Here is a 49,250-nt window from a genome sequence, read left to right as displayed (position 1 = left end):
AATCAGCCCGCCGCAAAGCACTGCCGGGCTGGCTCCACGAGTACAACCATCACCGGCCCCACACCGCGACGGAGAACCGACCGCCCATCACTCGATTGACCAACCTGTCCGGGCAGTACAGCTAGCGGAGTCGCAGGGTGACGCCGTCCGTCACCCTGCGACTCCGACGGCTCAGCGGCGGCGGCGCCGGCGGACGACCAGCGTGATCACGAACAGCACCGCGGCCACGCCGGCCAGCGGCTTGGCGTAGCGGGTCAGCGCCGCGCCGCCGGCGACCTCGAGCAGGTCGATCGGCTCGGGCTCGGCGACGGGCGGGCGCATGGTGGCCGGGGAGCTCTTCGCCGGCCCGCCGGTGGCCGGACGCGTCGGCGGGGCCTTGGGGGCCGACGGCGGCGAGCTCGGCCGGGCGGGCACGTCGGAGGCACCGGGCACCCGGTCGGCCAGCGTCGCGTCCGAGGGCGGGCTGTCGGCCGCGACGGGCGTCCCGGCCGGCTCGCCGCCGGTGGCCGCCGGAGCGGTGTCGGTCGCGGCCGGCGCGGTGTCGGTCGCCGCCGGGGCCTGGTCGGTCGCGGCGAGAGCAGCCTTCTTCGCCGGCGCCTTCTTGGCGGGGGCCTTGCCGCCACCGCCCGCGGCGTCGGTCGCGGCAGCGGCGGTCTTCTTCGCCGCCGTCCCCGCCTTGCGGGCGGTCTCGGCGGCCGCGTTGTCCCCCGGCGTCTGCTCCACCGAGGCCGCGACCTCCTCGACGACACCGGTCACCGTCGACGCCGCCTTCGCGGCGGCGCTGCGCTCCGCGTCGCCCTGGGCGTCGCCCTCGCCGAGCTGGGCGGCCAGCTTGTCGGCGAACTGGCCGAGCAGCTTGTTGCCGACGTCGGTCATCACGCCGCGGCCGAACTGCGCCGGGCGGCCGGTGATGTTCAGGTCGGTGAGGACGTCGACCCGCGTGACGTCGCCCTCGGCGGCGAGCGTCGCGGTGACGACGGCGGCGGCGGTGCCGTTGCCACGCTGGTCCTTGCCGCGCGCGTCGATCACTGCCCGGTGCGCCGCCTCGTCCTTCTCCACGAACGAGGCCTTGCCCTGGTAGGTCAGGTTGATCGGCCCGAGCTTGACCTTGACCCGGCCGGTGAAGTCGTCACCGGTCACCGAGTCCAGCGCCGCTCCCGGCATGCAGGGGGCGATCCGCTCGATGTCCAGCAGCACCCGCCAGGCCTCGTCGATGGGGACCGGGACGGTGAACGAGTTCTCCAGCTGCACGGGGCGACCTCCTGACGGTGGACGGCCCGGCCGGCCCGCCGGTGGGGTCGGGCCGGCCGAGCCGGTGGAACACGATGACGGGGTTGTGTCTCACGCTACAGCCCGGCGGCTGCCGACACCGCCCTCCGGGTCAGCACCTGGGCGAGGTGCTCGCGGTAGTCCGCCTGCCCGTTCAGGTCGCTGCTGGGGCTGGTGCCCTCGGCCGCCGACCGGGCCGCGGCGGCGATCGCCTCGGCGCTGGCCTCGGCCCCGGCCAGGGCCGCCTCCGTGGCCCGCGCCCGCAGCGGGGTCGGCCCCATGTTGGTCAGCCCGATCCGCGCCTCGGCGATGTGCCCGTCCTCCCGGCGCACCGCCGCGGCCACCGCGACGATCGACCACGCCTGTGCGACGCGGTTGAACTTCTCGTAGCGCATCCCCCACTGCCCGGCGAGCTTGGGCACCCGGATCTCGACGAGCAGCTCCCCCTCCTCCAGGGCGGTGGTGAGGTAGTCGACGAAGAAGTCGGCCGCGGGCACCGTCCGCCGTCCGTTCGGGCCGGCGATCACGAACTCGGCGTCCAGCGCGAGCGCCACCGACGGCAGGTCGCCGGCCGGGTCGGCGTGCGCCAGCGCGCCCCCGAAGGTCCCCCGGCGACGCACCTGGCGGTCGGCCACCGTCTCGGTCGCCTGCGCGATGAGCGGTGCGTACTGCCCGATCAGCGGGTCGTGCAGGACGTCGGCGTGCGTCGTCATCGCGCCGATGACGAGCGCGTCGCCGTCCTCGCGCACGCCGCGCAGCTCGTCGACCCGGTCGAGGTCGACGACGGTCTCCGGCGCGGCCAGCCGCAGCCGCATGACGGGGATCAGCGACTGCCCGCCGGCGAGGATCTTGACGTCCTCGCCGCCGTCGGCGATCGCCTGCAACGCCTCGTCGACCGTGGTGGGCCGGGCGTAGGCGAACGGAGCGGGTATCACTGGACACCTCCCTGGGAGCCGGCGGCCGGGGCCTGCGCGGAGTCGACGGCCTGTGCGTTGGTGCGGTCGGGGGCCCGGTCGCCGCCGTCGCCTCCCGCGTGGACGGCCCGCCACACCCGTTCGGGGGTCAGCGGCATGCGGATGTCGGCGACGCCGAGGTGCCGGACGGCGTCGAGCGCGGCGTTGACCACCGCCGGCGTGCTGGCGATGCAGCCGGCCTCCCCGACCCCCTTGGCCCCGATCGGGTTGCCCGGCGCCTCGTGCACGGTGTTGCCCGTGTCGAAGTGCGGGAGGTCCGCCGCCGAGGGCAGCAGGTAGTCGACGAACGTGCCGGTGGTCAGGTTGCCGTCGGCGTCGTAGACCGCCTCCTCGTAGAGGGCCTGGGCGATGCCCTGGGCCAGGCCGCCGTGCACCTGCCCCTCCACGATCAGCGGGTTGACGATGGTGCCGACGTCGTCCACGCACGCGTACTTGCGGATCTTGACGAACCCGGTCTCGGTGTCGACCTCCATGGCGCAGATGTGCGTGCCGTGGGGGAAGGAGAAGTTCTCCGGGTCGAAGGTCGCCTCCGCGTCGATCGAGGGTTCGATCCCCTCGGGGTAGTCGTGCGCGGCGAAGATCGCCAGGGCGATCTCCTGGATGCCGAGCGAGGCACCGGGGGTCCCGCGGACGGAGAACTTCCCGCCGCTGAACTCCAGGTCGTCCTCGCTCGCCTCCAGCAGGTGCGCGGCGATCTTCCGGGCCTTGGCGATCACCTTGTCGGCCGCCTTGACCACCGCGGACCCGCCGACGACCAGTGACCGGGAGCCGTAGGTGTCCAGGCCGCGCGAGGCGATCGCGGTGTCGCCGTGCAGCACCTCGACGTCCTCGAACGGGACGCCGAGGGAGTCGGCGACCAGCTGGCTCCACGCCGTCTCGTGGCCCTGACCGTGCGGCGTCGAGCCGGTGACGACCTCGACCTTGCCGGTCGGGAGCATCCGGATGGACGCGTGCTCCCAGCCACCCGCGCCGAAGGAGAGCGAGCCGAGCACCCGCGAGGGGGCCAGCCCGCACATCTCGGTGAAGGTGGAGAACCCGATGCCCAGCTGGACCGGGTCGTTGGACTCGCGGCGGCGGCGCTGCTCCTCCCGGAGCTCGTCGTAGCCCAGCAGGCGCAGGGCCTCCTGCGTCGCCGTCTCGTAGTCCCCGGAGTCGTAGGCCAGGCCGGCCACCGTGGTGAACGGGAACTCGTCGGCGTTGATCCAGTTCTTCCGGCGCAGCTCCAGCGGGTCCATGCCGAGCTCGACGGCGAGCTCGTCCATGATCCGCTCGACGGCGAAGGTCGCCTCGGGCCGGCCGGCGCCGCGGTAGGCGTCGGTGGGCACCTTGTTGGTGAAGATCCCGTCGCACTCGAAGCGGTAGGCCCCGAACTTGTAGATGCCGGGGAACATGAACGCGCCCAGCGCCGGGACGCCGGGGGTGATCAGCCGCAGGTAGGCGCCCATGTCGGCCAGCAGGCGCACCCGCAGGCCCTTCACGTTGCCCTCCCGGTCGGCCGCGACGTCCACGTACTGGATCTGGTCGCGGCCGTGGTGGGCGGTCATCAGCGACTCGCTGCGGGTCTCGGTCCACTTGATCGGCTTGCCCAGCCGCCGGGCCACCAGGAGGGCGAGGATCTCCTCCGGGTTGACCTGCAGCTTCCCGCCGAAGCCGCCGCCCACGTCGGGGGCGACGACACGGAGCTTGTGCTCGGGGATGCCGGTGACCATCGCCGCCATCACGCGCAGGATGTGCGGGATCTGGGTGGCCGACCACATCGTGTAGTTGTCGCCCTGCGGCTGGACGACGACCGAGCGCGGCTCCATGAACGCCGGGATCAGCCGCTGCTGGACGAACCGGCGGCTGACGACGACCTCGGCGTCGGCGAACGCCTGCTCGGTGTCGCTGCCCGTCCCCGCCTCGCCGGCGTCGAAGACGAAGTGGTAGCTGCGGTTGGACTCGGTGGAGTCGTGGACCAGCGGCGCCCCCTCGGCGATCGCCTCCTCCATGTCCAGCACGACCGGCAGCGGCTCGTAGTCGACGTCGATCAGCTCGAGGGCGTCGGCCGCGGCGCTCCGGCTGCGGCCGATGACGATGGCGACCGCCTCGCCGACGTGGTTGACCTGGTCGACGGCGATCGACGGGTGCCCGGGGTTGACCATGTCCGGGGTGACCGGCCAGGCGCACGGGATGGAGCCCTGCTCCTCGGCGAGGTCGCGGCCGGTGTAGACGGCGACGACGTTCGGCGCCTCCTTGGCGGCGGTGACGTCGAGCGCGGTGATCCGCCCGTGCGCGACCGGGCTGCGCAGCACGGCCATGTGCAGCATCCCCGGCAGGACCATGTTGTCGGTCCACGTCGTCCGGCCGGTGATCAGCCGGGCGTCCTCCTTGCGGCGGCGGGCCTGCCCGATCTCCTTCTGCGGGGCCGTGTCCGTCCCGCTGGCGGCCTGCGGCTCCTCGGTGACGGTCATGCCTGACCCCCCGCCGACCCGGACAGCTCACCGGCGGCCTGCTGCACCGCGCGGACGATGTTCTGGTAGCCGGTACACCGGCAGAGGTTGCCCTCGATGCCCTCGCGGATCTCGGTCTCGCTGGGGCTCGGGTTCTCGTTGAGCAGGTCGATCGAGGCCATGATCATCCCGGGCGTGCAGAACCCGCACTGGAGGCCGTGCATCTCGTGGAAGGCCTTCTGCACCGGGTGCAGCGCCGCGTCGGGGGCACCGCCGCCGGCCAGGCCCTCGATGGTGGTGACCTCGCGGCCGTCGGCCTGGACGGCGAGGACGGTGCAGGACTTCACCGCCTGGCCGTCGAGGTGGACCGTGCAGGCGCCGCAGTTGCTGGTGTCGCAGCCGACGACGGTGCCGACCTTCCCCAGCTGCTCGCGCAGGTAGTGGACCAGGAGGGTGCGCGGCTCGACGTCGTCGCTGTACGACGCTCCGTCGACACGCACGTTGATGGACGTCACCGAGGAACCTCGCTTCGTCGCAGGACTGGACGTCGCGACCCGGCGGACCGGGCGCTGCGCGAGTGTGTCAACGCGGGAGTGACCCAGGCCACGTCGTGCCGTACCGGCGACGGTCGGCGGCGCCGCTCGAGGGACGTCCGCGCAGGTCAGCGCGTTGCCGACAACGTTGCAGCGAGGTTGCACTACACCCGCTGACGGCGCTCCAGCAGTCCCGAGGCGACCAGGGCGACCAGGCCCAGGGCGGCGAGCCCGGCCCCCGCGAGGGACGGCGCCCGGTACCCGGCACCGGCGGCGATGACGACCCCGCCCAGCCACGCCCCCAGGGCGTTGGCCGCGTTCAGCGCGGAGTGGTTGAGCGCCGCGCCGAGCATCTTCGCGTCGACCGCGACCTCCATCAGCCGCAGCTGCAGGCAGACCACCAACACCGACGAAGCGACGGCCACGAGGAACACCGCGGCGAACAGCGTGGGGCCGGTGGACGAGGCGATCGACACCAGCGCGAGCAGCAGGCCCATCGCCACCGACGCCCCCACCAGGGAGGCGAAGAGCGCCCGGTCGGCCAGCCGGCCGCCCAGGACCGTGCCGGCCACCATGCCGAGCCCGAAGGTGAGCAGCACCCACGGGACGGCGCCGCGGGAGAGGCCCGTGACGTCCGTGGTCAGCGGCGCGATGTAGCTGTACAGCGCGAACATGCCGCCGAACCCGACGACCCCGACGGCGAGGGTGAGCAGCACCTGCGGCCGGCGCAGCGCGCCCAGCTCGGTGACGATCGACGCCCCCTCCGCCGGCGGGATCCGCGGGACGACGGCGACGACCGCCGCGAGCGTGATCGCGGCCAGGACGACGACGGCCCAGTACGCCGACCGCCACCCCAGGGTCTGGCCCAGCCAGGTGGCCGCGGGGACGCCGGCGACGTTGGCGACCGACAGGCCGAGCATCACGGAGCTGACCGCCCGGCCGCGCTGCTCCGGCACGACCAGCGAGGCCGCGACCAGGGAGGCGACACCGAAGTAGGCGCCGTGCGGCAGCCCGCTGAGGAACCGCGCGACCAGGAGCATCCCGTTGCCGGCGGCGAGCGCGCTCAGCACGTTGCCGAGCAGGAAGGCGGCCATGAGCCCGAGCAGCAGCCCGCGACGGGGCAGCCGGGTGCCCAGTGCGGCGATGACCGGCGCACCGATGACGACGCCGAGTGCGTAGGCGGAGATGATGTGCCCGGCGGTGGGGATGTCGACGGAGACGCCGTCGGCGATCTCCGGCAGCAGCCCCATGGTCACGAACTCGGTGGTGCCGATGGCGAAGCCGCCGACCGCCAGCGCGGCGATCGCGGCGACCACCCGACGGCGGGACGGCAGCGCCGCCGGCGCAGGGGCCACGGGCCGGGCGGGGGCGACGTCGGGGGCTGCGCTCACGTGTACCGGCCAAGGCAGCACGCGCGGCGGGCATTCCCCGCTGTGACGCGTCAGCCGGGGCGGCGGGCGTGTCGCAGCCGGCCGAGGTGGGCCGCGACGGCGGCCCGGCGCGCCGAGCCCACCGGCAGCACCTCCAGGCAGGCGGTCCACACGGCGACGTCCGCCTGCGCCTCGGGCAGCCGGCTGTAGCGCAGCAGCAGCTCCGGCCGGCGGGCGGTGAGGACGGCGGCGCGCAGCCGGCCGGCCAGCCGTTCCCGCGCCGCGGCCACGCCGGGGGCGGTCGAACGGGGCAGCACGGCTCCGGGATAGCGCTCGAGCGCCTCGGCCACCGCGCCGAGGTCGAGCAGCCGGCGGACCCGGTCCAGATCGGTGGTGAGCGGCCCGACCAGGCGGTAGGGACGCGAGCCGACCAGGTGTGCGCCGACCAGCCGGCGCAGCCGGGACAGCTCCGCGCGCACGGTGACGGCCGGGGCGTCGGCGCCGTGGCACTCGGCGGCCAGCTGCTCGGCGGTCCGCCCCTCCCCCGCGGCCTCGGCCAGCAGGAGCAGCAGCTCGGAGTGGCGCAGCGACAGCGGCAGCGGGCCGGCGGGCAGCACGAGCCGGGCGCGGTCCCGGCCGAGGACCTCCAGCCGCGCCGCGGGCCGCCGCACCTCCGGCGGCGGTCCGGTCCGGGCCTCCACCGCCGCGCGGTGCAGCCAGCGCAGCTCCGCCTCCACCGCGGCCACCGTGGCGCGGACGAGGGTCAGCATCTGCGGGCTGGCCACGTGGTCGCCGCCGGTGACGTCGATGGCCCCGAGGAGCTCGCCGGTGACCGGCGAGTGCACCGGGGCCGCCGAGCAGCTCCACGGCTGGACCGGCCGGCGGTAGTGCTCGCTGCCGTAGATCTGCACGGCGTGGTCCAGCGCCAGCGCCGTCCCGGGGGCGTTGGTGCCGGCGACGTCCTCGGCCCAGCGGGCGCCCTCGACGAAGTTCATCCCCGCGGCCCGGCTGCGCAGCCGGGAGTCGCCCTCCACCCAGAGCATCCGGCCGGTGGCGTCGGTGACCGCGACGATCATCCGGTCGTCCTCGGCGTCCTCGACCAGCAGCTTGCGGATCACCGGCAGCACCGGGGCCAGCGGGTGGGACGCGCGCAGCGCCTCCAGGTCGTCGTCGACGAGGTCGACCGGCGGCGCGGCGCCGTCGGGGTCGATCCCGCTGCTCAGGCTGCGCCGCCAGGACTCCCAGACGACGCTGCGGACCTGCTGCGGCGGGCGCGGGCCGGCCGTCACCAGCGCCTGGTGCGCGGCGCGCAGCCGGCGGGTGAGCGCAGCGTCGGGCCGCCCCTCGGGCAGCGCCAGCCACGGGGAGGCGGTCACGGTCTCGGACCAGGGATGTGGCTCATGTCACGACCATCGTCCCTGGTGGAGCGGCCGCGCACCAGGGCCCCCGGCCCGCTCACAGCGGAGGAGGGCTCGCCGGCAGCAGCGCCCGGGGGCTGCGGGCCCGCACGGCCCCGGTCCAGAGGCCCGCGCCGTAGGCGAGGTCCTCGGCGCGGCGGGCGGCGACGAACGGTGCGAGCCCGACGGTGCGGCGGTGCGGCCACCAGGCGGCGAGCCCGTCGGCGACGGCGGCGACCGCCAGGCCCGCGCGGGCACGGGGGGAGAGCACCGCGGCGGCGACCGCCAGCGGCCAGTGGTGCCGCAGCGCCGCCCGGGTCAGCGTGCGCCCGGCCGTCGCCGTCCCCCGTAGCACGAGTCCGCCGGCCAGGGCGACCGGCGGCCGGGCCCCGGGTGGGGTCAGCCGGCGGGCCAGGCGGGCCGTGGCGACGGCCAGCACCCCGGCCGCGCCGAGCCGGCCGGCCGGCCGCCCGGAGACGGCGAGGCCGAGCGCCGCGACCGACCACGGCGAGACGACGACCGGCGCCACGGCCGCACCGTGCCGCTGCGCCAGGAGGGCGGCCCCGGTGCCGTAGAAGGCACGGCGGCGCAGCCACGAGGTCACCGTCGTGGGGTGCTCGTGCGCGACCTCGGCGGCCGGCTCGTAGCGGACCCGCCAGCCGGCGGCGTGCAGCCGCCAGACCAGGTCGACGTCCTCGGCGACCCGCATCGACTCGTCGAAGCCGTCGCCGAGCGCGTCCCGCCGGACGAGCAGCGCGGCACTGGGGACGTAGGAGACCGCCGTCAGCGGACGGACCGACGCCGCAGCCGCGCCCATGTCGAGGGCGCTGACCGCCGTCTCGTACGCGGCGAGCCGCCCCGTCGGGGTCCCGAGGGCGACCACCCGCGGCGCCACCACCGCCAGCCGCGGATCGGCGAGGTGGCGGCGCAGCACCGGCAACCACCCCGGACGCGGGACGCAGTCGGAGTCGAGGAAGGCGACCAGCGGGGTGTCCGCGGCCCGCAGGCCGGTGTTGCGCGCGGCCGCCGGGCCCCGGGAGACGTCGCTGCGGAGCACGCGGGCGTCCGAGGCGGTCGCGACCGCGGCGAGCCCACCGGCGTCGGCCGATCCGTCGTCGACCACCAGCACGGGCACGCCCGCGGTGCCGGGATCCGCGCGCAGGGCGGCCAGGAGGCGCGCCACCCCCGCGGTGCGGTCGCGCACCGGGACGACGACGGTCACCGCCGTCCCGGGGTCGGGGAGCGCGCCCAGGTCGGGGTGGGCGACCCCGGTGTCCAGCAGCCGGCCGGCCAGGGCGGCCGTCGCCGGGTCCGTGACCAGCAGCCGGTCGTCCCGCAGCAGCTCCGTCGCGCGGGGGCGCAACCGCAGCAGCCGCAGCGGCGATCCGCCGAGCAGCGCCGTCCCGCCGTCCCTGCGGCGGACGCCCGGGTCCAGCCGGACCGTCCAGCCGTCGGGCAACCGGGCGTCCGGGACCGGCGGGACGCTCAGGCCCCGCCGCCCGACTCCAGGCCGCCGAGGACCTGGGCGGTGGTGGCCACCTGCACCAGCGGCGCGTAGCAGCCGAGGATCTGCAGCGTGTCATCGTGGGCCTCGTCGCTGGCCCCGGCGCAGGCGTCGGACACGACGCGCACCGGGACGCCGGCGTCGGCGGCCGGGAGCACGGTGGAGAGCACGCAGCAGTCGGTGGCCACCCCGGTCACGGTGATCGGCCCGTCGCCCACGATGCCGGCGAGCTCCGGCCCCCACTTGCCGAAGGTGATCGCGTCGAGCACCGGCGCCGGACCGGGGTCCTCGGCGAGCTGGTAGAGCGGCGCGTCCGGGGGCTGCAGCGCGAAGTCGTACTGCTCGTAGTAGTCGACCCAGGCGCCCTCGGGCTTCTCGGGCGCGACGAACCGGGTGAAGACGACGTGGTCGCCGAACGCCTGCACCAGCCGGCGGACGTTGGGGCGGATCTCCTCGAAGCGCGGCGTCGTCCACGGCGAGTCGGGATCACGGAACACCTGCTGCAGGTCGACGACGACCAGCCACCCCTCGGGACGCACCCCCCGAGGGTAACGAGACACCGTGACCTCTCCGTGACGGGTGTTGGTTAGGTTTGCCTTCCCTACATCGCCCGAGGAGACCCTGCATGTCGTCCCGATCCCCGCTCAGCGTGGCCGCCCTGGTGGCCGCCGCCGCCCTCGTCCTCGCCGGCTGCGGGGACGACGACCCCGACACCGACACGCAGTCCGGGGCCGGCGGGTCGTCGTCCGGCGGCGCCTTCCCGGTGACGATCGAGACGGCGTTCGGCGAGGTGACGATCGAGGAGGAGCCGCAGACCGTCGTGGCCCTGGGCTGGTCCGACGCCGAGACCGCGCTCGCCCTCGGCGTGCAGCCGGTCGGCGCCAGTGACTGGCTGGCCGTCGGCGGCGACGGGCTGGGCGAGTGGGTCGAGGAGTCCTACGACGAGGCCCCGGAGATGATCGAGACGCAGGAGCCGGACCTGGAGGCCATCGCCGCGCTCCAGCCCGACCTCATCCTCGACACCCGCTCGGACGCGACGCAGGAGCGGTACGACTCGCTGAGCCAGATCGCTCCCACGGTCGGCCAGCCCGAGGGCGTGGGGCCGTACATGACCACCTGGCAGCAGCAGCTGGAGCTCGTCGGTCAGGCCCTCGGCAAGGCGGAGGAGGCGCAGGTGCTCGCCGACGACCTCGAGCAGCGGATCGCCGATGCCGCGGCCGCGCACCCCGAGTTCGCCGGGACCGAGGTCGCCGTCGGCGCCTACACCTCGCAGGGCTTCGGCGCCTACGTGCGCGGCGACGGCCGGGTGGACCTCATGGAGGCCCTGGGCTTCGTGAACAAGGCGGCCATCGAGGACGAGGCCGGCGGCACCTTCTTCATCCCGGTCGGCGACGAGCAGGTGCCCCTGCTGGACTCCGAGCTGACCGTCGTCTTCCCGATCTTCGTCGAGGTCGGCGAGATCACCTCGAACCCGCTGTGGGGCACGCTCACGTCGGTGCAGGAGGGCCGGGCGGTCATCCTGGAGGACAAGACCGTGGCCGACGCCTTCTCGGCCGGCTCGGTGAGCGCCGTCGGCTACGCCCTCGACAACGCCGTCCCGCTGTTCGCCGAGGCCCTCGCCGGCTGAGCCCCGCCACGATCAGCTGACCTGATCATCGAGCGTCCTCCCTCACGTCCTGCGGTGAGGGAGGACGCCGCACGATCAGGGAGGCTGATCGTGGGACCTCAGTCCCTGAGCCGGCCGGTCGGGTCCACCTGCCAGGCCGCGGCTGCGGCGACCAGCCGGTCGGCCATCGCCGCCAGGTGCGCCGCACCCTCCTCGGCGCTGGCACCGGCCGGGTCGCCGAGCACCCCGTTCTCGCTGACCGCGCGTACGCCCTCGGCCCGCAGCCGCGGCAGCAGCTCGCCGATCGGCGTCCGGTCGCCGGCCTCCGCCCGCTGTCCCAGCACCCACTCGGGTTCCACGTGCAACATGAGCGACGTCTCGGTCCGGCCGGCGTGGGCGTCGCCACCGGGGACCCCGCACGGCCACCAGGCGACGTCCCGCCCCTCCGTGCGCAGCTGCGCCCCCGCCGTCCGCAGCGCGTCCAGGTTCCCGCCGTTGCCGTTGACCAGCAGCACCCGGCCGGCCCACCGGCAGGCCGAGCGGCCGTACTCCACCAGCAGCCCGGTCAGCGCCTCGGTGCCCAGCGAGACGGTGCCGGGGAAGTCCTCGTGCTCGCCGCTGGCCCCGTAGGCCAGCGCCGGGGCGAGCAGCGCCGCCTCCATCCGGTCGACCGCCGCGTCGGCGACGGCACCGGCGACCGCGGTGTCGGTGATCAGCGGCAGGTGCGGCCCGTGCTGCTCCACCGCGCCCAGCGGGACCAGCAGCAGCGCCGATTCGGGCAGGTCCGGCCAGGTCGCGGCGGCGAGGGAGCGCACCGGTCGACCCTAGTGAGCGACGACCAGCACCTCGTCGTCGTCCACCGGATCGGGCAGCTCCCACGGCCGCACCACGACGAGCAGGACGACCAGGGCGAGCGCCAGCGCGAGGACGACGACCGCGCCCATGGCCAGGGCGTCGTTCCCGAGCACCCCGACCAGCGGCGCGACGGCGGCACCGACCACGAACTGCACCGCGCCGAGCATGGCCGCGGCGGTGCCGGCGGTGTCGCCGTGCCGCGCCAGTGCCAGCGCGGGCGCGTTGGGCAGGCCGAGACCGGTGGCGAACAGCACCGCCCACATCGGGACCGCCACGGCCCAGATGCTGCCGGTGTCCAGCAGCGCGAGGCCCACCAGGACCGCGCCCGCGACGGCACCGCCCACGGTGGCCCCCAGCAGCACGCGCGAGGCCGACCACCAGCGCAGCAGCACCGGGTTGAGCTGGGTGGCGGCGATCAGCCAGACGGCACCGGCCCCGAAGAAGAGGCCGAACTCCTGCTCGTCGAGGCCGAACTCGTCCTGGTAGACGAACGCGGCGCCCGAGACGTAGCTGAACAGCCCGGCGATGGTCAGGCCGGCGACCAGGACGAGCCCGACGAACACCCGGTCCCGGAAGAGCGCCCGGTAGCCGGCCGTCGTGCTGCGCACCCCGACGGCCACCCGCCGTTCCGGGGGCAGCGACTCCCGGACGACGAACCACCCCACCGCCAGCAGCAGCAACCCGTACGCGGCCAGGATGAGGAAGACCCCGCGCCACGAGGTGTACCTCAGCACCTCACCCCCCAGCGCCGGTGCCAGGACGGGGAAGGCGCCGATCACGAGCATCAGCCGGGAGATCATCGTCGCGGCGGCGCGGCCGGCGAAGAGGTCGCTGATGACGGCGAGGGCGACCACCATGCCGGCGGCGGTCCCGACGCCCTGCAGCAGCCGCAGCACGCCGAGGACGGCGACGTTCGGCGCCACCAGGACCAGCAGCGAGGCGACGACGTGCAGGGCCGTCCCGGCCAGCAGGGGCGCGCGACGGCCGAGCGCGTCCGACAGCGGGCCGAGGACCAGCTGCCCCAGGCCCATCCCGATCAGGGTGCCGGTGAGCGTGAGCTGGACGCCCGCCGACGTCGTCATCAGGTCGTCGGCGACGGTCGGCAGCGCCGGCAGGTAGAGGTCGATCGTCAGCGGCCCGAGGGCGACGAAGGCGCCGAGCGTCAGGGCGGTGCGGGCCATGCCGGGCGGCGCCGGGGTGGCGGCGGTCGCCGCCTCGGCCGCGGCCGGCCGGTCGTGCGTCGTCGTCACGGGTGCGCTCCTGGTGCGGGGGCGGTCCCCGGGGGCGTGCGCACCCGGCTCGTCGGGCCCAAGCGGGCGGGCTCCCGCGGCATTCCCGTCCGCGGCGCGCCGTCGCCCATCTTCTCGTATGCCTGTCGGTACCGCGGCCCCGGGACACCGCGTGTCACGTGGCGGGCCGCCGGGCAGGGACGGGAGGACCGCCGACGAGAGGACAGGACATGAGCACCGAGGACGCCCACAAGGTCGCCGAGCTGATCAAGGGGGAGCGCTTCGGCTTCCTCACCACGACGACGCCCACCGGGACGCTGACCAGCCGGCCGATGACGCTGCAGGAGGTCGAGTTCGACGGCGACCTCTGGTTCTTCGCCGAGCGCGGCGCCGACTGGCTGGACCACGTCCGGACCTCGCCGCAGGTCAACGTGGGCATCGGCTCCGGTGGCACCTGGGTCTCGCTGACCGGTCAGGCGACCATCGTGGACGACGTGGCGAAGAAGAAGGAGCTGTGGAACGGCGGGGTCGAGGCGTGGCTGCCGCAGGGCCCCGAGGACCCGTCCGTCGTCCTGGTGAAGGTGGACGGCGACACGGCGGAGTACTGGGACAGCCCCGGTGGCCGGCTGGCCACCGCGTTCAGCTTCGTGAAGGCCAAGGCGACCGGTCAGCGGATCGACTCCGGCGAGAACGAGGTCGTCGACCTCTGACCCGCTCCGGGGAGGGCGGGCGGCGCCTGTCCTCCCCGGCGGTCACTTGGCGGTGAAGCCCGCGTCGACGGGCAGCGTCACCCCGGTCACGTAGCGGGCGTCGTCGCTCACCAGCCAGACGATGGCGTTGCTGATGTCGACGGCCTCGATCATCTCGACCGGCAGCAGGTTGGTCATGGCGCCGGCGATCGTCGGGTCCTCCTCCAGCCACTGCTGCATGAAGTCGTTGACCACCATCGGGGTGTTCACGCCGGTCGGGTGGACGGTGTTCACGCGGATCCGGTGCTGGGCCAGGGTGTTGGCGAACGTGCGCATGAGCCCGACGACGCCGTGCTTGGCCGCGGTGTAGCCCTGCCCGCCGGGGGAGTCCCCGCCGATGCCCTTGAGGCCGGCGGTGGAGCTGGTGATGACGATCGCCCCGCCGTCGCCCTGCTCGATCATCACCGGGGTCGCCGCGCGCACCGTGTTCCAGACGCCGGTCAGGTTGACGTCGACGACGTCGGCGAACTCCTGCTGGGCGTTGCTCTCGCCGCCCATCGGGGCGATGCCGGCGTTGGCCAGGACGATGTCCAGCCGGCCGAGTTGGGCCACCCCGTCGGCGACCGCCCGCTCGAGCGCGGCGAGGTCCCGGACGTCGGCCCGGCTGGCCACGATCCGCCGGTCGAGCGCCTCGACCTCGCGGACGGTCTGGTCGAGGTCCTCGGGTGTGGCCATCGGGTAGGGCACCGTGTCGATCTGGGCGCAGATGTCGACGGCGATGACGTCGGCGCCCTCCTGCGCGAGCCGGACGGCATGGCTGCGTCCCTGCCCCCGCGCCGCCCCGGTGATGAACGCGACCTTGCCGTCCAACTTGCCCATGGAGCGCCCCCTGCTCGGTGATGTGACGGGGACCACACGCTAGGGCGGGGGCCGGACACGCGTCCACCCCCGCCCGGAGCCGGGCGGGGGTGGACGATCACGCAGGACTGCCGGCTGCTACTGCATGCCCGCCAGGGGGGACTCGTCGCACAGCTTGGCCGGGATCGACGGGAACCCGAGCAGCGTCGGCTGGCCGCGGACGGGGCCGCTGTGCGAGTGGTCGATGTGGGACTTGGGGGCGACCCGGTCGGCGTCCCGGGCGGCGAGGGCGGCCTCGCCGTAGCCCTGCACGCACTCGGGGTCGGGACCGTCCAGCGGCAGGCCGGTGAAGAACTTCGCGGCCATGCAGCCGCCACGGCAGGCGTCGAAGTGCGCGCACTTGGTGCACGCGCCGCCGGTCTGCGGCGAGCGCAGCTCCTGGAACAGGTCCGAGGTCTGCCAGACGCGCTGGAAGCCGCCCTCGTCGCGCACGTTGCCGGCGAGGAAGTTCTCGTGGATGGCGAACGGGCAGGCGTAGACGTCGCCGACCGGGTCGATCAGGCAGACCACGCGGCCGGCGCCGCAGAGGTTCAGCCCCGGCAGGGACTGCCCGAGCGCCGACAGGTGGAAGAACGAGTCGCCGGTCAGCACCTGGTCGCCGTTGGCGAGCAGCCAGGAGTACAGCTCGCGCTGCTGGGCCTGGGTGGGGTGCAGCTGGTCCCAGACGTCGGCGCCGCGTCCCGAGGGGCGGAAGCGGGTGATCCGCAGCTGGGCGCCGTAGCGGTCGGTGAGCGCCTTGAAGTCGTCGAGCTGCCCGGCGTTCTCGCGGGTGACGACGACCGAGACCTTGAAGTCCTTCATCCCGGCCTCGGCCAGGTTCTCCAGGGCGCGGGTGGCGGTGGCGAAGGAGCCGGTGCCGCGGACCCGGTCGTTGACCTCGGCCGTCGCGCCGTCCAGGGAGATCTGCACGTCGACGTAGTCGGTCGCGGCCAGCTGCGCGGCGCGGGCCTTGTCGAGCTTGATGCCGTTGGTGGAGAACTTGACGCCGACCTGGTGGTCGATCGCGTAGTCGAGCAGGTGCCAGAAGTCCGGCCGCACGGTCGGCTCGCCGCCGCCGACGTTGACGTAGAAGACCTGCATCCGCTGCAGCTCGTCGATGACCCGCTCGGCCTCGGCGGTCGAGAGCTCGCGCGGGTCGCGCCGGCCGGAGGACGACAGGCAGTGCACGCACGCCAGGTTGCAGGCGTAGGTGAGCTCCCAGGTGAGGCAGATCGGGGCGTCCAGGCCGTACTCGAACTGGTCGATCAGCCGGCCACCGACGGGCCGCTCGGGCGCCGCGGGGCGGGAGGGGAGGACGGCGGTCATGCGGGCAGCTCCCTGGGTTCGATCATCTGCGAGCGGCTGAGGTCGGCCAGCGCCTTCACGTAGGCGGGCCGCTGGGCCTCGGGGACCGCGCAGGCGGCGAGCGTGGCGTGCACGCTCTCGTGGTGCTCCAGCGCCTCGACGACGCTGACCAGCAGCTTGGACTTCAGGAACGACAGCTTGCGGTTGCCGAAGTGGTAGACGAGCGCGCCGAACGGCTCGGGGCGCATCGCCACCGACCGGGCCCGCTGCCAGGGGAGCGCGGGGTCGAAGACGACCGCCGGCGGGTCCTGGTCCACGGCAGCGGGCTCGGTGGTGGTCACGTCCGGGCTCAGTAGACGCCGCACATCCCGTCGATGGAGACCTCCTCGACGAGGGTCTCCTCGACCAGCGCCTCCTCGGCGACGGCCGGGCTCTCGTTCTCGGTGCTGACGGTGGCCTGCTCGGGCATGACGCCTCCTCGGGATGGTGACCTGGGTCGCTCGCACGCTAGTGACACCCGGTGCCACAGGCAACACCGGGTGAAGCGGCGGCGCGGCGGTTCCCGCGACGGACCGGCCGGTACAGGATGGACGGGTGACCACCGCCCAGGCCGATCTGCGCGCCGACACCCGCGCCCGACTGGAGCAGGTGGCCCTGGAGCTGTTCACCGCCGAGGGCTTCGAGCGGGTCACCGCCGACGAGATCGCCGAGGCCGCCGGGATCAGCCGGCGCACCTTCTTCCGCTACTTCCCGACCAAGGCCGACGCCGTCTGGGGTGACTTCGCCGGTCACGTCGCCCGTCTGGAGGCCCGCCTGGCGGCGACCGCACCGTCGCAGCCGGTGCTCGCCTCCATCTGCGCCGCCTACCTCGAGGTCAACGACTACCCGCCCGAGCAGCTGCCGGCCCTGCGCCAGCGGATGCGGCTCATCCTCGGGGAGCCGGCGCTGCTGGCCCACTCGCAGCTGCGGTACGCCGACGTCGACCACGCGGTCGCCGCGCACGTCGCCCGGCGGACCGGCGTCGCGCCCGCGGCGCTGGTGCCCCGGCTGGTCGCCACGAGCACCCGCGCCGCTGCCACGACGGCGTTCGAGGTCTGGCTCGCCGGCGGGGAGCCGCTCGCCGACGGGCTGCGGCGTGCCTTCGACGAGCTCGCCGCGGGCTTCCCCGCACTGCTCTCCGCCCCCACCGGGCACTAGCGCACTTCTGCACGGGGCGGAATGGCGCTGTTGCCCGGTCAGGCGCTGAGCAGCTCCGCGAGACCGGCCAGGAGGCGGTCGACGTCCTCGTCGTCGGTGTACGGCGCCAGACCGATGCGCAGGCCGCCGGCGTCGCCGAGGCCGAGCCGCCGGGAGGGCTCGATCGCGTAGAAGGAGCCGGCCGGGGCGTTGACGTCGCGCTCGGCCAGACCGCGGGAGAGCTCGGCCGCCGGGGTCGCCGCCGCGGTGAGCAGCAGGGTCGGCGTGCGGTGCCGGGCCCGCGACCAGAGCGTGACGCCCGGCAGCTGCGCGAGGGCCTCCTCGAGACGGATCCGCAGCCGGTCCTCGTGCTCCTCGACGGCGGTCAGCCCCGCGACGACGCGCGCGCGCCGGTCGCCGTCTCCCCCGCCCAGGACGGCGAGGAACTCGACCGCCGCCGTCGTCCCGGCGAGCAGCTCGTAGGGCAGCGTGCCCAGCTCGAACCGCTCGGGGACGGCGTCGGTCGAGGGCAGCAGCTTGTCCGGGTGCAGCGTCTCCAGCAGCGCTGGGGACGCGACCAGGCAGCCCAGGTGCGGGCCGAGGAACTTGTACGGCGAGCAGGCGAAGACGTCGGCGCCCAGCACGGTGACGTCGACCGGGGCGTGGGCGGTGAGGTGGACGCCGTCGACGAAGGCCAGCGCACCGGCCTCGTGCGCGAGGGCCGTGATCGCCGGGACGTCGGGCCGGGTGCCGATGAGGTTCGACGCCCCGGTCACCGCGACGACGCGGGTGCGCTCCGACAGCACCGCTGCCACGGCCGACGGCTCGAGCTCGCCGGTCTCCGGGTCGAGGTCTGCCCAGCGGACCGTCGCGCCTCGTGCCTGCGCGGCCTGCACCCACGGCCGCACGTTGGCGTCGTGGTCCAGCCGGGTCACCACGACCTCGTCGCCGGGGCCCCATCCCGCGGCCAGCGTCCGCGAGAGGTCGTAGGTCAGCGCCGTCATGCTGCGGCCGAAGACGACGCCACCGGGATCACCGCCGACCAGGTCCGCGACAGCCGCGCGCGCGGCGAGGACGACGTCGTCGGCGTTGCGCTCGGCCTGGGTCATGCGCCCGCGGTTCGCGATCGGGCTGGTCAGCGTGGTGGCGACCGCCTCGGCGACCGGCGTGGGGACCTGCGAGCCCCCCGGCCCGTCGAAGTGCGCCGCTCCGGCACGCAGGGCGGGGAACGCGGACCGGACGGCGGCGACGTCGTAGCTCACCCGATCAGCATGCGGGGTGCCGGGCGACTGCGAGGATCCGGCCATGGAGAGCCTGACCCACAGCGACTCGGTCGTCGTCCGCACGACCCCGGAGGCGCTGTACGACCTGGTGTCGGACGTGACCCGGACCGGCGAGTGGAGCCCGATCTGCCGGGAGTGCTGGTGGGACGAGGGCGACGGGCCGCGGGTGGGTGCGCACTTCACGGGGCGCAACGTCACGCCCGAGCGGACCTGGGAGACCCGCAGCGAGGTGGTGGCCGCCGAGCGGGGCCGCGAGTTCGCGTGGGTGGTCGGCCCCTCGGTGGCGCGCTGGTCGTTCATCCTCGAGCCGGTCGAGGGCGGCACCCGGCTGACCGAGTCCTGGGAGTTCCGGCCCGAGGGGCAGGAGCTGTTCGTCGAGCGCTACGGCGACGGCGCGGCCGCCCAGGTCGAGGCCCGGGTCAGGGCCGCGCACGAGGGGATCCCCGCGACGCTGGCGGCCATCGCCCGCATCGCCGAGGCCGGCTGACCACGGCCGGCCCGGGCGGTCCACGCCCCGGGCCGGCCGACCGGATCAGGTGCCGGCGACGTTCCCGAGGCCGCCGCCACCGGCGAACTGGCTGGCCAGCTGCATGGGGTCCACCCCGAGCTCGCCGAGGACGCCGGCGTGCTCGTGGATGTCGACCTGGTCGGGCAGCTCGCGGTCGGCGCGGTCGGCCGCGTCGTCGTTCCCGCGGGTACGGAGGAGGTCCACGATCTGGGACTTATCGGTCTGCATACCGGAAGCCTTACCCGTCGTCCGGCGCCGCACGCTCAGGATGCGGACCGGATGATCCGGTCGGGCCGGACGACGACGGAGCGGGCCACCCCCAGGTGCGTGGTCAGCACGCCCCCGACGTCCTCCAGCCGGGTGCGCCGTCCGCCCGCGTGCACCGCGAGCCCCCCGCCGGGAGCCCGCGTCAGGGTCGCCGTCCCCGCACCGAGGACCTCGTCGACGGGGCACGTGCGGCCGGCGACGACGACCGTCGCGCGGGGTAGCAGCGTGCCCGCCAGCCGCCGTCCCGCCCGGCCGGAGCGCTCCACGAGCGGCCCGGCGTGCAGGGGCGGGGTGCGGCTGTCGGTGGCGAACGCCGCCACGGCGGGGATCCGGTCGATCCCGGCCAGCACCGCCCGCCGCACGGCGGCCGCGCTCCGGCCGCCGCCGGTCATGAGCGCGCCGACGAGGACGGCCAACCGCACGAGCGCCCGTGCGTGCGGCGCCCGCTCGGCCTGGTGGGTGTCGAGCAGCGTCTCGTCGGCCTCGCCGGAGACCACGGCGGCGAGCTTCCAGGCCGCCTGGTGGACGTCGCGCAGGCCGAGCCCGAGGCCCTGGCCGATGAACGGCGGCGTGAGGTGTGCGGCGTCGCCGGCGAGCAGCACCCGCCCGTCCCGCCAGCGGTCGGCGACCTGCGCCCGGTAGACGTACTCCGCCACCCGGACGAGCTCGGCCCGGTCCGCGCCGAACGAGGCGAGCAGGCCGGCCAGCGGGAGGTCCGCCGCCCCCTCCCCCGACGCCAGCCGTCCCTCGACGCGGTAGCGGTCGCCGGCCACGGGCATGAACGTCGCCGCCCGACGGGGGTCGCAGACCTGGTGCACCCCGGGCCACACCGGCAGCGGGTCGGCGGCGCGCAGGTCGGCGACCAGCCAGCGGGCGGGGCGACCGAGGTCGCGCATCCGCGAGCCGATCAGCCGACGGACCGTGCTGTTCGCGCCGTCGCAGCCGAGCACCGCCGAGGTCGTGACGGACCGGTCCGCCAGGTGCACGGTGACCGTGTGGCCGTGCTGCTCCAGGCCGGTCACCTCGGCGCCGCGCTCCACGCGGACCAGCGGCTGGGCCTCGACGGCGGCGCGCAGCAGGTCCTCCAGGTCGGGCTGGTGGAACATCGACGCCTGCGGCCAGCCGTGCAGGCCGGCTCCGGGGTCGCGGCCGAACTCCGCGAGCACCGCCGAGCGCGCGTCCAGCAGGCGCAGCCCCAGCGCCGGGCGGCTGATCCGGAGGAAGTCCTCGACGACCCCGGCGTCGGAGAGCGCGCGCAGCGCCTCGTCGTCCAGGTGCACCGCCCGCGGCTCCGCGTAGGGCTGCCGGTGGCGCTCCAGGACGAGCACCGGCAGGCCGCGGCGGGCGAGCAGCAGCGCCGCCGTCAGCCCCACCGGCCCGGCGCCGACCACGACCACCGCAGCGCCGGACACGCGATCAGTCTGCCCACCGACGCTGCACGACGTTGCAACCGGCGGCCCAGGGCTTGCGCCGCACCCGCCCCGGCGACAGCGTGACCGGCAGCACACCGCCCGCCGACCGCGGGCCGACGAGGGGACGACGCGTGAAGACCAAGGGTGCCGTGCTGTGGGGCGTGGGCGAGGAGTGGTCGATCGAGGAGATCGAGCTGGGTGACCCGCGGGAGGGCGAGGTCCAGGTGCAGCTCGCCGCCTCGGGGCTGTGCCACAGCGACGAGCACCTGGTCACCGGGGGCACGCCGGTCGCCTTCTACCCGGTCCTGGGCGGGCACGAGGGCGCCGGCATCGTGACGAAGGTGGGCCCCGGCGTGACCGGCCTGCAGGAGGGCGACCACGTGGTCACCGCCTTCATTCCCGCTTGCGGCCAGTGCCCGCCGTGCTCGAAGGGGATGCAGAACCTCTGCGACCTCGGCGCCAACCTGCTGGCCGGCACGTCGATCTCCGACGGCAGCTACCGCGTGCAGGCCCGCGGCAAGGACGTCATCACCATGTGCCTGCTGGGCACCTTCTCGCCCTACATCACCGTGCACCAGGCGTCGGTGGTGAAGATCGAGCCCGACATCCCGCTCGAGGTCGCCGCGCTGGTCGGCTGCGGCGTGACCACCGGCTGGGGCTCGGCGACGAAGGTGGCCGACGTCCGGCCCGGCGAGAACGTCGTCGTGATGGGCGTCGGCGGGGTCGGCATGAACGCCGTCCAGGGCGCGGCCGCGGCCGGCGCCAAGCGGGTCTTCGCCATCGACCCGGTGGCCAAGAAGCGCGAGTGGGCCATGGAGATGGGCGCCACCCACACCTTCGCCAGCATCGAGGAGGCCACCGGCCCGATCAACGAGCTGACCTGGGGCCGGATGGCGGAGAAGACGATCATCACGGTCGGCGACATCCAGGGCGAGGACATCGCCGCCGCGCTCAGCGTCACCGGCAAGGGCGGCCGCGCCGTCGTCACCGGCATGGGCAACGCGGCCAACGTCGACGTGAAGCTGAGCCTGTTCGAGCTGACCCTGCTGCAGAAGGACCTGCAGGGCGCGATCTTCGGCGGGCTCGCGCCGCGGGCGGCCATCCCCGAGCTGCTGTCGCTCTACCAGGAGGGCCAGCTGAACCTGGACAGCCTGGTGACGACGAAGTACTCCCTGGAAGAGGTCAACCAGGGCTACCAGGACATGCGCGACGGCAAGAACATCCGCGGGATGATCGTCTACACCGACGCCGACCGCTGACGTCGTGGAGTGGAGTCGCTCGAGTGCTCTTTCCGCACTCGAGCGACTCCGCTCAACCGCGGAGCTCGGGGAAGTCGGTGTCCGTGAACTCGGTCGGGCTGCCGGCCGGGGCCAGCTGCTCCTCGCGCTCCCGCAGCTCGACCCGGCGGATCTTCCCGGAGATCGTCTTGGGCAGCTCCGCGAACTCCAGCCGGCGCACGCGCAGGTAGGGGGCCAGCCGCTCCCGTGCGTGCCGGAGCACGGCCAGCGCCGTCTCCCCGGTCGGCTCCCAGCCCGGCGCCAGGGTCACGTAGGCCTTGGGGACGGCGGCGCGGACCGGGTCCGGCACCGGGACGACGGCCGCTTCGACGACCGCCGGGTGCTCGATGAGCACGCTCTCCAGCTCGAACGGGCTGATCTTGTAGTCGCTGGCCTTGAAGACGTCGTCGGTGCGCCCGACGTAGGTGATGTAGCCCTCGGCGTCCCGGGTCGCGACGTCACCGGTGTGGTACCAGCCGCCGGCCATGGCCTCCGCCGCCCGCTCGGGGTCGCCCTGGTAGCCGGTCATGAGGCTGAGCGGCCGCTGCGCGAGGTCCAGGCAGATCTCGCCGTCGTCCCCGGGCTGGCCGCTGACCGGGTCGACCAGCACGACGGGCACGCCGGGCAGCGGCCGGCCCATCGACCCGGGCTTGACCACCGCACCCGGGACGTTGCCGATCGAGGCCGTCGTCTCGGTCTGGCCGTAGCCGTCGCGCAGCGTCAGCCCCCACGCCCGCTGCACCTGCTCGATGACCTCGGGGTTGAGCGGCTCCCCGGCGGCGAGGACCTCGCGCAGCGAGCCGGCGCCGCCGGAGAGGTCGGCCTGGATGAGCATCCGCCAGACGGTGGGCGGCGCGCAGAAGGTGGTGACGTGCGCGCGGCGGAGGCGGTCGAGCAGGGCCGGGGCGTCGAAGCGCGCGTAGTTGTAGAGGTAGACGGTCGCCTCGGCAGCCCACGGCGCGAAGAAGCAGCTCCACGCGTGCTTGGCCCAGCCCGGGGAGCTGATGTTGAGGTGCACGTCGCCGGGCCGCAGCCCCTGCCAGTACATCGTCGACAGGTGCCCGACCGGGTAGCTGACCTGGGTGTGCTCGACCAGCTTCGGCCGGCTGGTCGTGCCGCTGGTGAAGTACAGGAGCAGCGGGTCGGGAGGGACCGTGCCTGGGTGGCCGGGCGGCTGCTCCGGCGCGCTGTGCGTCTCGGCGTAGGACGCCCAGCCGGACACCTCCCCGCCGACGACGATCCGCCCGTAGTCGCCGGGGACGTCGGCGAACTTCCCGGCGTCGACCGCGTTGGCGACGACGTGACGGGCGCCGCCGCGGTCGATCCGGTCGGCGAGGTCCGCGGGCCCCAGCGCCGTCGTCGTCGGCATGATCACCGCGCCGAGCTTCATCACCGCGAGCATCGACTCCCACAGCTCGACCTGGTTGCCGAGCATGAGGACGACGCGGTCGCCCTTCCGCACGCCCCGCTCGCGCAGCCAGCCCGCGACCTGGTCCGAGCGCCGGGCGAGGGTGTCGAAGGACCAGGAGCCCTCGGCGCCGTCCTCCTCGACGATCACCAGGCCGGGGCGGTCGACGCCGCGGGCGATCACGTCGAACCAGTCGACCGCCCAGTTGAACTCGCCCTCGATCTCCGGCCAGCGGAACTCCGCGACGGCCCGCGCGTGGTCGCCGCTCAGGGCGAGGAGCTGGTCGCGGGCAGCGCGGTACCGGGCGGTGGCCGGGCTCTCGGTCATCGTCGGGATCCCCTCTCGTCGTCCCCGCATCCTGGGCGCGCACCCGGGCCTCCACCACCCCCGGACGCGCCTGCCGATCTGCACTAATGTGGTCCAGGTCACCTCGATGGGAGCCGCCGTGTCCCCCTCTCCGGCCGCACGCCCCGACGACCGCGACGTGCTCCGCACCGCCGTGCGCGAGGTGCACGCGCAGTCGGGTATGAGCGTCGTCTTCGCCGGGCCGGTGCACGCCACCCCGGCCGGGACGGCGATCCGGATCGGCGAGCTGATCGGCGCCCGGACACCGCACCTGCGCGGCCTCGACGTCCGGGCCGGGGCGGGGCTGGGCGGGCGGGTCCTCGCCGACGGGCGGCCCGCCGGGGTGGAGGACTACTCGGGGTCCCTCGACATCACCCACGAGTACGACGGGCCGGTGCTGGCCGAGGGGTTGTGCACCGTGGCCGCCGTCCCGGTGCTGGTGGCCGGCCGCCCACGGGCGGTCGTCTACGCCGCCTCGCGCGAGCGCGGGTCGGTCGGGGACCGGGTGCGCGACGCGCTCGCGCGCGCGGCCCGGCGGATGACCGCGGAGCTGGCGATCCGCGACGAGGTCGACCGGCGGGTGGCACGGATGACGGCTGTGGCGGCTGCCCCGCCGGTCGACGACCAGCCGGCCCGCTGGGAGGAGGTCCGGGCGGTGCACGCCGACCTGCGGCAGGCCGCCCAGGACACCGCTGACGACGCCCTGCGGCTGCGCCTGCTCGAGGCGTGCAGCCGGCTGGCCGCCCTCGGTGCGCCGCCGGGTCCCGCCACCGCGCCGCCGGTCTCCCTCTCCCCGCGCGAGCTCGACGTCCTGGCCCAGGTGGCGCTGGGCTGCAGCAACCGCGAGGCCGCCGACCGGCTGTCGCTGCGGCCGGAGACGGTGAAGAGCTATCTGAGCGCGGCGATGACCAAGCTCGACGCGCACACCCGCCTGGAGGCCGTGGTCGCCGCGCGGCGGGCCGGGCTGCTGCCCTAGCTGTCGTGGTCACCACACCTAGCCGAGCAGGCGGGTGAGGGCCGGGCCCAGGTCGCGGATCGAGCGGACCATCTCCGCCGTCCCCCCGCCCCGGGCGGCCAGGGCGCGCGCGGCCTCCTCGGCCTCCGGCGTCGGCAGGGGGCACAGGACGTGCAGCCGGTCGATGCCGCCGAGCGCGGTCTCCGGCGGGTCCCCGGTGGTGTGCAGGCAGTCCGACAGGAGGACGGCGACCCGCTCGTCGGCCACCGCGGGAAGCAGCTGACCGCGGACGGCCCGCAGCGCCGCCGCGAGGTCGGTCATCCCGTGCCCCCGCAGGGTCACCAGGTGCTGCACGAGGTCCTCGGGTGCCCGGCGCTGCCCGTGCCGCTGCACCACGTCCACCTGCGCGCCGAAGGTCAGCACGCTGGTCTGCAGGCGCTCGTCGGCGGTGAGCACCACCCCGGCGGCGGCGACCGCGGCGATCGCCACCCCCAGGCCGGTCATCGAGCCGGACGTGTCGACGGCCAGGCACACCGCGCGGCGGGCGCCGGTCCAGGTCCGGGTGACCAGGTCCTCGGGGGCCAGCGCCCGGCCGGGGTCCCAGCGGTCCAGGGTGCGGTCGAGGTCCAGGTCGCCGTCCCCCCGTCGGTCGGCGACGAGCCGGCGGGTCCCGCGGGTGCGGGTCCGGCCGACGCGGCCCACCTGGACGAAGACGCGCGCCGCCACCCGCTGGGCCGCGGCGCGCAGCTCCCGGTCGGTGGCCAGCGCGAGGTCGGTCAGCAGCGCCGCCGCGGCGTCGGCGTCCTGCGCCATCAGGGCGGAGAAGGCCTCCTCGTCGAACTCCCCCACCTCGGGGCTGACCTCGTCGAAGGACTCGTGCCGGGCGGCCATCTCGCGGCGGCCGGTCTGCCGCCGCGCACCGCCGCTGCGGCGGTCGCGGCGCAGCGAGGACGCGGACTCCGGGCCCGCCTGCTGGTCGGCGGCAGGCGGGCCCTCAGCTTTTCCCGGCTCTCCTCCGTCCCCGGGCGGCGGCTCCTCTGCCGGTGGCGGCCCGCCCTCCGGCCAGATCTCGGCCAGGAGGTCGTCGATGACCGCCTCCGCGGTGCGCTCCACGCCGTCGGCGATGCGGATCCGGCCGGAGAGGGCAGCGTAGGCGGCGTCGCGGGTGGTCTCGCGGGCGCCGTCGTCGGCCAGCCCGGTCAGCCCGCGCATCTCCAGCAGGCCGCCGAGCAGCAGCACCAGGTCGATGGCGCCGCGCACCGAGGAGCCCATCCGGACGTCGCGGTGCTCGCGGGTGGCCCGGACCAGGCGGACGGCGAGCGCGGTGAGGTCGGCGGGGGCGCCGGTGACGGCACCGGTGATCGACCGCTCGCCGGCGGCGTCCTGGTAGCCGAGGACGACGCGGCACATCCGGTCGGCGATGGCCTGCCCGACGCGTGCGGTGCCGATGGCGTCGAAGGGGTTCATCGCCGCGATGAGCCGGAACCCCGCCGCCGCGCGCACGTGGCCCAGTCGCGGCACGGTGATCTCGCCCTCGGTGAGCACCGTGATGAGGACGTTGAGCGTCTCCTCCGGGATCCGGTTGAGCTCCTCCAGGTAGAGCAGCCCGGAGCCGCGCATCGCCGTCAGCAGGGGTCCGTCGGTGAAGCTCTCGGGCACGTAGCCGCCGGCGAGGACGGCGGCCGGGTCGTACTGGCCGATCAGCCGGGCCGGGGTCAGCTCGGCGTTGCCCTCGACGAAGACGACCTCCTGGCCGACGTCGGCCGCGATCGCCCGCAGCAGCGTCGACTTGCCCGTGCCCGGCGGTCCCTCCAGGACGACGTGCCGGTTGGTGCGCAGCGCGACGGTGAGCACCTCGCGCTCGCGGCGCAGGCCGATGACCGGGTGCGGCTGGGTTCCGGCGGTCACGGCCTGCCTCTCCTGCTGGGCGAGATCTGCACAGTCGTCACCATCAGAGCGCGATACCGACGACCGTGCAGATCTCGTCGACGGATCAGGCGGGTGCGCCTTCCAGCGGCGGGGTGTCGAAGAGGACGACGCCCCGGATGTTCTTCCCGTCGACCAGGTCCTGGTACCCCTGGTTGACCTGGTCCAGCGTGTAGGTCTGGGTGATCAGCTCGTCGAGCTTGAGGTCACCGGACTGGTACAGCTCGACCATCTTCGGGATGTCGTGGAACGGGTCGCCGGAGCCGAACAGGCTGCCCTTCACCGTCTTCTCGAACAGCGTCAGCATCGCGCTGTTGAGCTCGATGTTGGTCTTCGTCGGGTCGGCCAGGCCGGTGATGACGGCGACGCCGCCCTTGCGGATCGTGTTCACCGCGTCGCCCACCACCTTGGCGTCGACGACGCCGACGGTGATGATCGCCTTGTCCGCGCCGACGCCCCGGGTGAGCTCCTGGATCAGCTCGTGGGCCTCCTCGGCCGTCTCGCAGCTGTGCGTGGCGCCCAGCTGCTCGGCCGCCTCCCGCTTGTTCGGCAGCGGGTCCACGGCGACGACGTTGCGGGCCCCGGCCAGCGCCGCGCCCTGCACGCTGTTGATGCCGATCCCGCCGATGCCGTAGATGACGATCGTGTCGCCGGCCTCGGTCGCGGCGGCGTGGACCGCCGAGCCCCAGCCGGTGGGGACGCCGCAGCCGATGAGCACGACCTTGTCCAGCGGCAGGTCGGGGTCGACCTTGACCGCGGAGTTCTCGCTGATGACGGCGCGCTCGCTGAAGGTGCCGAGCATGCACATGCCGCCGTAGTCGGTGCCCTGCTCGTCGTGGAACCGGTAGGTGCCGTCGGCCAGCATCCCGTCGAGGATGGTGGCGCCCATGTCGCAGAGGTTCGACTTGCCGGTCGAGCACCAGCGGCAGTGCCCGCAGACGGGCAGGAACGAGCAGATGACGTGGTCGCCGGGCTGGAGCCGGGTCACCCCGGGTCCGACCCGCTCGATGATCCCCGCGCCCTCGTGCCCGCCGACGATCGGGAACCGCGGCACGATGTCGCCGTGCCGCAGGTGCTCGTCGGAGTGGCACAGGCCCGCGGCCACGAAACGGATGAGCACCTCACCGGCCTTCGGCTCGTCGAGCTCCAGCTCGGTGATCTCGAACGGCTGACCGACGTCGCGGAGGACGGCTGCCCTGGTCTTCATCGACGCTCTCCTCCCCGGCACCCCGGGGCGCCGGACGTGCTACACGGACGAGTTCCGGCACCGCCGACTGCGAAGCACATCGGGCCGGGTCGCCATCGTGGGCGCGCGAGTGTGACCCGGGCCACCCCCGGACGGGGGTGCCCCGAAGCCGCCGGAGCCGGTCAGCCGCCGAGGTCCGCCAGGTCGAGGAAGGCGGCCGGGGGCTCGATCGGCGCGACGGTGCCGATCTCGCTCAGCCGCATCACGCCGGCCGCCGCGCCCGTGCTGGTGATCTGGAGCGGGTAGGGCTGCCCCACGGCCGCGACGAGCATGGCGCCGCCCTCGGAGTCGGTCAGCTCCCAGACCGGCTCGCCGTCGAGCTCCGTCGCGGTGACCTCGTCGTCGTACGTCACGTCCGAGGCCCGCAGCGCCTCGACGAACGCGGCGAGCGTGAGACCGGCGAACTCCTCGGCTCCGTCCGGGACGAGCACCATGGAGCCGGCCAGGCTCTCCGCCGTGACCGGGGGGAACCCCCGGGACGCCCACAGCTCCTGGGGTGCCTGCATGTAGAAGGCCCCGTCGACCAGGACCACCTGCAGGGTGTGCCCCTGCAGACTGAAGCTCCCGGAGACGTCGCCCCCGTGGAGTCGCAGGTCGAACTCGCCCGGCTCCCCGTCCGTGGTCGTGTCCGTGAGATGGACGGCGTCGGCCCACGAGAGCGCGTCGATCGCGGCCTCCTCCAGCTCCGGGCCCGTCAGGTTGCTCGAGACGGTCTCCTCCGCGACGACCGGAGCGTCGGCGGGACCGGCCGGGCCCTCGATCGTGCTGCTGCACGCGGTCACCAGCACCGCCGCGAGACCGGTGCGGGCGAGGGTACGCAGCCGCATGGGGGATCCGTTCGTCGTGGGACAGGCCCGACCGGGACCGGCGGGACCGTATCGGAGGCGGTCAGCCGCCGAGGTCCTCCAGGTCGACGTAGTCCGCCGGCGGCTCGATCGGTGCGACGGTGCCGAACTCGCTCAGCCGCATGACGCCCGGCTCCGCGCCGGTGCTCGTGATCTGCAACGGGTACGGCGTGCCCTCGGCGGCGACGAGCATGACGTCGCCGTCGGAGTTGGTCAGCTCCCAGACCGGCTCGCCGTCGAGCTGCGCCTCGCCGACCTCCTCGTCCGTCGTCGCCCCCGGAGAGCGCATCTCGTCGACGAGTCCCGCGACGGTGAGGTCCCCGAACTCGTCCCCGGTCCCGGCCGGCGCCATGACCCAGGTGTCGGCGAGGCCCCGGGCGATGGCGGCCGGTGCCCCCGACTCGATCCAGAAGTCCGCGGAGGCGCGCATGTAGACCAGCCCGTCGACGACGACGATCTCGACCGACGAGCCGAGCACGGTCATGGTCCCGGCGACGTCCTCGCCGCGGAGCCGCAGGTCGACCTCGCCCTGCTCCCCGTCCACGGTCATCGAGCCCGCGACGCGCACGGAGCCGGCCTCCTCCAGCGCGGAGATGGCCAGCTCCTCCAGCTCCGGGCCCGAGCGGTCGCTCGACCCGGCTCCGCTCGAACCGGCGCCGCCCGACTCGACGGCGCCCGGCGGCACGACGGCCGGGCTCGCGGAGCCCTCAATCGTGCTGCTGCACGCGGTCAGCAGCACCGTCGAGAGACCGGTGAGGGCGAGGGCGCGCAGGCGCATGGGAGATCCGTTCCGTCGCGGCGCCGGTCCGACCGGAACCGGCGGGTCCATCATCGGCAGGCCGGTCTGGTCCCCTTACCGGACGGTGCCGTCTGACCGGGAACGCGGCGCCGGCCGGGCGGCGTCCCCCGCCCGGGCGGGGTCCAGGGGCACCGCGGACCGCAGGACGGCGGGGCCGATCCGCAGCTCGCCGTCGGACAGCGCCGCGCACCGCACGCCGCCGCGTCCGCGCATCCCCCGGTGCGCGCCCGGCGCCAGGACGACGTCCATCCAGGCGCACGGGTTCGCCGGCCGGCCACCGCGCAGCCACACCTCACCCGCGCCGCAGTCCAGGGAGAACTCGACCCCGCGCAGCGCCTCGACCTCGGCGCCCCGCAGGACGACGGTGCGGCGGGCCAGCAGCGGGTCGAACGGCGCCACGCCCAGCTCCGCGGCGAGGGCCTCCAACGACTCGACGGCGAGCACGGTCAGCGCGGCGTCGCGGTGGGCGGCCTTCCCGGCGTAGCGGTCACCGACCACGCCGTAGCCGGCGCGCACGACGGCCCGGTCCACCCGGTCGGCGTCCTGCGCCGGCACGGTCTCCCCCGGCCGCCCGTCGTAGCGGTGCACCGGGGAGACGACCAGCCCCACGACCTCGACGTCGTAGGTGAAGGCGACTTCCGCGCGCGAAACGCTCTCCAGGGGGTCGCTCAGCGCTCCGCCGTCCGGTGGATCGGGCCCTCGACGCCGGTCAGCCGCTCCCCCGTGCCGCCCCAGCGACCGGCGATGATCTCCGCCGCGATCGAGACCGCGGTCTCCTCCGGCGTGCGCGCGCCCAGGTCCAGCCCGATCGGCGAGGAGAGCCGGGACAGCTCGTCGTCGGTCATGCCGGCCTCGCGCAGCCGGTCCAGTCGCTCGTCGTGGGTCCGGCGGGAGCCCATCGCGCCGACGTAGGCCACCGGCAGCCGCAGGGCCACCTCCAGCAGCGGGACGTCGAACTTCGGGTCGTGGGTGAGCACGCACAGCACGGTGCGCTCGTCGATCCGCCCCCCGTCGACCTCGGCCTGCAGGTACCGGTGCGGCCACTCGACGACCACCTCGTGCGCGTCCGGGAAGCGCTTGGGGGTGGCGAACACCGGCCGGGCGTCGCAGACGGTGACGCGGTAGCCGAGGAACGCGCCGACCCGCGCGACGGCGGCGGCGAAGTCGATCGCGCCGAAGACGACCATCCGCGCCGCCGGGGCGAACGAGTTCACGAAGAGGGTGAGGTCGTCGCCGCGGCGCTCGCCGTCGTGGCCGACGTGCAGCAGGGCGGTGCGGCCGGCGGCGAGCATCCCGCGGGCGTCGGCGGCCACCGCGTCGTCCAGCCGCTGCGCGCCGAGCGTCCCCGACACCCGGTCGGGCCAGACCACCAGCCGCTTGCCGAGCCGGTCGTCGGCTCCCTTCACGCAGGTGACGACGGCGACCGGCTCGTGCCGGCCGACGGACTCGGCGATCTCGCCCAGCTCGGGGAACGACTCGCGCGAGACCTGCTCGACGAAGACGTCGAGGATCCCGCCGCAGGTCAGGCCGACGGCGAAGGCGTCGTCGTCGCTGACCCCGTACCGCTCGAGCGTGGGGACGCCGGTCTCGACGACGTCGCGCGCCTCCTCGTAGACCGCGCCCTCGACGCAGCCACCGGAGACGCTGCCGACCGCGGTCCCGTCGGGGCCGACCAGCATGGAGGCGCCTGCCGGGCGGGGTGCCGAGCGCCAGGTGGCCACGACGGTCCCCATGCCGACGGTCTCCCCCGCCTGCCACCAGCCGACCAGGTCGTCGAGCACGTCACGCACGGTTGCCTCCTCCGAACGGAGTCGCTCGAGTGCGGAAGACGCACTCGAGCGACTCCAACGCCCTAGACACGCGAGATCACTCCCGCCAGCTCCTCGAACGCGGCGAGGCTGTGCCCCGCGACGAACGCGTCCAGCGACGGCAGCGCCGCCTGCATCCCCCCGGTGAGCGGCTCGTAGCCGGCCCGGCCCTTGTGCGGGTTCACCCACACCACGGCGTGCGCGAGCCGGCGCAGCCGCGCCATCTGCTCGGCCAGCAGCTCGGTGCCGCCGCGCTCCCAGCCGTCGCTGCAGACGACGACGACCGCGCCCCGGGCGGTGCCGCGCTGCCCCCACCGGTCGAGGAAGGCCTTGAGCACCTCGCCGAGCCGGGTGCCGCCGGACCAGTCGGGGATCGCACCGCCGCTGGCGGCCAGTGCCTCGTCCGGGTCCCGCAGCCGCAGCTCGCGGGTCACCCGCGTCAGCCGCGTGCCGATGGTGAAGACCTCCGTCGACGCCGGCCGGGCCCGGACGGCGACGTGCGCGAACCGCAGCAGGGAGTCGGCGTAGGGGCTCATCGAGCCGGAGACGTCGATCAGCAGGACGACGCGGCGCGGGCGCGGGCGGGCGCGCCGGTGCATCAGACGGGCGACCTCGCCGCCGTCGCGCAGCGCCCGGCGGACCGTGCGGGCGGCGTGCACCGACCCGTGGGCGCTCGGCCTCCGGCGGCGGGAGGCCCGCATGGGTGCCGCCGGGCGGAGCAGCGCGAACAGCCGGCGCAGCTCGTCCCGCTCGGCCACGGTCAGCTCGCCGACGTCCCGGTGGCGCAGCACCTCGTCGGCGCTGGCCCGGCCGGCGACGTCGGAGGGCGCGTCGTCCTCCCCCTCGCCGGTGCCCGCCTCCAGCGGCGCGGACAGCGCGAGCACCTGCCGCTGGTCGGCCGGGGCCGACCGCATCCGCGGCGACTCCCCGCCGAAGTACGCGGCGAAGGCGGCGTCGTAGCGGTCGAGGTCGTCGGGGCTCCCGCACAGCGTGAGCCGGCCGGCCCAGTACACGGCCGTCGCGTCGAGGACGTCGAGGGCGCCCACCGCCGTCAGCATGGCCTCCACCCGGTCCGGCGAGGCCGCGACACCGGCCACGCGCAGCGTCCGCGCGAAGCCCAGCACGGTCTCGACGACGTCCCTGGTCGGCGCGTCCGCAGGTTGCCTGCCTGCAGGGGCCCGCCGCGAGCCTGCGAGCGGTGGGGGGCAGGGAGGTCCTTCGAGGGGCCGTTCACCCACCGAAGAGCGCTCCGCGGGCGAGCGAGTGCACCCGGTCGGTGTCCTCGCGGTACTTCAGGACGGCGCCGAGGGTGCGGGCGGCGGTGTCGGGGTCCAGCTCCCGGGCGCCGAGGGCGTGCAGTGCGCTCGCCCAGTCCATCGCCTCGGCCACGCCCGGCGGCTTGACCAGGTCCAGGCCGCGGAGCTTCGCCGTCGCCGCGGCCACCTCGCGGGCGAGCTGCTCGGTGACCTCCGGCAACCGGGTGCGCAGGATCGCGACCTCGCGGTCGAAGTCCGGGTGCTCCAGCCAGTGGTAGAGGCAGCGGCGCTTGAGGGCGTCGTGCACCTCGCGGGTCCGGTTGGAGGTGAGCACGACCAGCGGCGGCACCTCCGCGCGGACGGTGCCCAGCTCGGGGATGGAGATGGTGAAGTCCGACAGCACCTCGAGCAGGAACGCCTCGAACTCGTCGTCGGCACGGTCGACCTCGTCGACCAGCAGCACGCTCGGCGCGTCCTCCAGCGCCTGCAGCAGCGGCCGGGCGAGCAGGAACCGGCGGTCGTAGAGCGAGGCCTCGAGCTGCTCGGTGTCGCCGGTGGCGTGCGCGGCCTCGGCGGCGCGCAGGTGCAGCAGCTGCCGGCCGAAGTCCCAGTCGTAGAGCGCCTGGCTGGCCTCGAGCCCCTCGTAGCACTGCAGCCGGTACAGCGGCCGGCCGGTGACCTCGGCCAGCGCCCGGGCCAGCGCGGTCTTGCCCACGCCCGCCTCGCCCTCGAGGAACAGCGGCCGGCGCATGACCAGCGCCAGGTACGCCGCGGTGGCCAGTCCCTCGTCGGGGAGGTACCCGGTGTCGCGCAGCGCGCCGGCCAGGGCGTCCGGGCTGGAGAAGCCGGCCGGGGTGGGCGGGGACAGGCCTTCCGCCGGCAGAGTGGTCTCGCTCACGTCGCCGAGCATCCCACCTCACGGGTCGGCGGGTCCGCGCCGCATGAGGGCACGATGTCGCCATGCCCGATCCGCGTACCGGCGACGACCTGCGTGCCTTCGTCGACGCCGCCCCGAGCCCCTTCCACGCCGTCGCCGAGATGGCCCGCCGGCTGACCACCGCCGGGTTCAGCGAACTCGCCGAGTCCGACGCGTGGGACCTGGCGCCCGGCGACCAGCGGTTCGTGGTCCGGCAGGGCAGCCTCATCGCCTTCCGCGTCGGCAGCTCCCCCCTCGCGGAGGTCGGGCTCCGGATGGTCGGGGCGCACACCGACTCGCCGACCTTTCGCGTGCGCCCCCGCTCCGACGTCCGCCAGGCCGGCTACCGGCTGGTCGGCGTGGAGCCCTACGGCGGCGGCCTGTGGCACACCTGGCTGGACCGGGAGCTCACGGTGGCCGGCCGGGTCGTGCTGCGCGGCGGCCGCCAGGCGCTGGTCCGCCTGCCCGGGGCGCCGCTGCGGCTGCCGTCGCTGGCGATCCACCTGGACCGGAGCGTGCGCGACGGGCTGACGCTGGACCCGCAGCGCGAGCTGGTCCCCGTGTGGTCGCAGGACCTGGGCCATGTCGAGGGCCTCACCGTCGCGGTGGCCGAGGCGGTGGGTGCGGCCGCCGACGACGTCCTGGCCCAGGACCTCGTCCTGGCCGACACCCAGCCCGCCGGCACCGCCGGAGCCGACGGCTCGTGGGTGGCCGCGCCGCGGCTGGACAACCTGGCCAGCTGCCACGCCGGCGTCACCGCGCTGGCCGCGGCGCCGGCCGGGCCGCGCACCCAGCTGCTGGTCGCCAACGACCACGAGGAGGTCGGCAGCGGCTCGATGTCCGGGGCGCGCGGCAGCTTCCTCGAGGACGTCGTCGCCCGGCTGGTCGCCGTCAGCGACCCCGGCGACGCACAGGCGCTCCCCCGGGCCCTGGCGCGGTCGCGGCTGGTCTCGGCCGACATGGCCCACGCCGTCCACCCGACCCGGTCGGACCGCCACGAGCCCTCCCACCGGCCGCAGCTGGGCGGCGGTCCGGTGCTGAAGGTCAACGCCAACCAGGCCTACGCGACCGACGCGGCCGGGGCCGCCTGGTTCGCCGAGCGGTGCGCGGAGGCCTCGGTCCCGGTCCAGTACTTCGTCTCCCGCGCGGACCTGCCCTGCGGCAGCACCATCGGCCCGCTGACGGCGACCCGGCTGGGCCTGCCGACCGTCGACATCGGCGCGCCGATGCTGGCCATGCACTCGTGCCGGGAGCTCGCCTCCGCCGTCGACGTCCCGCTCGTGATCGGCGCGCTCGCCGCCTGCTTCGCCGACTGAACCACCCGGACGCGCCGCGACGGCCGGGCCCCACACGGCAGATGGCCGGCCGGAGCGTGTACTCGGCCGGCCACCGCCGTGTGGGGCCCGGCCGTCGCCGGGCTCGTGGAGCAGGTCAGCCGATGCGGCCGTCCCGGTCGCGGTCGAGAGCGGTGCCCTCGGCACCCTCCATCTCGATCTGCTCCTTGCGGACGGTGTCGGTGACCGTCTCCTGGTCCGTCACGGTCTGCTTGTCCAGGCGGACCCGCTCGACCGGCACGGCCTCCTTCTGCACGACGGGACGCTCGGCGTGCAGCGTGACCTCGTGCTCCTCCTCGGAGATCGCCGGGCCGTCCATCGCGTTGCCGATGTTGGCGTCGGTGATGGGCTCGCGCTCGAGCCGCACCTCCTCGCGGGAGACCGGCACCGTCTCGGTGACGTTCTCCGAGACGACGTACTTGCGGAGACGGGCGCGCCCGATCTCCTCGTTGCGGGTGCCGACCGACAGGTGCTCCTCGGAGCGGGTCATGGCGTTGTCGGTGGTCGGGCCGGAGGTGTCGTGACCGACCGTGCCGTGCGTGTTCGTGGTGTCGGTCATGCCGGTGGTCGCCATGCCGGTGGTGGCCATGCCGGTCGTCGACTGGGTGGTGTCCGTGGTGGCGTACTGCTGCCCCGAGGAGTCACCCAGGCCGTAGTACCGGTACAGCTCCTGCTCCTCCTGCGGGGAGAGGTGGCCGTCGGTGTCGATCTTCGGGGCGTCCTTCACGCGGTCCTTGCTGACCGGTACGCGGACGCCGTCGTTGGTGAGGTCCGCGTTCCGGATCGGGACGAAGGACTCCTTCGTGCCGAACAGACCGGTGCGGACGGTGACCCACTCCGGCTGACCGGTCTCGTCGTCGAGGTAGACCTCGGACGCCGACCCGATCTTGCTGCCGGTCTCGTCGTAGACGTCCTGGCCGATCACTCGGCTGATGCTCTCGGTGCCGATCATGGTCGTTGCAGCTCCCATCTGAGCAGGTGTCACGGTCACCTGGATGGGTGACCGGCACGCTCCCGCCGAAACGATCCGGCCCGATCCGACACGCCCGGGGACGGACGATCCGCCGCGGTGGGCAGGACGTGCGTGGTGCGCCATCCGACCGCCCGCCACGGACGAATCCGCAGGCCGGGACGGGGTCCGCCAGGACGCAGGCGCCTACACCGGACCCCACGGCGAGACGCAGTAGTTCCGGTCACTCTCCGTCGTAACGGCGCCGCTCGGGCGTGTCGCAGCTCACCCCTCGGCGCGTCTGCGCGGGGGCGCAGCCCGTCGTGCACACACTCGGGACGTGCCACCTCGCTCCCCCTACGACAACCTGGTCCACCCGCGGACGGTCAAGAAGGCCTCCCCGGAGGTCGAGGCCGAGCGCGACCTCGTCGTCGAGGACCCCAGCTCGGGGTTCGTCGGCGCGGTGGTCCGTTGCGAGAAGGACGTCGTCCACCTCGAGGACCGGTTCGGCAAGGTGCGCGCCTACCCGCTCGGCCCGGGTTTCTGGGTCGACGGCCGCCCCGTCGTCCTCGTGCGGCCGAAGGTCAACGCGCCGTCCGGGCCGCAGCGCAGCGCCTCCGGGTCCACCTACGTCGTCGGTGCCCGGGCCCGGGTCGCCCGCGAGGGCCGGATCTACGTCGAGGGCAAGCACGACGCCGAGCTGGTCGAGAAGGTGTGGGGCCACGACCTGCGCATCGAGGGCGTCGTCGTGGAACCGCTGCACGGCGTCGACGACCTGCCGGGGATCGTCCGCGACTTCCGCCCGTCGTCCGGGCGCCGGCTGGGTGTGCTCGTCGACCACCTGGTGACGGGCTCCAAGGAGTCCCGGATCGCGGCCCAGATCACCGGCGACCACGCGCTCGTCGTCGGGCACCCGTTCATCGACATCTGGCAGGCCGTCAAGCCGTCGGTGGTCGGGATCAGGGCCTGGCCGACCGTCCCGAAGGGCGAGGACTGGAAGACCGGCGTGTGCCGCCGGCTCGGCTGGGAGGACGACACCGGCTACGTGTGGGCGCAGCGCATCCTGGCCCGCGTGCGCACCTGGACCGACCTCGAGCCGGCGCTGATCGGCCGCGTCGAGGAACTGATCGACTTCGTCACGACCGACTGAGCGGAGTCGCTCCGTGTCGCTTTTCGACACCGAGCGACTCCGGTGGGGTTCCCCCCGCCTGCGGGGAGCGAGAGCATGCGCGCGTGACCTCGCGCGGACGGGTGCGGACGGCGCTGCTGGCCGCCGTGCTGGCCGCCGGCGTGACCGGCTGCGCCGAGACCGGGGACGACGCCGCCGCACCCGCGCCGACAGCGGGCGTCGGCCCGGACCGCCCGGGGGCCGGAGGAGACGAGCTCGTCGTCGACCCCCTCCCCCTCGACGCTCCCGTCCTCCTCGACCGGGTGCCGGACGGGCTGCTTCTCACCGAGTTCTCGTACCAGGCTCCCGACGCCGGCTACGAGCCCTTCCGCGCCACCCTCTACGGCGACCCCGCGCTGACCGACACCCTCGACGGGCCGGTCCTGCTGGTCGGGACGAGCTCGGGGTCGGCCCAGATCGGGGGTCCGCGGTACGAGGCACCCGGGCAGCAGGTCGACATCGGCGGACGCACCGGCGCGGTGGTCGCAGACGGGGACCGGACCTGGGTGGTCATCCAGAGCAACGACTACGTGGAGTTCGTCGTCGGTCGGGGGATCGACGACGACGAGCTGGTCGAGGCGGCGCGGGGGGCTGACTTCGAGTCGCCCACGGCGACGGTCGCGCCGGACGCCGTCCCGGCCGGGCTGGAGCCGCTGATCGCCGGCGGCCCGCCCGATGGCCCGGGCGGGCCTGGTCAGCACGTGTTCCTGCTGGGCGAGACCACGTGGGTGTCCGTCGTCGCGGTCCAGGCCGATCCCCGTCTCGCGGCGCTGTGGGGGTTCTGGGCCGACGACGCGACGGGGACGACGGTCCGTGGCGCGCCGGGATCCGCCGGCGTCCTGCGGGGGACCTACCTGGGCGGTCCGGAGGCGCCGGGACGGGTCTGGGCAGAGGACGGCCTGGTCCTCGCGGTCATCGCGACCCTGGACCGGGCCGGCCAGGGCGCCGACCTGGTCGATCAGGTGGTCCGGGCCCTGCGCGTGGGCACCTGGGCGGAGTTCGACGCCACCCGCCGACAGCTCCTCGAGCGCCCGCCGACGCGCGCGGAGGCCGGCTGCGGTGCGGACAGCGGATTCGTGAGCGGCGTCGAGGGTGACCACCGGTGGGGATTCGCGGTGTACGCCCACTCGCTGAGCGGCCAGGAGGAGTGGTCGGCCTGCTACATGGACATCGGCGGCGGCGGAGGCGGCGGCACCCTCGGTCCGCCTCCGCCGGTGGGCGAGGTCGCCATCCACCCAGGTGGGCCGATCGTGGGAGGTGTCGCCCCGCCAGGGACCGCTCGGGTCACCGTCACCGCCCCGGACGGGAGCACCCACGAGGCGGTGCTCTCCGATGTCGGGCCGCGCCCGGGCGAGCGGGTCTGGGGCATGTTCCTCCCCGACCTCCCGCCTCCGGCGACGTCGTCGACCCCGCCGTACGTCTTCTGGTCGATGACCGCGACCGCCTACGACGCATCCGGCGCCGTCCTGGACAGCACGTCGGTGTAGCCGGAGGGGATTCGTCGGCGTCACGCCGACGAATCCCCTCCGCGCGCGTCAGCGGGGGATGTAGGCGAACGTGTCCGGGTCGGGGCCGGTGCGCTCGTTGCGGTCCAGCGCCGAGAGGTCGCCCATCGAGTCGCCGTCGAGCTCGAAGTCGAAGAGCGCGAAGTTCTCCTCCATGCGGCTGCGGGTCACCGACTTGGGGAAGACGACGTCGCCGCGCTGGATGTGCCAGCGGAGCACGACCTGCGCCGGGGTCTTCGAGTAGCGCTCGGCCACCCGCACGACCGCCGGGTCGTCGAGCACCTTGCCCTGGGCGATGGGCGACCAGGCCTCGGTGACGATCTCGTGGTCGGCGTCGAAGGCCCGCAGCTCGTCCTGCGCCAGGTAGGGGTGGATCTCGATCTGGTTCACCGCCGGCCGGATCTCGGTCTCGGCGAACAGCCGGCGCAGGTGGTGGGCGTTGAAGTTGGAGACGCCGATCGACCGGCAGCGCCCGCTGCGGTAGATCTCCTCCATCGCCTTCCACGTCTCCACGTAGTCGACGTCGATGGTGGGCAGCGGCCAGTGGATCAGGAACAGGTCCAGGGTCTCGAGGCCCAGGTCGGCCAGCGTCTGGTCGAAGGCGCGCAGGGCGTCGTCGCGGCGGTGGAAGCCGTTGTTCAGCTTGCTGGTCACGAAGATCTCGTCGCGCGGGATGCCCGAGTTCCGGACGGCCTCGCCGACGCCCTTCTCGTTGCCGTACATCTCGGCGGTGTCGATGTGCCGGTAGCCGATCTCCAGCGCGGCACCGACCGCCTCGGCGGTGTCCTCCGGCGGGATCTGGTAGACGCCGAAGCCCAGCTGGGGGATCTCGACGCCGTTGTTCAGGGTGATGGTGGGCACGGTTGCCACAGGGGGTCCTCTCAGGATCGCGGTGGAGCGCGCGACACCCGGTCGCGCGCGTCCTTCCGGCAGATCCGCTACCCCGCGGTCTCGTGCTCAACCGGCCGGGCCGGTGCGGCGTCGGGCACGTCGGCCGGCGCCCGGAGCCACGGCGAACCGGCCAGCGCCAGGACGCCGCCCAGCGCGGCCGCCAGCGCCGGCACGGCGAACGCGTCCTGCGCACCCCACGCGTCCACGGCCGCGCCGGCGAGTGCGGCGCCGAGCGTGACGCCGCCGATGATCCCGGCCGTCGTCCAGGTCAGCGCCTCGGTCAGGCTGCCGCGCGGCACCCGCGACTCGACCAGCGAGACGCCCGACACCAGCGTCGGCGCGATCGCCATGCCGCCCAGGAACGCCGCGGGCATCAGCAGCGACAGCGAGCCCACGACGAACAGCAGCTGCGCGGCGACGCCGAAGAGCACCGAGCAGACGACGAACCGGGCGGCCAGCGTGCCGGGCAGCCGGAGGATGCCGTAGACGAGGCCGGCGATGAGGCTGCCGGCGGCGAACAGCGCCAGCACCAGCCCGGCCGAGGTCGGGGAGCCCTCGTCCTCGGCGAAGGCGACGACGACCACGTCGATCGCGCCGAAGGTGATGCCGACGCCGAGCGAGGAGATGGCGACCACGACCACGGGCGCGATGAGGATCCCCGACCGCCGCCGGACGCCGTCGGTGCGGCCGGGCTCGGCCGGCGGCTGGCTGGCGCGCATGCCGCCGAGGGCCCATCCGCCGAGCACCCCGGCGACCAGGCCGGTGAGGAAGCCGGCCGGCGGCGTGACCAGGGAGGCCAGCACGGTGACCAGCGGCGGCCCGACGACGAAGACGACCTCGTCGACGACGGACTCGAAGGCGAACGCCGTCTGCCGCTGGTCGGCCTCGGGCAGCGCGTGCGCCCAGCGCGCGCGGACCAGCGAGCCGATGTTCGGCGAGGCCGCGCCCGTGGCGGCGGCGAGGGCGAACCAGACCCACTGCGGCGTCTCGGCGACGACCGCGGTGACGAAGGCCAGTCCGGTGACGGTGAGGGCGACCATCGCCACGCGCAGCACGGTGCCCTGGCCGCGCCGGTCGACGACCCGGGCCCAGAGCGGGGAGGCGAGCGCGAAGGCGGCGGCGAGGGTGCCGGAGACCGCGCCGGCGAGGCCGTAGCTGCCGGTCTCGCCCTCGACGAGCAGGACGGTGCCCAGCCCCAGCGTGGAGGCGGGGATGCGGCCGAGCCAGCCGGCGAAGGCGAACGCTCGGCTGCCCGGGACGGTGAACAGCCGGGCGTAGGGGCTGAAGACGGTGCGGGACGACACGGGGAACTCTCGCGCTTCCTGGCCACAGGCGAGTGCGGGATGGGTCCCGCCGGGCTCTCGGGTGACCCTGCGACGGTAGCAACGCCGTCACCCCGTTTCCGCACTACATTCGGGCTCATGACCACGTCGAGCCCGCTCCCGGACCCGGTGCTGCGCCGCGCCGACCCGGCGCCGGGCACCGGCGGACTGGTCGACCGCTACGGCCGGACCGCCACCGACCTGCGGGTCTCGCTGACCGACCGGTGCAACCTGCGCTGCACGTACTGCATGCCCCCCGAGGGGCTGGACTGGCTGCCCAAGGTCGAGGTGCTGACCGACGAGGAGATCGGCCGGCTGGTGCGCATCGGCGTCGAGCTGCTGGGCATCCGCGAGGTGCGCTTCACCGGCGGCGAGCCGCTCCTGCGCCCCGGCCTGCCGGGCATCGTCGCCGCGGCCACCGCGCTGTCCCCGCGCCCCGAGGTCAGCCTCACCACCAACGCGATCGGCCTCTCCCGCATCGCCCCGGCGCTGGCCGACGCCGGGCTGGACCGGATCAACGTCAGCCTCGACACCCTCGACCGCGGCCGGTTCCAGCAGCTCACCCACCGCGACCGGCTCGACGACGTCCTCGCCGGGCTCGCCGCCGCCCAGGCCGCCGGGCTGACCCCGGTCAAGGTGAACGCGGTGCTCCTGCACGGCATCAACGACGTCGACGCCGTCCCGCTGCTCGACTTCTGCCTCGAGCACGGCTACCAGCTGCGGTTCATCGAGCAGATGCCGCTCGACGCCCACCATGCCTGGACGCGCGGCCGGATGGTCACCGCCGAGGACATCCTCGAGCGCCTGTCGGCCGCGCACACCCTCACGCCCGACACCGAGGAGCGCGGTTCGGCCCCCGCCGAGCGGTGGCTGGTCGACGGGGGGCCGGCCACGGTCGGCATCATCGCCTCGGTCACCCGCTCGTTCTGCGGCACCTGCGACCGCACGCGGCTCACCGCCGACGGCCAGATCCGCAACTGCCTGTTCGCCCGCGAGGAGTCCGATCTGCGGACGGCGCTGCGGTCGGGCGCCTCGGACGCGGAGATCGCCGACCGCTGGCGGATCGCCACCCTCGGCAAGCTGCCCGGCCACGGCATCGACGACCCCAGCTTCCTGCAGCCCACCCGCCCCATGTCCGCGATCGGTGGCTGAGATGACCGTGACCGTGCGCTACTTCGCCGGCGCCCGCGCCGCTGCCGGGGTGGAGACCGAGGCCCGGACGGCGGCCACGCTCGAGGACCTCGTCCGGGAGATCGCCGACGCCCACGGCCCACGGCTGGAGAAGGTGCTCACCGCCTGCTCGTTCCTGGTCGACGGCGCCCAGGCCCACGACCCGTCCGCCGCGCTCGCCCCCGGGACCGTCGTCGACGTGCTCCCCCCGTTCGCAGGAGGCTGAACCACCAGATGAGCGTCTTCGACAAGGCGAAGGCCAAGGCCGAGCAGCTGCTCGGCCGCGCCGAGGAGCTGTACGGGCAGTCGCACGGCGACGCCGCGGCCACCCTGGACGGCGAGGCACGCCGGCTGGAGGGCGAGGTCGAGGAGGAGGCCGCCGAGCGCGAGGAGGCGGCGCGCCACGACGGGGACGACGGCCTCGCCGGCGCCCGCTGAGCCCGGCCGGACCCGTTCCGACACGCCACCGGCGATGAATGCCGGCACCGCCGGCGGGTAAGGGACGCCGGTATGCCCCTGCCCGGGACCGAGGGTCGCCCCCTCGACGACATGGCCCCCTGGCGGACCTGGCCGGCCGCGGCCACCGGTGCGCTGCGGTACCTGCACGGCCAGTCGTCCTGGGACGTCTGGATGGTCACCCGCCTGGTCGGCGAGCGGCAGATCGTCCTCTCCGCCGAACCGGGTGACGCCATCCGTCCCGGGGCGAGCCTGCCCTGGGCGGAGAGCTTCTGCCGCTACATGGTCAGCGGGGAGGCCCCGCGCGTGGCGACCGTGACCGCCGCCGTCCCCGAGTACGCCAGCCGTGTCCTGCCGAACGGGATGGCCGTGGCGGCCTACCTCGGCGTCCCGCTGATCGGCCCGGACGACGTGCTGTTCGGCACGCTGTGCGCCGTGGGCGGCCGCGCCCGTCCCCGCAGCGCGGCACGGGACCTGCCCGCCGCGGAGGTCGTCGCCCGGATGCTCAGCTCGCTGCTCACCGCGGGGATGGACCCCGGCCCGATGCCGGAGCCGCTGTCCCTGTCCGACGCCGTGGGCCCGTTCTGACCGTCACGGACAGGCGACCCACTCCTCCTCGCCGTCGGTGAAGACCTGCCGCTTCCAGATCGGCAGCCGCTTCTTCACCTCGTCCACGAGCTCGGCGCAGGCGGTGAACGCCGCCCCGCGGTGCGCCGCGCTGACCGCGCAGGCCAGGGCGACGTCCCCGATGCCCAGTAGGCCGATCCGGTGCGAGACGGCGACCGCCTGCACACCTGGCCGGGCGGCGAACTCCTCGGCCAGCTCGCGGATGACGTCGGCGGCGGTGGGGTGACCGACGTACTCGAGCTCGGTCACCGAGCGTCCGCCGTCGTGGTCGCGGACGACCCCGGAGAACGAGACCACGGCGCCGGCCGCCTTGTCGGCGACGGCGTCCTCGTGCTCGGCCACCGACAGGGGCTCGTCCACGACCCGCGCGATCACGGCTGCGACGCTACCCCGCCGGGCGGCACGTCGAGGTCGACCGGATCGGCCAGGCCGGTGCAGTCGACCTCGATGACCTCCCCGGCCGCCGAGCGGCCCGCCAGGTAGCGGCGGGCCCCCTCGTCGCCGGTCGCCGTCTCGGCCACCCCGGCCCAGTGGTCGCGGCCGAGGAGCACCGGGTGGCCGCGGACGCCGTCGTAGGTGGCGACCGCCAGGGCCCCCGGTGCGGCGTGCGCGGCGACCGCGGCCAGCGCCTCCGGGGTCATGCCGGGCATGTCGACCAGGGTGACCAGCACGGCGTCCACCCGCCCCGGCCAGCCGCGCAGACCGTCCAGCCCGGTGCGCAGCGACGACGCCATGCCCGTCTCCCAGTCGGCGTTGGCCAGCACCGTGGCGCCGTGGAGGTCCGCAGTCCGCCAGACGTCGACCGCCCTCGCGCCCAGGACGACGAGCACCGGGTCGCAGACAGCGCGCGCCGTCCGCACCGCGCGCTCGACCAGCAGGCTGCCCTCGTACTCGACCAGCGCCTTGGGCATGCCGTACCGGCGGCCGCCTCCGGCGGCGAGGACGAGGGCGGCGGTGGAGGTCACCCCCCCACCCTCTCAGCGCTCGTAGACGGCGACCTCGGAGGCCTTGACCGTCGCCCACAGCTGCGCGCCGGGCGCGAGCCCCATCTCGGCGAAGGCGGCGGCGGTGACGTCGGCGAGCAGCGGAACCTCACCGGCGAGCTCGCAGCGCACGGTCGCGCCGTGCGGCGTCGCGCTGGCGAGGCGCACCGGCCAGACGTTGCGCGGGCTCCCCTCGGGACGCTGCGGCCACAGCGCCACGGACTCGGGGCGGACGGCGACGAACACCGTCCCGGCGGTCTCCTCCGCCACCGCCACCCGGCCGCCGCCGTCCAGCCGCACGGTCGCCCCCTCCCCCGTGCCGGGCAGCAGCGCCAGGCCGACCAGCCGCGCGACGTAGTCGGTGCGCGGACGGCGGGCCACCTCCCCCGGCGGTCCGGCCTGCACGACCCGGCCCTCCTCGACGACCACCACCCGGTCGGCCAGGGCCATCGCGTCGACCGGGTCGTGGGTGACGAGCACGGTGCTCCCGCCGAACTCACCCAGGTGCCGGCGCAGCTCGGCGCGGACGGTGAGCCGGGTCCGGGCGTCCAGCGCCGACAGCGGCTCGTCGAGCAGCAGCACCGGCGGCTCCCCCGCCAGTGCCCGGGCCAGGGCCACCCGCTGGGCCTGCCCGCCGGAGAGCTGTCCGGGGCGGCGTGCCCCGAGGTCGGCCAGCTCCACCCGCTCCAGCCAGTGGGCCGCGGCGGCCCGCGCCTCCCGGCGGCCGGCGCCCCGCGTGCGCAGCCCGAAGGCGACGTTGTCGGTGATCGAGAGGTGCGGGAAGAGCAGGTGGTCCTGGAAGACCATCCCCAGCCGCCGGCGGTGAGCGGGGAGGTGCACGCCGGCATCGACGTCGTCCCAGGGCTCGCCGTCGACGGTGACCCGGCCGCCGTCGGGCGGCAGCAGTCCGGCGAGGACCCGCAGCAGGGTGGACTTCCCGGCACCGTTGGGGCCCAGGACGGCGAGCACCTCGCCGTCGGCGACCCGGACGTCGAGTTCCACGTGCAACACGCCCCGCTGCACCCGGACCTCGGCGACCAGGCTCACGGCGCGGCTCCCGCACGGCCGAGCCAGCGGCCCCGCAGCAGCAGCAGCGTGGCGAGAGAGACCGCCAGCAGCACGAGGGAGAGGACGATCGCCGACTCGGGGTCCTGCTGCAGCGCCAGGTAGACCGCGAGCGGCATCGTCTGCGTCGTCCCCGGGAAGTTCCCGGCGAAGGTGATGGTGGCGCCGAACTCGCCCAGCGCCCGCGCCCAGCAGAGCACCGCGCCCGCCGCGATCCCGGGCGCCACCAGCGGCAGGGTGACCCGGCGGAACGTCGTCCACCGGTCGGCACCGAGCGTGGCCGCCGCCTCCTCGTAGCGGGCGTCGGCGGCGCGCAGCGCGCCCTCCACGCTGATCACCAGGAACGGCATCGCGACGAACGTCTCCGCGATGACGACGGCGGTCGTGGTGAACGGGATCGTGATGTCGAACGCCTCGTCCAGCCAGCGGCCGACGATCCCCTGCCGGCCCAGCACCAGGAACAGCGCGACGCCGCCGACGACCGGCGGCAGCACCAGCGGCACGGTGACCAGCGCACGCAGGACGCCGCGACCGCGGATCCGCGAGCGGGCGAGGACCCAGGCCAGCGGCACCCCGAGCACCAGGGAGACCGCCGTGGCCAGCGTGGCCGACACCAGCGACAGCCGCAGCGCCTCCCCCACGCCCGGGCTGGTCAGCTGCGGCCACAGCTCGCTCCAGGGCGTGCGGACGAGCAGGCCGACCAGCGGCAGCACGAGGAAGGCGACCGCCAGGACGGCCGGGACGAGCAGGGGGGCCGGGACGCTCCGCTCGCGGCGGCTCCTCACGGCGTCCGGAAGCCGGCGTCGGCCAGGGCGGCCTGCCCCTCCGGGGAGCTCACCAGCTCCACGAAGGCGTGGGCCGCGTCGGGGTTGGGCGCCTCGGCGAGCACGCAGACCGGGTACTCGTTGACCGCGTCCTCCGCCTCGGGGAACGCGATGCCCTCGACGCTGCCGCCCGCCGCGGCGACGTCCGTGGCGTAGACCAGGGCGGCGTCGACCTCGCCCAGTTCGACCTTGGTGAGGGCGGCGCGCACGTCCTCCTCCAGGGTGTCCGGCACGGCGGTCACGCCGGCGGCCGCGAACACGTCCTCGGTCGCCGCGCCGCACGGCACCTCCGGCGCGCACACGGCCAGCGTGAGCTCCTCCCGGGCGAAGTCGGCCAGGCCGGTCACGTCCGCGGGGTTGCCCTCCGGGACGGCGATCTCGAGGACGTTCGAGGTGAACACCTCGGGCTCACCGTCGGCCAGGTCGGCGTCGGTGACCACGGTCATCTGGCCGGGGTTGGCCGAGGCGAAGACGTCGGCGGGGGCACCTTGGGTGATCTGGGTGGCGAGCGCCGAGCTCCCGGCGAAGTTGAACTGCACGTCCAGGTCGGGGTTGTCCGCCTCCAGCTGCTCCCCGAGCTCGGTGAAGACGTCGGTGAGCGAGGCGGCCGCGAAGACCGTCAGGGTGCCGGTCAGCCCGTCGCCGCCGTCGGTGCCCTCGGCCGCTCCCCCGCCGTCGCCGTCCGAGCCGCAGCCGGCGAGGAGGGCGACCGCCAGCGCAGCGGCGAGGGACCGGAAGGGCTTCCGCATGTGCGGGACCCTAGCGGGCTGATCAATCCGTGGATAAGGATCCGTTCAGGGGACGTCGACGCTGACCTGCGTCGCCTTCACCGTCGCGACGGCGCGGACCCCCACCTCGAGGCCCAGGTCGTCGGCCGCCTCGCGGGACATGAGCGAGACCAGCCGGAAGGGGCCGGCCTGGATCTCGACCTGGGCCATGACGGTGTCGCGGACGACGCGGGTCACGATGCCGGCCAGCCGGTTGCGCGCCGACGAGGAGCGGGTGGTGCCGGGCTCGGGCGCCTCGTGCAGCCCGGCGGCGACGGCGGCCAGGGCCTCTCCGTCGACGACCGCCGGGCCGCCGAACTCCCGCCGCGCGGCGAGCCGGCCGCTGTCGATCCAGCGACGGACGGTGTCGTCGCTGACGCCGAGGAGCTCGGCCGCCTCGGCGATGCGGTAGCTGGCCACGGATCCGGACGGTAGCGGGGGTGCCCGGGAGGGGCCGCAGGTGCCGGGTGGCTGCCGCGAGCCGCGGACTGTGGACACCGAGCGGTCGTCCACAGGGTGCGCAGCGGCCGTCGGCGCCCGGGGGCAGGCTGCCCCTCGTGACCGGGACGCCACTCCTCGACCCCCGCCTGCTCGACGCCGTCGCCGACGCGTGGGAGCGAGGCTGGCGTCCGGCGGACCTGGTCCACGCGCTCGGACGCACCGAGCCGATCCTGGCCGGCCTCGCCGCGGCCGCGATCGTGGCCGGCGTCGAGGCGTTGAGCGATCGGGTCGCCGTGCCCGAGGAGTGGCAGCGCCAGCTGGGGGACGTCGCCGAGCGCGCCGGAGGCGTCCCGGGACACGCGGAGGACGTTCACCGGCTGCTGCTGCGCCTGCGGATGCTGCCGCCGCTGCCGCAGCTGGGCGATCCGCCGTCCCGCTGGGCTGCCGCCACGCCGGGGACGTCCGAGCCGCCGTCGACCGGCAGGAGGGACGAGACCGCTCCCCGGGCGCTGCACCGGATCCGCTCGCTGCTGGCCAAGGCCGAGTCCACGGACTTCCCCGAGGAGGCGGAGGCGCTCACCGCCAAGGCGCAGGAACTGATGGCCGTGCACGCGATCGACGCGGCGATGCTCGACAGCGGGGACACCAGCCGGCCGGGTGGAGCCGACGTGACCGAGCGGCGCATGCACCTGGAGCCGCCCTACCTCCAGGCCAAGATGCACCTCGTCAGCGCCGTCGCCGGCGCCAACGGCGTGCGCACCGCCTGGTTCGGCTCGCTGGGGATCGCCGTCCTGGTCGGACTGCCGTCGGACCTCGACGCGGTCGAGCTGCTGGCCACCTCGCTGCTGGTGCAGGCCGGGCGTGCGCTGGCGGCAGCCGGACGCGGCGATCGACACGCCCGGTCCCGCGGCTACCGGCGAGCCTTCCTCCTGGCCTACGCGGTGCGGGTGGGCGAGCGGCTCGCGGAGAGCCGAGCAACTGCCGTGGCCGATGCGGTGCAGGCACGGAGAGCCGACCTCGCGCCGGTGCTCCACAGCCGAGAGGTGGCGGTCACCCGCGCCTTCGAGGAGCTGTTCCCTCGCCTGCGGACACGGCGGACGACGTCGGTGGACCGAACGGGGTGGTTGTCGGGCCGGTCCGCGGCAGACTCCGCCGATCTGGCCCGCAAGCGGCCGCTGCCGTCCTGACCTCCGTCCGCCGGTCCGGACGGCTCCGGCTCCGGCTCCGGCTCCGGCTCCGGCTCCGGCTCTGGCTCTGGCTCTGGCCCTGCCGAGGGTCGCGGTCAGAAGGGCGCTGGCGGGTCGCCGGTTCGGGCGGCTCGGCCGCAGACGCGACGGCGGATCTGCTCGCGGCGCTGGCCGGGGGTGAGCCGGTGCCAGGCGAGGCCGTCGGGGTCCGCCGTCGTGCCGTCACCGCCGCCGCCGGTGGTGGCGGTGGGGACGGTGGCCGCGGGTTGGCTGCCGTCGTCGGTACCGAAGCGGGGCGGGACGGTCGTGATCGTGACGCCGCCGGGCAGGGTCCAGACCAGGCCGCCGTCGGAGGACCCGCCCAGCTTCCAGCCCGGTGCCTGGTGGGACAGCCGGTGGTGGTGCTCGCACAGGCCTTCGAGGTTGTGGTGCGCGGTCGGGCCCAGCGGGTGGGGGACGCGGTGGTCCAGGTCGCCGCGGCGCGCGCGAGCGCGGCAGCCGGGGAAGCGGCAGCGGCGGTCGCGGAGCCGGACGAACCGGTCGAGCGGGGCGGAGGGTCGGTAGCCGTCGGTCTCGGGTGGTGGTCCGAGGCCGGTGCCGTCGCGGGCTGCGGCGCGCAGTTCGATGCTGTCGGTGAGCGCGAGCAGGCAGCCGCTGATCTGCTCGACGAGGGCGATCCGTGGCCGTTCGGCGAGCGCGGTGTCGGTGAGCCGGCGCAGGTCGAGCAGCGCCGCCAGCGATCCGACTTCCGCGGTGGTGCCGGCAGTGTGCCCCGCGGCGTCGCTTTCGCTCTGGCTAACGATCGGAGAGGCCTCGACCCGGTCTGCCGCGGGTGAGCCGGTGTGGGGGTCGCCGGCCTGGACGTCGTCCGTCGGGACGGCCTCGACCGGCGCCGTCGTGTCCGCCGGACCGGCCGGTGTAGCCGGTCGAGGCAGCAGGCCGAGCGTGTAGGCCAGTTCGCGGACCAGTGCGGCGGGGACGGTCTCGCCGTCGAGCTCGGCCGGCTCATCAGCGTCGGCGCCGGTGCCGGTGAGCGTGTCGACCGAGGCGATCAGGGTGAGCAGCACCCGCACCGGG

Annotated in this window: 50 protein-coding genes and 1 pseudogene; 15 read left to right on the top strand and 36 right to left on the bottom strand. The window is 74.9% G+C overall.

What is annotated here, in order from left to right; all coding sequences use genetic code 11:
- Nucleotides 1–125, top strand: a pseudogene (locus DQ240_RS22040) (integrase core domain-containing protein); the annotation flags it as partial.
- A gap of 46 nt (nucleotides 126–171) precedes the next feature.
- On the opposite strand, the gene DQ240_RS22035 reads toward DQ240_RS22040, so the two are convergent.
- The 8 genes from DQ240_RS22035 to DQ240_RS22000 all read right to left on the bottom strand — a co-directional run bounded on the left by DQ240_RS22035 (nucleotide 172) and on the right by DQ240_RS22000 (nucleotide 10,015).
- Nucleotides 172–1,251, bottom strand: coding sequence for an SRPBCC family protein (locus DQ240_RS22035; protein WP_113841853.1), 1,080 nt, complete (start codon nucleotides 1,249–1,251; stop codon nucleotides 172–174).
- Nucleotides 1,252–1,346: 95 nt separating this feature from the next.
- Nucleotides 1,347–2,204, bottom strand: coding sequence for a xanthine dehydrogenase family protein subunit M (locus tag DQ240_RS22030; protein WP_113841852.1), 858 nt, complete (start codon nucleotides 2,202–2,204; stop codon nucleotides 1,347–1,349).
- The gene (locus DQ240_RS22025) at nucleotides 2,201–4,693 is read right to left on the bottom strand and encodes a xanthine dehydrogenase family protein molybdopterin-binding subunit (RefSeq protein WP_113841851.1); all 2,493 of its coding nucleotides are present in this window, start codon (nucleotides 4,691–4,693) and stop codon (nucleotides 2,201–2,203) included. The genes DQ240_RS22030 and DQ240_RS22025 overlap by 4 nt, the downstream gene beginning before the upstream one ends.
- Nucleotides 4,690–5,187, bottom strand: a complete 498-nt coding sequence (locus tag DQ240_RS22020; RefSeq protein WP_113841850.1) for a (2Fe-2S)-binding protein — start codon at nucleotides 5,185–5,187, stop codon at nucleotides 4,690–4,692. Before DQ240_RS22020 ends, DQ240_RS22025 begins: the two co-directional genes overlap by 4 nt.
- Nucleotides 5,188–5,369: 182 nt before the next feature.
- The gene (locus DQ240_RS22015) at nucleotides 5,370–6,596 is read right to left on the bottom strand and encodes an MFS transporter (RefSeq protein ID WP_233498906.1); all 1,227 of its coding nucleotides are present in this window, start codon (nucleotides 6,594–6,596) and stop codon (nucleotides 5,370–5,372) included.
- Nucleotides 6,597–6,646: 50 nt separating this feature from the next.
- Nucleotides 6,647–7,951 (bottom strand): GAF domain-containing protein, encoded by a 1,305-nt coding sequence (locus tag DQ240_RS22010; RefSeq protein ID WP_113841849.1) that lies wholly within the window; start codon nucleotides 7,949–7,951, stop codon nucleotides 6,647–6,649.
- Nucleotides 7,952–8,030: 79 nt separating this feature from the next.
- Nucleotides 8,031–9,431, bottom strand: a complete 1,401-nt coding sequence (gene mftF, locus DQ240_RS22005) for a mycofactocin biosynthesis glycosyltransferase MftF (protein ID WP_233498905.1) — start codon at nucleotides 9,429–9,431, stop codon at nucleotides 8,031–8,033.
- 26 nt (nucleotides 9,432–9,457) lie between these two features.
- Complete coding sequence (locus tag DQ240_RS22000; protein WP_113841847.1) at nucleotides 9,458–10,015, bottom strand: cysteine hydrolase family protein; 558 nt, start codon at nucleotides 10,013–10,015, stop codon at nucleotides 9,458–9,460.
- A gap of 86 nt (nucleotides 10,016–10,101) precedes the next feature.
- On the opposite strand from DQ240_RS22000, the gene DQ240_RS21995 reads away from it, so the two are divergent.
- Nucleotides 10,102–11,103 (top strand): iron-siderophore ABC transporter substrate-binding protein, encoded by a 1,002-nt coding sequence (locus tag DQ240_RS21995; RefSeq protein WP_113841846.1) that lies wholly within the window; start codon nucleotides 10,102–10,104, stop codon nucleotides 11,101–11,103.
- Nucleotides 11,104–11,201: 98 nt separating this feature from the next.
- Here DQ240_RS21995 and mftE read toward each other — a convergent pair whose 3' ends face one another.
- Together mftE and DQ240_RS21985 are read right to left on the bottom strand one after the other, a co-directional pair.
- Nucleotides 11,202–11,897: a mycofactocin biosynthesis peptidyl-dipeptidase MftE gene (gene mftE, locus DQ240_RS21990; RefSeq protein ID WP_113841845.1), complete on the bottom strand. Its 696-nt coding sequence runs from the start codon at nucleotides 11,895–11,897 to the stop codon at nucleotides 11,202–11,204.
- Nucleotides 11,898–11,906: 9 nt separating this feature from the next.
- Nucleotides 11,907–13,187 carry a multidrug effflux MFS transporter gene (locus DQ240_RS21985; protein ID WP_233498904.1) on the bottom strand — a complete coding sequence of 427 codons (1,281 nt, stop codon included), beginning with the start codon at nucleotides 13,185–13,187 and terminating at the stop codon, nucleotides 11,907–11,909.
- A gap of 209 nt (nucleotides 13,188–13,396) precedes the next feature.
- Here DQ240_RS21985 and DQ240_RS21980 point away from each other — a divergent pair, with 209 nt between their 5' ends.
- The gene (locus tag DQ240_RS21980; RefSeq protein ID WP_113841844.1) at nucleotides 13,397–13,876 is read left to right on the top strand and encodes a pyridoxamine 5'-phosphate oxidase family protein; all 480 of its coding nucleotides are present in this window, start codon (nucleotides 13,397–13,399) and stop codon (nucleotides 13,874–13,876) included.
- Between the two features lie 42 nt (nucleotides 13,877–13,918).
- Here DQ240_RS21980 and DQ240_RS21975 read toward each other — a convergent pair whose 3' ends face one another.
- The 4 genes from DQ240_RS21975 to mftA form a co-directional block, all read right to left on the bottom strand.
- On the bottom strand, nucleotides 13,919–14,734 hold the full coding sequence (locus DQ240_RS21975; RefSeq protein WP_113841843.1) for a mycofactocin-coupled SDR family oxidoreductase: 816 nt from the start codon (nucleotides 14,732–14,734) through the stop codon (nucleotides 13,919–13,921).
- Nucleotides 14,735–14,851: 117 nt separating this feature from the next.
- Nucleotides 14,852–16,078, bottom strand: coding sequence for a mycofactocin radical SAM maturase (mftC, locus tag DQ240_RS21970; protein ID WP_113841842.1), 1,227 nt, complete (start codon nucleotides 16,076–16,078; stop codon nucleotides 14,852–14,854).
- A complete protein-coding gene (gene mftB / locus DQ240_RS21965) occupies nucleotides 16,075–16,398 on the bottom strand; it encodes a mycofactocin biosynthesis chaperone MftB (RefSeq protein WP_233498903.1) in 324 nt (107 codons plus the stop codon). Before mftB ends, mftC begins: the two co-directional genes overlap by 4 nt.
- An 8-nt stretch (nucleotides 16,399–16,406) precedes the next feature.
- The gene (mftA, locus tag DQ240_RS21960) at nucleotides 16,407–16,526 is read right to left on the bottom strand and encodes a mycofactocin precursor MftA (protein WP_113841841.1); all 120 of its coding nucleotides are present in this window, start codon (nucleotides 16,524–16,526) and stop codon (nucleotides 16,407–16,409) included.
- A gap of 125 nt (nucleotides 16,527–16,651) precedes the next feature.
- Between mftA and mftR the strand changes: the two genes are divergently transcribed.
- Nucleotides 16,652–17,254: a mycofactocin system transcriptional regulator gene (gene mftR, locus DQ240_RS21955; RefSeq protein ID WP_113841840.1), complete on the top strand. Its 603-nt coding sequence runs from the start codon at nucleotides 16,652–16,654 to the stop codon at nucleotides 17,252–17,254.
- Nucleotides 17,255–17,292: 38 nt separating this feature from the next.
- Here mftR and DQ240_RS21950 read toward each other — a convergent pair whose 3' ends face one another.
- Nucleotides 17,293–18,495 (bottom strand): cysteine desulfurase-like protein, encoded by a 1,203-nt coding sequence (locus DQ240_RS21950; protein ID WP_113841839.1) that lies wholly within the window; start codon nucleotides 18,493–18,495, stop codon nucleotides 17,293–17,295.
- 43 nt (nucleotides 18,496–18,538) lie between these two features.
- On the opposite strand from DQ240_RS21950, the gene DQ240_RS21945 reads away from it, so the two are divergent.
- Entirely contained in the window at nucleotides 18,539–19,003 is a 465-nt protein-coding gene (locus DQ240_RS21945; RefSeq protein ID WP_113841838.1) for an SRPBCC family protein, read from the top strand.
- 45 nt (nucleotides 19,004–19,048) lie between these two features.
- On the opposite strand, the gene DQ240_RS21940 is transcribed toward DQ240_RS21945, so the two are convergent.
- Both DQ240_RS21940 and DQ240_RS21935 read right to left on the bottom strand, forming a co-directional pair.
- Entirely contained in the window at nucleotides 19,049–19,252 is a 204-nt protein-coding gene (locus DQ240_RS21940; RefSeq protein ID WP_113841837.1) for a hypothetical protein, read from the bottom strand.
- Nucleotides 19,253–19,287: 35 nt separating this feature from the next.
- The gene (locus tag DQ240_RS21935) at nucleotides 19,288–20,703 is read right to left on the bottom strand and encodes a bifunctional 3-(3-hydroxy-phenyl)propionate/3-hydroxycinnamic acid hydroxylase (protein WP_113841836.1); all 1,416 of its coding nucleotides are present in this window, start codon (nucleotides 20,701–20,703) and stop codon (nucleotides 19,288–19,290) included.
- Nucleotides 20,704–20,834: 131 nt separating this feature from the next.
- On the opposite strand from DQ240_RS21935, the gene DQ240_RS21930 reads away from it, so the two are divergent.
- Entirely contained in the window at nucleotides 20,835–21,962 is a 1,128-nt protein-coding gene (locus DQ240_RS21930; RefSeq protein ID WP_113841835.1) for an NDMA-dependent alcohol dehydrogenase, read from the top strand.
- A gap of 52 nt (nucleotides 21,963–22,014) precedes the next feature.
- On the opposite strand, the gene DQ240_RS21925 is transcribed toward DQ240_RS21930, so the two are convergent.
- Nucleotides 22,015–23,715 (bottom strand): AMP-binding protein, encoded by a 1,701-nt coding sequence (locus DQ240_RS21925; RefSeq protein ID WP_113841834.1) that lies wholly within the window; start codon nucleotides 23,713–23,715, stop codon nucleotides 22,015–22,017.
- A 118-nt stretch (nucleotides 23,716–23,833) separates the two neighbouring features.
- Between DQ240_RS21925 and DQ240_RS24455 the strand changes: the two genes are divergently transcribed.
- Nucleotides 23,834–24,709: a helix-turn-helix transcriptional regulator gene (locus tag DQ240_RS24455; RefSeq protein ID WP_304551284.1), complete on the top strand. Its 876-nt coding sequence runs from the start codon at nucleotides 23,834–23,836 to the stop codon at nucleotides 24,707–24,709.
- An 18-nt stretch (nucleotides 24,710–24,727) separates the two neighbouring features.
- Here the strand turns inward: DQ240_RS24455 and DQ240_RS24140 are convergent, their stop codons facing one another.
- From DQ240_RS24140 to DQ240_RS21880, 8 genes are all read right to left on the bottom strand, one after another.
- Complete coding sequence (locus tag DQ240_RS24140) at nucleotides 24,728–26,596, bottom strand: AAA family ATPase (RefSeq protein ID WP_113841833.1); 1,869 nt, start codon at nucleotides 26,594–26,596, stop codon at nucleotides 24,728–24,730.
- A gap of 85 nt (nucleotides 26,597–26,681) precedes the next feature.
- Complete coding sequence (locus tag DQ240_RS21910; RefSeq protein ID WP_113841832.1) at nucleotides 26,682–27,821, bottom strand: NDMA-dependent alcohol dehydrogenase; 1,140 nt, start codon at nucleotides 27,819–27,821, stop codon at nucleotides 26,682–26,684.
- Nucleotides 27,822–27,982: 161 nt separating this feature from the next.
- A complete protein-coding gene (locus DQ240_RS21905; RefSeq protein WP_113841831.1) occupies nucleotides 27,983–28,687 on the bottom strand; it encodes a hypothetical protein in 705 nt (234 codons plus the stop codon).
- Between the two features lie 61 nt (nucleotides 28,688–28,748).
- A complete protein-coding gene (locus tag DQ240_RS21900) occupies nucleotides 28,749–29,483 on the bottom strand; it encodes a hypothetical protein (protein ID WP_113841830.1) in 735 nt (244 codons plus the stop codon).
- Nucleotides 29,484–29,558: 75 nt separating this feature from the next.
- The gene (locus DQ240_RS21895) at nucleotides 29,559–30,113 is read right to left on the bottom strand and encodes an MOSC domain-containing protein (protein ID WP_233498902.1); all 555 of its coding nucleotides are present in this window, start codon (nucleotides 30,111–30,113) and stop codon (nucleotides 29,559–29,561) included.
- Between the two features lie 59 nt (nucleotides 30,114–30,172).
- Nucleotides 30,173–31,294 carry an XdhC/CoxI family protein gene (locus DQ240_RS21890; protein ID WP_113841829.1) on the bottom strand — a complete coding sequence of 374 codons (1,122 nt, stop codon included), beginning with the start codon at nucleotides 31,292–31,294 and terminating at the stop codon, nucleotides 30,173–30,175.
- Between the two features lie 62 nt (nucleotides 31,295–31,356).
- Nucleotides 31,357–32,436 (bottom strand): VWA domain-containing protein, encoded by a 1,080-nt coding sequence (locus tag DQ240_RS21885; RefSeq protein ID WP_233498901.1) that lies wholly within the window; start codon nucleotides 32,434–32,436, stop codon nucleotides 31,357–31,359.
- 106 nt (nucleotides 32,437–32,542) lie between these two features.
- A complete protein-coding gene (locus DQ240_RS21880) occupies nucleotides 32,543–33,466 on the bottom strand; it encodes a MoxR family ATPase (protein WP_233498900.1) in 924 nt (307 codons plus the stop codon).
- Between the two features lie 62 nt (nucleotides 33,467–33,528).
- Between DQ240_RS21880 and DQ240_RS21875 the strand changes: the two genes are divergently transcribed.
- Entirely contained in the window at nucleotides 33,529–34,800 is a 1,272-nt protein-coding gene (locus DQ240_RS21875) for a M18 family aminopeptidase (protein ID WP_113841827.1), read from the top strand.
- A 115-nt stretch (nucleotides 34,801–34,915) separates the two neighbouring features.
- Here the strand turns inward: DQ240_RS21875 and DQ240_RS21870 are convergent, their stop codons facing one another.
- Nucleotides 34,916–35,770, bottom strand: coding sequence for a DUF2382 domain-containing protein (locus DQ240_RS21870; RefSeq protein ID WP_113841826.1), 855 nt, complete (start codon nucleotides 35,768–35,770; stop codon nucleotides 34,916–34,918).
- 337 nt (nucleotides 35,771–36,107) lie between these two features.
- On the opposite strand from DQ240_RS21870, the gene DQ240_RS21865 reads away from it, so the two are divergent.
- Both DQ240_RS21865 and DQ240_RS21860 read left to right on the top strand, forming a co-directional pair.
- On the top strand, nucleotides 36,108–36,917 hold the full coding sequence (locus DQ240_RS21865; RefSeq protein ID WP_113841825.1) for a DUF3097 domain-containing protein: 810 nt from the start codon (nucleotides 36,108–36,110) through the stop codon (nucleotides 36,915–36,917).
- Between the two features lie 83 nt (nucleotides 36,918–37,000).
- Nucleotides 37,001–38,422 (top strand): hypothetical protein, encoded by a 1,422-nt coding sequence (locus tag DQ240_RS21860; protein ID WP_113841824.1) that lies wholly within the window; start codon nucleotides 37,001–37,003, stop codon nucleotides 38,420–38,422.
- 48 nt (nucleotides 38,423–38,470) lie between these two features.
- On the opposite strand, the gene DQ240_RS21855 is transcribed toward DQ240_RS21860, so the two are convergent.
- Nucleotides 38,471–39,310 carry an aldo/keto reductase gene (locus tag DQ240_RS21855; protein WP_113841823.1) on the bottom strand — a complete coding sequence of 280 codons (840 nt, stop codon included), beginning with the start codon at nucleotides 39,308–39,310 and terminating at the stop codon, nucleotides 38,471–38,473.
- Nucleotides 39,311–39,378: 68 nt separating this feature from the next.
- Nucleotides 39,379–40,635 carry an MFS transporter gene (locus DQ240_RS21850; RefSeq protein WP_113841822.1) on the bottom strand — a complete coding sequence of 419 codons (1,257 nt, stop codon included), beginning with the start codon at nucleotides 40,633–40,635 and terminating at the stop codon, nucleotides 39,379–39,381.
- Nucleotides 40,636–40,752: 117 nt separating this feature from the next.
- Here DQ240_RS21850 and moaA point away from each other — a divergent pair, with 117 nt between their 5' ends.
- The 4 genes from moaA to DQ240_RS21830 all read left to right on the top strand — a co-directional run bounded on the left by moaA (nucleotide 40,753) and on the right by DQ240_RS21830 (nucleotide 42,867).
- Nucleotides 40,753–41,805: a GTP 3',8-cyclase MoaA gene (moaA, locus tag DQ240_RS21845; protein ID WP_199589462.1), complete on the top strand. Its 1,053-nt coding sequence runs from the start codon at nucleotides 40,753–40,755 to the stop codon at nucleotides 41,803–41,805.
- Nucleotide 41,806: 1 nt separating this feature from the next.
- Nucleotides 41,807–42,049, top strand: coding sequence for a MoaD/ThiS family protein (locus DQ240_RS21840; RefSeq protein WP_113841821.1), 243 nt, complete (start codon nucleotides 41,807–41,809; stop codon nucleotides 42,047–42,049).
- Nucleotides 42,050–42,057: 8 nt separating this feature from the next.
- Nucleotides 42,058–42,261, top strand: coding sequence for a hypothetical protein (locus tag DQ240_RS21835; protein WP_113841820.1), 204 nt, complete (start codon nucleotides 42,058–42,060; stop codon nucleotides 42,259–42,261).
- Nucleotides 42,262–42,333: 72 nt separating this feature from the next.
- The gene (locus DQ240_RS21830; RefSeq protein WP_113841819.1) at nucleotides 42,334–42,867 is read left to right on the top strand and encodes a GAF domain-containing protein; all 534 of its coding nucleotides are present in this window, start codon (nucleotides 42,334–42,336) and stop codon (nucleotides 42,865–42,867) included.
- Nucleotides 42,868–42,870: 3 nt separating this feature from the next.
- Here the strand turns inward: DQ240_RS21830 and DQ240_RS21825 are convergent, their stop codons facing one another.
- Genes DQ240_RS21825 through DQ240_RS21800 form a run of 6 tightly spaced genes read right to left on the bottom strand, consistent with a single transcriptional unit; the run spans nucleotide 42,871 to nucleotide 46,965 of the window.
- On the bottom strand, nucleotides 42,871–43,281 hold the full coding sequence (locus DQ240_RS21825) for a molybdenum cofactor biosynthesis protein MoaE (RefSeq protein WP_029434182.1): 411 nt from the start codon (nucleotides 43,279–43,281) through the stop codon (nucleotides 42,871–42,873).
- On the bottom strand, nucleotides 43,278–43,871 hold the full coding sequence (locus tag DQ240_RS21820) for an NTP transferase domain-containing protein (RefSeq protein WP_113841818.1): 594 nt from the start codon (nucleotides 43,869–43,871) through the stop codon (nucleotides 43,278–43,280). Before DQ240_RS21820 ends, DQ240_RS21825 begins: the two co-directional genes overlap by 4 nt.
- 12 nt (nucleotides 43,872–43,883) lie before the next feature.
- Complete coding sequence (locus DQ240_RS21815; RefSeq protein WP_113841817.1) at nucleotides 43,884–44,936, bottom strand: ABC transporter ATP-binding protein; 1,053 nt, start codon at nucleotides 44,934–44,936, stop codon at nucleotides 43,884–43,886.
- Nucleotides 44,933–45,739 (bottom strand): ABC transporter permease, encoded by an 807-nt coding sequence (locus DQ240_RS21810; protein WP_199589461.1) that lies wholly within the window; start codon nucleotides 45,737–45,739, stop codon nucleotides 44,933–44,935. Before DQ240_RS21810 ends, DQ240_RS21815 begins: the two co-directional genes overlap by 4 nt.
- Nucleotides 45,736–46,527 (bottom strand): molybdate ABC transporter substrate-binding protein, encoded by a 792-nt coding sequence (gene modA / locus DQ240_RS21805; RefSeq protein ID WP_113841816.1) that lies wholly within the window; start codon nucleotides 46,525–46,527, stop codon nucleotides 45,736–45,738. The genes DQ240_RS21810 and modA overlap by 4 nt, the downstream gene beginning before the upstream one ends.
- A gap of 45 nt (nucleotides 46,528–46,572) precedes the next feature.
- Nucleotides 46,573–46,965, bottom strand: coding sequence for a molybdopterin-binding protein (locus DQ240_RS21800; RefSeq protein WP_113841815.1), 393 nt, complete (start codon nucleotides 46,963–46,965; stop codon nucleotides 46,573–46,575).
- A 137-nt stretch (nucleotides 46,966–47,102) separates the two neighbouring features.
- Between DQ240_RS21800 and DQ240_RS21795 the strand changes: the two genes are divergently transcribed.
- A complete protein-coding gene (locus tag DQ240_RS21795) occupies nucleotides 47,103–48,173 on the top strand; it encodes a DUF2786 domain-containing protein (protein ID WP_113841814.1) in 1,071 nt (356 codons plus the stop codon).
- Nucleotides 48,174–48,268: 95 nt separating this feature from the next.
- On the opposite strand, the gene DQ240_RS23460 is transcribed toward DQ240_RS21795, so the two are convergent.
- Nucleotides 48,269–49,250, bottom strand: a 982-nt coding sequence (locus DQ240_RS23460; protein ID WP_199589460.1) for an HNH endonuclease signature motif containing protein, incomplete at its 5' end; no start/stop codon positions are given.

Origin of the sequence: Blastococcus sp. TF02A-26 (assembly GCF_003319125.1) — a bacterium.
Lineage (GTDB): Bacteria > Actinomycetota > Actinomycetes > Mycobacteriales > Geodermatophilaceae > Trujillonella.
This window is presented reverse-complemented; position numbering and strand designations above follow the sequence as displayed.

What these genes read in the sequence shown, in the direction of transcription:
- DQ240_RS22025 (WP_113841851.1), bottom strand. Translation starts at nt 4,693, where the DNA reads ATGACCGTCACCGAGGAGCCGCAGGCCGCCAGCGGGACGGACACGGCC.
- DQ240_RS21995 (WP_113841846.1), top strand. Translation starts at nt 10,102, where the DNA reads ATGTCGTCCCGATCCCCGCTCAGCGTGGCCGCCCTGGTGGCCGCCGCC.
- DQ240_RS21980 (WP_113841844.1), top strand. Translation starts at nt 13,397, where the DNA reads ATGAGCACCGAGGACGCCCACAAGGTCGCCGAGCTGATCAAGGGGGAG.
- DQ240_RS21975 (WP_113841843.1), bottom strand. Translation starts at nt 14,734, where the DNA reads ATGGGCAAGTTGGACGGCAAGGTCGCGTTCATCACCGGGGCGGCGCGG.
- mftC (WP_113841842.1), bottom strand. Translation starts at nt 16,078, where the DNA reads ATGACCGCCGTCCTCCCCTCCCGCCCCGCGGCGCCCGAGCGGCCCGTC.
- mftA (WP_113841841.1), bottom strand. Translation starts at nt 16,526, where the DNA reads ATGCCCGAGCAGGCCACCGTCAGCACCGAGAACGAGAGCCCGGCCGTC.
- DQ240_RS21945 (WP_113841838.1), top strand. Translation starts at nt 18,539, where the DNA reads ATGGAGAGCCTGACCCACAGCGACTCGGTCGTCGTCCGCACGACCCCG.
- DQ240_RS21940 (WP_113841837.1), bottom strand. Translation starts at nt 19,252, where the DNA reads ATGCAGACCGATAAGTCCCAGATCGTGGACCTCCTCCGTACCCGCGGG.
- DQ240_RS21925 (WP_113841834.1), bottom strand. Translation starts at nt 23,715, where the DNA reads ATGACCGAGAGCCCGGCCACCGCCCGGTACCGCGCTGCCCGCGACCAG.
- DQ240_RS21910 (WP_113841832.1), bottom strand. Translation starts at nt 27,821, where the DNA reads ATGAAGACCAGGGCAGCCGTCCTCCGCGACGTCGGTCAGCCGTTCGAG.
- DQ240_RS21905 (WP_113841831.1), bottom strand. Translation starts at nt 28,687, where the DNA reads ATGCGGCTGCGTACCCTCGCCCGCACCGGTCTCGCGGCGGTGCTGGTG.
- DQ240_RS21900 (WP_113841830.1), bottom strand. Translation starts at nt 29,483, where the DNA reads ATGCGCCTGCGCGCCCTCGCCCTCACCGGTCTCTCGACGGTGCTGCTG.
- DQ240_RS21875 (WP_113841827.1), top strand. Translation starts at nt 33,529, where the DNA reads ATGCCCGATCCGCGTACCGGCGACGACCTGCGTGCCTTCGTCGACGCC.
- DQ240_RS21870 (WP_113841826.1), bottom strand. Translation starts at nt 35,770, where the DNA reads ATGATCGGCACCGAGAGCATCAGCCGAGTGATCGGCCAGGACGTCTAC.
- moaA (WP_199589462.1), top strand. Translation starts at nt 40,753, where the DNA reads ATGACCACGTCGAGCCCGCTCCCGGACCCGGTGCTGCGCCGCGCCGAC.
- DQ240_RS21840 (WP_113841821.1), top strand. Translation starts at nt 41,807, where the DNA reads ATGACCGTGACCGTGCGCTACTTCGCCGGCGCCCGCGCCGCTGCCGGG.
- DQ240_RS21835 (WP_113841820.1), top strand. Translation starts at nt 42,058, where the DNA reads ATGAGCGTCTTCGACAAGGCGAAGGCCAAGGCCGAGCAGCTGCTCGGC.
- DQ240_RS21830 (WP_113841819.1), top strand. Translation starts at nt 42,334, where the DNA reads ATGCCCCTGCCCGGGACCGAGGGTCGCCCCCTCGACGACATGGCCCCC.
- modA (WP_113841816.1), bottom strand. Translation starts at nt 46,527, where the DNA reads ATGCGGAAGCCCTTCCGGTCCCTCGCCGCTGCGCTGGCGGTCGCCCTC.